The following is a 57,671-nucleotide window of genomic DNA, read 5'->3' on the forward strand; positions in this document are numbered from 1 at the left end:
CAACAGATCACAGACTGGCTGAAAGAAATGCTTATTAGTGCCATTATGGGAAATCTGTCGGGGATGTTTGAGTCCGTCAACAATCAGGTTGGCGAGATAGCAACCTCCGTGGGCAGAACTCCGGAGAGTTTCTCTCCGGAGATTTTTGCTATGGTTCGCAACATCTCCGAATCAGTAATTATTCCCATAGCAGGCTTGATTTTAACATTCATAGCCTGTTATGAGCTGATTCAGCTGATAATTGACCACAACAACCTTGCTAATTTTGAAACCTGGATTTTCTTCAAATGGGTTTTCAAGACCTTTGTTGCGGTCATGCTCATCACCAACACATTCAATATTACAATGGCGGTTTTCGATGTAGCACAGCACGTTGTAAATGCCAGTGGCGGCATTATAGCCGGTAACACAGCCATAGACGCTTCTGGACTGGAAGCGCTGGAAGAAACGCTTCAGGGAATGGACTTAGGTCCTCTGATTGGCTTGTTGCTGCAATCTTTCGTTGTGCAGATTACAATGTCTGCCCTTGCCATTATCATTTTTGTCATTGTTTATGGCAGAATGATTGAAATCTATTTAATGGTGAGCCTTGCACCCATTCCATTCTCAACTTTTGCAAATCGTGAACAAAATCAGATCGGGCAGAACTATCTGCGCTCTTTATTTGCTCTCGGTTTTCAGGGCTTTTTAATCATCATCTGTGTTGGTATTTATGCGGTACTGGTACAGTCCCTTGCATTTACAGATGATATTATTGCGGATATCTGGGGAATCATGGGCTACACCGTATTGCTCTGCTTTACCCTGTTTAAGACAGGAACACTTGCAAAGAGCGTATTCAATGCACACTAACAGAGAGGAGGTGTTTGTTTGGCAGCATATATCCCTGTCCCTCGTGACCTGACGAGGGTAAAATCTAAGGTGTTCTTTAACCTGACAAAACGACAGCTTATTTGCTTTGGGGCAGCGGCGCTCATCGGAGTGCCGTTTTTCTTTTTTCTCAAATCTTTTGGCAATGTCAGTTTGGCAGCATTGGGCATGATTATCGTCATGCTTCCACTATTCTTTCTCGCAATGTACGAAAAGGATGGACAGCCGCTTGAAGTTATTGCACACCATTTCATTCAGGCGAAGTTTGTACGCCCCAAAATCAGACCGTATCAGACCGATAATTACTATGATGTACTGTTTCGTCAGTACCAGCTTGAAAAGGAGGTAGAACGCATTGTTTTTCCAGAAGAAAAAACAGACAAGAGAAATAAAAATGCCTGCCCATCTCAATCGAAAGCAGCAGAGAGAAATTAAAGCTGTTGTCGAACGTGCAAAAAAAGATAACGGGATTCCGCAGACTGCTCAACAGTCTATCCCGTTTCAAAGGATGTTCCCCGATGGAATTTGTCGTGTGACGGATAACTATTACACCAAAACTATCCAGTATCAGGACATCAATTATCAGCTTGCCCAGCAGGAAGATAAAACTGCTATTTTCGATGAATGGTGCAGCTTTCTGAATTTCTTTGATAGTTCTATTCATTTTGAACTATCTTTTATGAATATGGGAACCGATGCAGAGAGCTTTGAAAAGAGTGTCCGTATCCCATTTCAGAAAGATGAGTTCAATCCCGTTCGTGCGGAGTACAGTCAGATGTTGAAAAAACAGCTTTCTCAAGGAAACAACGGTTTGACTAAAACAAAATATCTGACTTTCGGTATCGAGGCAGAATCCATGCGTCAGGCAAAACCGAGACTGGCTCATATCGAAAACGACCTTCTCAACAATTTCCGCCGTTTGGGTGTTGTGGCAACTCCGATGGACGGCAAAGAGCGTCTGCGTCTGATGCACGCTATGTTCCACATGGGGGACGATGATAAGTTCTTTTTTGACTGGAAGTGGCTGGTAGAGTCCGGGCTTTCCGTAAAGGATTTCATTGCCCCTACCGCCTTTGCATTCAAAAACAACCGAACTTTTCAGATGGGCAGTTTGTACGGTTCTATGTCTTTTCTATCCATTTCGGCATCTGATCTCAGTGACCGGATGCTGGCAGATTTTCTGGATATGGAATCCAGTCAGATTGTTACTATACACATTCAGTCGGTAGATCAGACCGCTGCTATCAAAACCATTAAGCGCACCATCACCGAACTTGATCGTAGTAAAATTGAAGAGCAGAAGAAGGCGGTTCGTTCCGGATATGACATGGACATTATCCCAAGCGATCTCGCCACCTATGGCAGGGATGCCAAAGCTCTGCTGAAAGAGCTGCAAAGCCAGAATGAGCGTATGTTCATGGTCACGTTTCTTGTTATGAATACCGGACGCACAGAGCAGGAGCTGGAGAACAATGTGTTTCAAGCACAGAGCATTGCTCAGAAGCACAACTGTAATCTGCGTCGATTGGACTTCCAGCAGGAACAGGGGCTGATGAGCAGCCTGCCCCTGGCGCAGAACCTGATTGAAATTCGCCGTGGATTGACTACAAGTTCTACGGCTATTTTTGTACCGTTCACTACACAGGAACTGTTCCAGAACGGCGGAGAAACGCTTTATTATGGTCTGAACGCACTGTCCAACAACCTGATTATGGTGGACAGGAAGAAACTCAAAAACCCGAACGGACTGATTCTTGGTACTCCCGGTTCTGGTAAGTCCTTCAGTGCAAAACGTGAAATCACCAATGCTTTCCTGGTAACTGACGATGATGTTATCATCTGTGATCCCGAAGCAGAATATACTGCCCTGGTTCACAAGTTCCACGGACAGGTCGTGAAAATCAGTTCTTCCAGCACCAACTATATTAATCCGATGGATATTAATATCAACTATTCAGAGGACGACAATCCGGTGGCATTGAAAGCAGATTTTATCCTGTCCCTTTGTGAGTTGATTGTAGGTAGCAAGGACGGATTGCAGCCGGTCGAAAAGACGGTCATTGACCGTTGTGTGCATCAGATTTATCAGCGATATTTTGATGATCCCAAACCGGAGAATATGCCTATTCTGGAGGACTTGTATAATGCCCTTTTGAAGCAGGAAGAAAAGGAAGCGCATCATGTTGCAACTGCCCTTGAAATCTATGTTAAAGGTTCTCTGAAGGTGTTTAATCACCGAACCAATGTAGATATTCAGAATCGTCTGGTGTGTTACGACATTAAGGAACTGGGCAATCAGCTGAAAAAAATCGGGATGCTGGTTGTACAGGATCAGGTCTGGGGACGTGTCACCCAAAACCGTAATGCAGGAAAATCTACTCGATACTATATCGACGAGTTCCATTTGCTGCTCAAAGAGGAACAGACCGCAACTTATTCCATTGAAATTTGGAAGCGATTTCGTAAATGGGGCGGCATTCCGACCGGTATCACCCAGAATGTAAAAGACCTGCTTCGTAGTCCGGAGATTGCCAACATCCTAGAAAATTCGGACTTCATCTATATGCTCAATCAGGCAAGCGAGGACAGAACCATTCTGGCTCAGCGCCTGAATATCTCTCCCCATCAGCTCTCCTATGTCACAAACTCCGGTGAGGGCGAAGGACTTTTGTTTTATGGCAATGTGATTCTTCCGTTTGTTGACCGGTTCCCGAAGGACATTGAGCTGTACCGTATTATGACCACCAAATTGTCTGAGGTATCCAAAGAAAAGGAGGGGTAATAGATGGCGAAAAGACCTACCCGACTCCGTTTTACTGAGGATGATTTGTCCAGCGATGCGGTAAAAAAGGCTGCTGGAAAAGCGGAAAAAGCCGCAGCGAAGGCAGAAAAGGCAGTGGATAAAATCACTCCAAAGAAACACCGCAAGTTGCGGCAGGAAGCTGATGTTTCCGCTAGCAGAACTGCAAAACTTCGTTTTGGCAAGGCAAAGGCAGATGATATTCCCCCAAAGCCTTCCGGTATCAAACGAACGGTAACTCATGCACCGGTAGATACCCTGTCTGCGAATGTCCATAAATCTATCTCTCGATATGAAGATGATAATGTGGGCGTTCAGACAGCCCATCAGACAGAGCTTGGTGCGGAAACTGCTTACCATATTGCCGATCATGCGGTTTACAGTCATAAGCTGAAAGCCTATGACAAGGCAGAAAAGCTGGTGAGCAAATCAGATAAAGCAAATGTGAATGCACTGTTTGAAAAGTTTAAAAAGGACAATCCCAATGCTTCTTCCAATCCTCTTTCACGATGGCGGCAAAAGCATAACATCAAGAAAGAATATGCCGCAGCACGAGCCGGAAAAGGCGGAAAGGCTACGGCAAAGGGTGCAGGAAAGACTGCAAAAGGAGTAAAAAGTCTGACACAGAAGATTGCCGATTTTTGTGTATCACACAAGACCGCATTGCTCTGGGTTTTGGCAATAGGGCTGTTATTCATGGTCATATCTGGAATGTTCTCCGCCTGCTCTACCATGTTCCAGGGCGGTACTCAGGTAGTGTTGGGGACTTCTTTTACTGCGGAAGATGAGGATATTTTGGGGACAGATGAAGATTATACGGCTTTAGAAAATGATTTGCGAAGCCAGGTGGACAATATTGAGTCCACCCATCCGGGATATGACGAATACCGTTATGCTCTCGATGAAATCGGACACAACCCCTATGAGCTGGCAGCTTATCTGACGGTTGTTTTTGAGGACTATACACGTGAAGAAGTACAGGCAGAACTTGTTAGACTATTTGAAGAACAGTATGATCTTGAACTTGATGAGGAAGTTGAGATACGCTCTTATACTACTACCGATGAAGATGGCAACACATCAACTGTTTATTATGAATATCGTATTCTGAATGTTACCCTGACCAACTACGGACTTGGCAATGTAATTGCATCTTCTAGACTGACCGCAGAGCAATGGGAACGATATAAGGTGCTGTTGGAAACGCTAGGTAATCGTTCTTATTTGTTTGGTGAAGATGTTTCCTCTGCCCCTGGAGGTGGTGGTGAATACACTGACTACGATATTCCAGGTGAAGCACTGACGGACACTGCTTTTGCCAACATGGTTAGAGAAGCTGAAAAATATTTGGGGTATCCCTATGTTTGGGGTGGTTCTTCCCCTTCTACCAGTTTTGATTGTTCTGGATTCGTCAGCTGGGTCATCAATAACTGCGGCAATGGATGGAGTGTCGGCAGACAAACTGCGAACGGGCTTAAAAACCTCTGTGATATTATTCCGCCTTCTGAAGCAAAACCAGGAGATCTGATTTTCTTCCAGGGAACCTACAACACATCAGGAGCTTCTCATGTAGGTATTTATGTGGGCAACGGGATGATGATTCACTGTGGTGATCCGATTTCTTATGCTTCCATCGAAACAAATTATTGGCAGCAGCACTTTTACTGCATTGGCAGAATCCCTTAAGCTGCCGGAAAGGAGAACTATGGGCGCAAAATTAGAAAGGCTTGGTGCTGAACTTGCAAAGGCACGAAAAAAGAAAGCGGAATGGGATTCCAGGGTAAAGGATTTGGAGCGCAGATACCGTGAGGAGGAAAACTCCGAGATTCACGAGATGGTACACGCCGCCAACCTGACCCCTGACCAGCTTTCCGAACTTCTTAAAATGTTTGCGGAAGATTCCGCACCAAAACCGGAAACGATTCAATCTGTAACAGAGGAGGAAACTACACATGAAAATTAAGTATTTGGGCGCTACCTGTATGGCGCTGCTTTTGAGCATCGGGATATTTTCCACAACGGCATTTGCCTATGCTTCTGAGGCTCCTGCTGAAACTACGCAGGAGCAGACAGAAGAAACCGTACCGGAAACCAGTGAGCCGATGAAGCCGCTTACACCGGATGGCAATATGACACTGGTGGATGATGAAGGAGAACACCCTTCTGAGGGAAAACAGTTTATCACCGTTGTAACAAAAACTGGGAATTATTTTTATCTCATTATTGATCGTGATGATGAGGGTAAAGAAACAGTTCACTTTTTGAATCAGGTCGATGAAGTTGATCTGATGAAGCTGATGGATGAGGAAGAACTGGAGCAGCTGAAACCTGTTGAGGAAACCAAGCCAACTCCTGAGCCGGAAACCAAGCCGGAGACTGATACTGAAGTTCAAGAACCAGAGCCGGAGCCGGAAAAGAAACCCAATGTTCTTCCTGCTATTTTGACAATTCTCCTGCTTGCTGGTGGCGGCGGATTCTATGCTTTCAAAAAACTCAAGGGTAAGAAAGAAGAAAAAGCCCAGGAAAAGCCCGATCCGGATGCTGATTATGTGGACGATGACGAGGATTATGGCTATGACGAGGAAGATGATGGCGACATCATTTCCGACAGTGAGGACAAAGAACTGGTGTAATTGAAGTCTGGCATTGAGCCTGGGGCAATCTTCGGATTGCCCTTTACATACACACTTTCAGAAAACAAATATTTTCACGTTTTTGAAAGCGGCATCTTGCATATACTATTTGAGGATTGTATAATGAGAGTAACAGTTTAATTTCAAAACTCAAAAAATTATCAACTTTTGAAAGCGGGTGGATATATGAAAACGATTGTGCGAAAAAAATACCTCGATAGAATCATCGAGTTAAATGGTACGCCGGACATCAAGATCATCACAGGTATTCGCCGTTCCGGTAAGTCCAAGCTGATGCAGGCATACATGGAACACCTGAAAACAAATTGCGAGAATATCAATATCATCTTCATTGACTTCATGGATTTGGAATTTGAAGAAATCAAGGAATATCACGCTCTCCACTCCTATGTGGAGCAGCATTATGCAGAAGGCAAAACCAATTACCTCTTTATTGACGAAGTTCAGATGTGTCCGAAGTTTGAGTTGGCTATTAACAGCCTTTATTCCAAAGGCAAATATGACATTTACATGACCGGTTCCAATGCCTTCCTGCTGAGTGCTGACCTGGCAACCCTTTTTACCGGACGATATATTGAAATCCATGTGTTCCCATTCAGTTTTCAGGAATACTGCAAATACTACGATAATGTCACCGACAAGGATAAGCTCTTTGATGAATACTCTTTCAAAGGTGGTTTGGCTGGCTCTTATGCCTATCCAAACGACAGAGATCGAATCACCTATATCAAGGAAGTATATGAAACCATTGTTACAAGAGATCTGGTGCAGAAATACGCTTTATCTGATACAACCGTTTTGCAAAGACTGAGCGAGTTCCTGATGGACAATATCAGCAATTTGACTTCTCCGAACAAGGTCAGTCAGCTTTTGAATGCGAATGATATAGCGACAAGTCACGTAACGGTGGGCAAATATATCAAATATCTGTGCAACGCTTTTGTTTTCTATGATATTAAGCGATATGATATTCGTGGCAAGAAGTATCTGGAAAGCTCCGAGAAATTCTATCTGTGTGATACGGGGATTCGTTATGCAATCCTGGGCAGCAGAAATATGGATTACGGCAGAGTTTATGAAAATATGGTCTGCATCGAACTTCTGCGCCGTGGTTACGATGTTTATGTTGGAAAGCTGTATCAGAAAGAAATTGATTTTGTAGCCCAGAAAGGCAGTGAGAAAATCTATATTCAGGTCAGCGACAATATCTCCGGGCAGGAAACCTTTGAAAGAGAATATTCTCCATTGTTGCAAATTCGAGATGCGTATCCGAAAATGATTATCGCACGAACCAGACATCCAAAGTACAGCTATGAAGGGATTGAGATTCACGATATTGCAGAGTGGCTGTTACAGGAATAAATAATTCCGTTATCTCCGTCATTTGAAAAAAGAATGACGGAGATATTTCATCAATGAGGGAGATAACCCCCTGTTACATAGCAGTCTTACATTTCGGTGTATGGCTGCTTTTTTATTTTCCAGAAAGGAGCAGATGCAAATGAAATTAGTATTGGCTGAAAAGCCATCAGTGGCACAAAGTATTGCAAAGGTATTGGGTGCGACAAAGCGTGAGGATGGATACCTGGAGGGAAACGGTTATGTAGTCAGTTGGTGTGTGGGGCATCTGGTAGAGCTGTCACAGCCTGAAGCCTATGACGAGAAATATAATAAATGGGCGTATGCAGACCTTCCTATTTTTCCGGATCAGTGGAAATATCAGGTGTCTGCTAGTACCAAAAAGCAGTTTGGAATTCTCAAAAAACTGATGGCAAGAAAAGATGTAGAGAGCCTTGTGTGTGCGACAGATGCCGGTCGAGAGGGAGAACTGATTTTCCGTCTGGTTTATCAGCAGGCTGGATGTCGAAAGCCCTTTGAAAGACTCTGGATTTCCTCTATGGAGGATTCCGCTATCAGAGAGGGATTTGAGCAGCTGAAACCGTCAACAGAATATGATGCTTTGTACGAAGCGGCATTATGCCGGGAGCGAGCCGACTGGTTGGTTGGAATTAACGCTACCCGGCTTTTTTCTACCCTTTATGGACAGACGTTGAATGTGGGTCGGGTTATGACGCCCACTCTGGCAATGGTCGTGATGCGTGAAGCTGCAATCTCAGCTTTTAGACCTGAGCCTTTTTATACAGTAGAACTGGCTTTTCAGGACTTCACTGCATCTGGCGAGCGGATGAAGCAAAAAGTTCTTGCGGATGATGTTGCCCGGAAGTGTGTTGGTTCGGTTCTGAATGTCACAAAGGCAGAAAACAAGGAAAAATCTGAAAAGCCGCCTGCCCTGTATGATTTAACTTCTTTGCAGAGGGATGCAAACCGGGTGTTGGGATTCACAGCACAGCAGACACTGGACTATACCCAGAGTCTATACGAGAAAAAACTGGTCACTTATCCCCGTACTGACAGCCGTTATCTGACAAGTGACATGAAGGATATGCTTCCGGAATTGATAAAGTCGCTTTTCAACATTTTCCCTGTGGAGGATGTGAAAAACGTTCCGGTTCATGCGGCGCAGGTTATCAATGACAAGAAAGTTTCTGACCACCACGCCATTATCCCCACCAAAGAAGCCATAAAATGCAGCCTGGATGATCTGCCAAAGGGTGAACAGGCAATTCTCAGGTTGATTGCCACCCGCCTGTTTTGTGCGGTCGGTGAGCCTTTCCGGTACAACGAAAGCGTGATTGAACTTTCGGATGGAAATTATATCTTTTCTGCAAAGGGCAAAACAACAGTACAGTCTGGATGGAAAATTTTCTCCGGAAAACCTGCTGATAAGGATAAAGAGGGTGAAAAGCAGCTCCCTTCTCTCACAGTTGGTGAGGGCTTGAGTGTTTATTCCACTGAGGTAAAAGAAGGAAAAACATCACCGCCCAAGCATTTTACAGAAGACACCCTTCTGCAAAGTATGGAAACTGCCGGTGCAGATGAAATGCCGGAAGATGCGGAGCGCAAGGGATTGGGGACACCGGCGACTCGTGCTGCTACGATTGAAAAGCTGGTACGAATCGGTTTTTTGGAACGTAAAGGTGATAAGAAAACCAAGCACCTGATTTCCACCCATAAAGGAACCGCTCTGGTAACCGTGATGCCGGAACAGATTCAATCTCCATCCATGACCGCTGACTGGGAAGAAAAGCTGCTCATGATTGAGCGTGGAGAATATGACAGCAATGCTTTTCTGAAAGAAATTCAGGATATGATTTCTGCACTGGTGCAGACCTATGAAAAGGTAAAAGGGTCTGATGTGCTTATGGCAAAGGAAGTGCAGACAGTGGGTGTTTGCCCTGTCTGTGGCAGTTCCGTCACAGAACGGCAGAAAGGATTTTTCTGTTCCAAAAGAGAATGCCATTTCGCTCTATGGAAAAACAGCCGTTACTTCGAGAGCATCGGAAAAAGCCTGACATCAGCGGTGGCACAAAAGCTCTTGTCCAATGGAGAGGTTAAGCTCAAAGGATGTAAATCTGCTAAGACCGGCAGAATGTACGATGCAACCGTTGTAATGACAGTAACGGAGGAAGGGAAACCGCAGTTTAATATGAATTTTGAGAACGGAGGAAAAAGTAAATGATGAATGAGTTTAATCCGGATGGCAAGGACATTCGGTTCATTGACAGCCATTATAGAGATTTGTTTCGCATCCCGGATGGCGGAACGATTCAGGTACACTACTCCGATGATTCAGTAGTCATTAAGCCCTGCAAGTTTATTGATGAGTACCATACACAGATTGGAAACAATGTGTTCCACATCTGCCAGTTTGCAGAACTCCTGGAGCGTAACGGAAGCTATTGTCAGGCGGAACCGGAAATCATGGGTGATGAAGCTGCATGGCAGGTTGGGCGAGATCAGTATCTTGCAATCCAGACCTGTGAAGATGGTTATGACTATACGCTCTTTGATAAAGAATTTCATGAGATTGATGGCGGTCAGTTGGACAATCCAGAGCTGTCTATGCTGGAAGCACGAGCTGAAATTCTGGCTGGATTTGGACTTCAGATGAGAGAACTGCGAGTACAAGTATATGAAGAAGTCATGGAAAAAGCAGAGGCTGTTGAAGCTGTAAATGCTTCTTTGCTTGACCTGGCAAAACAAATTGACCAGTTCTCTGATGAGTACGATCACTATGAATATGCTGACAGAGTTGATGATAAAAAGAGCAACATTGTTGAGATTTATCATGATCTCACAAATGGAAACGCTGCTCCGTACCGAGATTTTTTAGAACAGGTTATTGAAGATTCGGATGAAATTTCTGTGGTACAGGCAGCAACACAGTTAAAGAATGAGTTGGATAAGGCGGTTTCTCGACCTAAAGAATCCGTAATTGATCAGTTAAAACAGATTTCGGGACAGACAGTACCATCTAAAATGTCGCACAGTTTTAAGGAACCCGAAAGATAAGGAGGATAATCTATGTCACAGGAAAAGATTGAACGTTGGAATGAAGTCGATGGCAATCTCGATAATGGTGAAAAGCTGCAAGCATTTTTGGACAGTACCACGGATGCGTATGCGATTTTGCAGCTGCGCCGTACAGATGAAACCGTTTATGAACGCTTTGAATCCTATGAAGCCCTGAAACGTCAAGGAAAAGAGCCGAACATTGACCATTATGATGTGGTTTATGTGGCTCCGCTCTCCTCTTATACTGACCAGACTGCCATGCTGGAAGGGCTGTACACAAAGTTTAATGTGGAGCGTCCAGAGGATTTCCGGGGGCACAGCCTGTCCGTCAGCGACATCGTGGCACTGAAAACCGATGCTGTGGTATCTTTTCACTATGTGGATTCTATCGGCTTTCAGGAGCTTCAGGGCTTTATGAAGCCGGAGAACTACCTGAAAAATGCAGAGATGGCGATGGAGGACGATTATGGGATGCTGGATGGCGTTATCAATAATGGCAAAGCACCTGCAACGGAAGAACGTTCTTCTGTATTGGCACAGCTGAAAGAACAGCCTGTTCTGGATAGTCCCCATAAACCGCCCAAAGCCCGAACAGAGAGGGAGATGGAATGATGGATTTAACCATTGATGAAAAAATGCTGATACTTCTGTACAGCCCAGGAACCAGAATGGGGCTGTATGGAGCATTACAGCAGATGAAAGAGCAGCTTGAGGAGGATGAAACAGAATTGTTGGATTTGACCAACTCTGTTTTGCAGAAGTTATCAGATATGGATGATGAAGTCTTTGAAAAGCTGAGTCTTTCTCTGGATTTATAAAGATTGGAGGGAAATAATGAATCCGAAAGAGAGGTATTATTCCGGTGTGGCAAGAGAAACGATCCATAGAATTACTGCCAACCGAGAAAACTGGACTTCTTTTCTGGCAACGATGGCTCGAAATTATGATTTCACCTATCCAGAACAGGTGATGATTTATGCGCAGCGTCCCAATGCTACACTGTGCAAACCTTATGAGGAATGGAACACAGACCAGTATCGGCGCTATGTGAAAAGGGGTTCCACTGGTATTGCCCTTTTTGTGATGAACCAGGATAAACCGTATCTGCGTTATGTCTTTGATGTGGCGGACACAGGTGTGCGTCGTTCTTCTCCGTCAATTACGCCGTGGAGAGTGACCGATGAAAACCGCCGTTTTATAATGGATGAGATGGAACGTGTCTTTCAGGTTCCGTCAGAGGGAATTCTGGAATATCAGCTGGAAAATATTGCAATCAACCTTGCCAGAGAGTATTGGGACGATTTCAAAAAGCCGATCCTCGACATCGTTGCAGATAGCTTCCTTGAGGAGTATGATGAATATAACATCGAGGTAGCATTTAAGACCGCAGTGGCAAATAGTGTCTCCTATGCGATGTACAGCCGTATTACCGAGAATCCGGATAACTATTTTGAGCATGAAGATTTTCAAAATGTATTCGACTTTAATACCCGTCAGACGGTAAATGCTCTGGGTACGGCGGTCAATGCAGTCAGCTCTCGAATGTTTGGAGAAATCGAAAAAGCCATAGAAGCCTTTGAACAGACAAAAACCGTGGAAAGGAGCCATGATTATGAACGAAATGACTTACACACAGGTCGGGGATTACCGGATTCCGGACATCGAACTGAAGAACACCGAAACGAAACCGTTGGGCAAGTACGGCAGAATGCGGAGGGCGTTTCTGCAAGAGAACAATCCGATGTTGCTGAACGATCTGATTCTCAGCGAGCAGCTGTTCCCGCATCTCCAGGAGATCGACGAGACAGCGCACCGCAGAGTGGAGCAGCTGATGACAGAACTGCTGGAGAAGAATCCGGCACCGGACAAAGCAACACAGCAGATGGCATGGGTGAAGCACATGAACAGCCTGAAAGCACAGGCAGAGGAAATCGTGACAGCGGAGCTTATCAACAGCTGAGTTTGAACCTTTTCCTTTCAGAATCAGAACAAATCAGCTTTATTGACGAAGCAGAGAGCAAAACGCTCTCTGCTTTTTCTTTATCTGAAAATCAGATCGACCAGGTGCTTACTGTTGGCGGAAATGAAGCTAATCTCCGAATGATGGTGGCACTGGAATATATGAAAGGAAAATCCACAGAGGAGATTGCAAAGCGTCTGCCTGCACTCTATCGTGGCAGCAATGGCTTTAAATTGGATAGTCATGAGGTCAGCGCATGGTTTGATGAGCAGTGTATTCATCTTGCCAGAGGAAAGACTGCCCGTTTTGCACCGTCCAGACAGATCGTATCCTGGCAGGAAGCCGCCGAGCGTATCGGTAAGTTACTGGAGAATGGCGAGTATGCCACCAATGTAGAGTTGGTGGAGGCTCCGGGTTATGAGAGAACAAAGGTCGCAGAATCTCTTTGGTATTTGTATCATGATCTTTCTGATAATGCCAGAGAACAAGGCTTCTTCCCTTCTTTACAGGAAGTCCGCAGTGTGGGATTTCCGGCAGAAACAGCAGAGCTGGCTGAAAAGCTGAATGATAGTCAATTCAGAGCCGGACTGAAAGCTGAATATCAGAACTTTTTACAGGCACACAATGAGGATTCTTCTTTGCTGCGATTCCATTATCACAAATTGGAACGCTTGGCACAGCGACTGGATGAGCTTGATCTGCCACTCAGAGAATATCAGAGCAGTATGACCATGCCACCTCTTGTCCGTCAGTTTATTACGGATGATGAAATCAATGAATCCCTGTCCGGGGGCAGTGGTTTCTCTGGTGGAAAAGCCCGTATTTATGAGTATTGGCAGAAAGGACATTCTGCAAAAGAAAAAGCGGACTTTTTGAAAAATGAGTATGGGACAGGCGGTCGTTCTCATGCGCTTTCCGGTGCTTCTGGCAGTGGTGAAGATCACGATGCCAAAGGAATCCGATACACCAAAAGCGGCTGTGATAAGGTGCAGCTGTCCTGGACACAGGTTGCCAATCGCATTGATTCGTTGATTAAGCAGGAGCGTTATATTTCTCCTGAAGTTTTGAAAGATGTTCAACAAGAACGAGCATCGGATATAGAAAACGAGCCGAATCCTGTGGGACGCATTGAATATCTTGGAACAAATGGCAGACCGGGTGAAGTGATTGAATATACTGATCCGGAACAGTTTATCAAGAATATTGAAGATGAAACATTCTATGGTGTTCCATTCACTGTTGTTCTGTATCGGGACGAACAGGGAAACACCATCCCACAAGATTTTCTCAGCGAACTTGACCCACCGCCGAAAGGCTTCCGTGTGGAAGATGCTCCGGTAATCGACTTGGAGGAAGAAGCACCCTCTGTGGATGAAGCAGAAGAAAGCCCGTTTGTTGCACAGGTCATGCGTGATGTAGAAGCTATTGCTGCCGAAGAAGAATCCTATGAGCGATTCAGTGTGATTGAAACAGAAAACGGTTATGCTGTCTGGGATGATATTCGGGATGAAATCTATGTAGATGATGAGGGTGTCAGTGAGGAATTCACCAGTGAGTGGCAGGCAAACGATTATTTGCAGGAAGTCAAAAAAGCGGTTTCTGCCAAAGAATCTGCGGAGTGGCTGTACAATGAACGCTCTAAATTTGAAGCAACACAGGAACCGGTTTATCAGGTGGGTGACACTGTTTTTCTGGAGGGAGAAGCATACAATATCACTGCCATTGGAACTACTGATGTACAGTTGCTGCCTCCAGGAATGGTGTACCCAATTTATCGGGCGGAAAGCAAAGAGAATTTTGAACGCCTTTTAAGACAGGATGAACGCAATGCCCGATTTATTTCAGGTGAAGAACCGGAAAAAACTGTTGCCACAGCTGAGCCGGAACATTTTATCGACCATTACTATGTGGTAGAAGATTTGCAGGTTCGAGGGGCGCTTCAGCTCAAGGAGTACAGCACATTCGAGGACGCAATGAGAGCATACAAGTCCCTTCCATCTGAAAGAATGAAAGCTCTGGGAGTGCAAAACACACGGACTCCATTCCCCGGTAGCCTGGATCTGATTCAGTGTAAAGATGGCGAAGATAAACTTGTCCAGGACTACACAAAAGTTGCTGGTTGGGAAAACCCTGAGATTCTGGACTTGGTTCAAAAAATTGAAACTGCAATTCAAACAAAGGAAAGTCCCGATATTCCAGCAATCAATTTTCACATCACAAATGACCATCTTGGCGAGGGCGGAGCGAAAGCAAAATTCAGAGCCAATATGGATGCAATCCGTGTCCTAAAAGAATTGGAGTTTGATGAGCGAAATGCTACTCCGGAAGAACAGGAAATCCTTTCCCAATATGTCGGTTGGGGTGGGCTTGCAGCTGCTTTTGATGAAAACAAGGCAAGCTGGGCTGAGGAGTTCAGAGAACTTTATACAGCCCTGTCTCCGGAAGAATATGCCGCAGCACGAGCTAGTACCCTGAATGCCCACTATACCAGTCCTACCGTCATTCGTGCCATCTATGATGCGGTCGGACAGATGGGATTTGAAACAGGAAATATTCTGGAACCTGCAATGGGTATCGGTAACTTTTTCGGTATGCTCCCTGACGCCATGCGAAACAGCAATCTCTATGGAGTGGAGTTGGACTCCATCAGTGGGCGTATCGCTCAGAAACTCTATCCTAACGCTGAAATCAAGGTGGCGGGCTTTGAAACTACGGATCGCCGGGATTTTTATGATTTGGCAGTCGGCAACGTTCCGTTCGGCAACTATAAGGTTTCGGATAAGCCCTATGATAAGTTGGGGTTCTCTATTCATAACTATTTTTTCGCAAAAACGCTCGATCAGGTTCGTCCGGGCGGTGTGGTTGCATTTGTGACCAGCCGTTTTACGATGGACTCAAAAAATTCTGATGCCAGAAAATATATGGCACAGAGAGCGGAACTCCTGGGAGCCATTAGACTGCCCAATACGGCATTTAAGGCAAACGCCGGTACAGAGGTTGTATCTGACATCATTTTCCTGCAAAAGCGTGACCACCCCATCGACATCATGCCGGACTGGGTGCAGCTGAATACTACACCGGATGGTTACACCATGAACAGCTACTTTGTAGAGCATCCGGAAATGGTTTTGGGAGAACTTTCTATGGAAAGTACCCAATATGGTAAGGATGATCTCACAGTCCGTCCCCGTGAAGATATGGAACTGGCTGACCTTCTTCGTGAAGCTGTTACCCGTATCGGTGGCACTTATGCTCCTGCGGAGCTAACTGAAGAAGCAAACAGCCAGGAAAAAGAACAGATTACCATTCCTGCCCGCCCAGATGTGAAAAACTTCTCCTACACGGTTGTAGACGATGAGGTATATTTCCGGGAAAACTCTGTCATGCGTCTGGTAGAGCTGAACGACAAAGCCAAAGAACGTGTCAGCGGCATGGTGGAACTTCGCCGCATTGTAAATGAACTGATTGAATATCAGCTGGAGGACTATCCGGATGATATGATTCAGGCAAAACAGGTAGAGCTGAATGCTGCCTATGATGCGTTTACCGCAAAAAACGGGTTAATCAACAACAGAGCCAACAGTCAGGCTTTTGCTGATGATTCCAGCTATTATCTTCTGTGTTCACTGGAAAACTTGGATGAGGATGGTCATCTCAAGAGCAAAGCGGATATGTTCACTAAGCGTACCATTAAACCGGAACGTAAAGTGAACAGCGTGGATACACCGTCTGAAGCACTTGCGATTTCTATTGGTGAGCATGGCAAGGTGGATTTGCCTTATATGGCAGAACTGCTGGGGACTCCCGGCGAATATGATTCCATTAAAACCGAGCTGCAAGGTGTGATTTTTAAAGACCCAATGGCTCCGGATGACCCTGTTTCGGGCTGGCAGACAGCCGATGAGTATCTTTCCGGCGATGTGAGAAGTAAGCTGAGGATTGCACAGATGGCTGCACAGAAAGACAGTTCTTTTGAAATCAATGTGCAGGCACTGGAAAAGGCGCAGCCGAAGGATTTGGATGCTTCTGAAATTGATGTCCGTCTGGGCGCAACATGGATTGATTCTGCCTATATCCAGCAGTTCATGCAGGAAACTTTTGAAACTCCGTATTATCTCCGCCGCACGATTGAGGTCAAATTTTCGGAACTGACAGCAGAATGGAGAATCAACGGAAAGAGTTCTCCGAGCCAGAATGATGTGGCAGCATACACGACCTATGGTACGGAACGTGCCAACGCCTACCGTATTTTAGAGGAAACTCTGAATCTGAAAGATATTCGTATCTACGACACCATTGAGGATGCGGATGGCAAGCAGAAGCGTGTGCTGAACAAAAAGGAAACTACTCTGGCACAGCAGAAACAACAGGCAATCAAGGATGCGTTCCGAGACTGGATTTGGAAAGACTCGCACCGCCGTGAAGCACTTGTGACCAAGTATAATGAACTGTTTAACTCCACCAGACCTCGTGAATACGATGGTAGCCATATCCGATTTGGTGGCATGAATCCCGATATAACCCTTCGGGAACACCAGCGAAATGCCATTGCCCATGTGCTGTATGGTGGGAATACCCTGTTGGCACATGAGGTTGGTGCGGGCAAAACCTTTGAAATGGCGGCTTCCGCTATGGAAAGTAAACGCCTGGGACTGAGCCAGAAGGCATTGTTTGTTGTTCCCAACCATCTGACCTTGCAGTGGGCAAATGAATTTCTTCATCTGTATCCCAGTGCCAAACTTCTGGTGGCAACCAAAAAGGATTTTGAAACGGCAAACCGCAAGAAATTCTGTGCGAGAATTGCCACCGGTGACTATGATGCAGTCATTATCGGTCACAGTCAGTTTGAAAAAATCCCTCTTTCTCCGGAACGTCAGGAGCGCCAGCTGCGTGAACAGATTGATGAGATTGAGGGAGCGATTGCAGAACTCAAATATCAGAACGGCGAGAATTTCACCATCAAACAGATGGAGAAAACGAGAAAATCCCTGCAAACCAGACTGGATAAACTTCTCTCTACTGACAGAAAGGATGATGTTGTTACCTTTGAACAGCTGGGCGTTGATCGGCTGTTTGTAGACGAGAGCCACGCTTTCAAAAACCTCTTTTTGTACACAAAAATGAGGAATGTCGCTGGTCTTTCCACTTCGGAAGCACAGAAATCTTCGGATATGTTTATGAAGTGCCGCTATATGGATGAATTGACCGGCGGGCGAGGCGTTATCTTTGCAACAGGTACTCCCGTATCGAACTCCATGACGGAGCTTTATACTGTTATGCGATACCTTCAGTACGGCACACTTCAAAAGAAAAATCTGACCCATTTTGACTGCTGGGCATCTACCTTTGGTGAAACAACCACCGCTATTGAGTTGGCTCCGGAAGGAACCGGCTATCGTGCCAGAACCAGATTTGCAAAGTTTTTTAATCTTCCGGAACTCATGAATATGTTTAAGGAAGTTGCGGATATTAAAACCTCCGACCAGCTTCACCTCCCAGTGCCGGATGCGAAATTTGAAACGGTTGTTGTGCAGCCTTCTGATTATCAGCAAGACATGGTAGCAGACCTTTCGGAACGTGCAGCGGCGGTTCATTCCGGTATGGTTGACCCATCCGAGGACAATATGCTCAAGATTACCGGCGATGGAAGAAAGTTGGGGTTAGATCAGCGTTTAATCAATCCTCTGTTGCCAGATGACCCGGAAAGCAAGCTCAATGCCTGTGTGCAAAATGTGCTGCGGATTTGGGAAGAAGGAAAAGCTGACAGGCTGACCCAGCTTCTGTTCTGTGACCTCTCCACCCCGAAAAACGATGGCACGTTTAATGTTTATGATGACATCAAGGCGAAGCTGATAGCAGCCGGTGTGCCAGAGAAAGAAATTGCATTTATTCACGATGCAGATTCTGAAGCAAAGAAAAAAGAATTGTTTGCAAAGGTGCGTACTGGTCAGGTTCGTGTGCTGATGGGCAGTACACAGAAAATGGGAGCCGGAACAAACTGCCAGGATCGCTTGGTGGCGCTTCATCACTTGGATGTGGGCTGGCGTCCATCTGATATGACCCAGCGAAATGGTCGAATTATCCGTCAGGGCAATCAAAACAAGGAGGTTCAGATCTATCAGTATGTAACCGAGGGAACTTTTGATGCGTATCTTTATCAGACACTGGAAAACAAGCAAAAATTCATTTCTCAGATTATGACCTCGAAATCGCCTGTCCGTTCCTGTGATGATGTAGACGAGCAAGCTCTGTCCTATGCCGAAATTAAGGCTCTGTGTGCCGGGAATCCGTTGATTAAAGAAAAAATGGACTTGGACATTGATGTGGCAAGGCTTAAGGTTCTAAAAGCTGACCATCAGAGCCAGCAGTATCGCATGGAAGATAAACTCCTGAAATACTTCCCTGCGGAGATTGAAAGGCAGACAGGCTATATTCGTGGATTTGAAGCAGACATCCAAACGGTTACAACTCATCCGCAGATTGTGGAAGGATTCTGCGGTATGGAAATTTTGGGCAAGCACTATATGGAAAAAGAGGATGCCGGTGAAATGATTCTTGCCGCCTGCAAGGAGATGAAAGCGACCGAGCCAATCCCTCTTGGCAGTTATCGTGGTTTTCAGATGGAACTTTCCTTTGATAGTTTCCGGCATGACTTTGATATTACCCTGAAAGGCGCTGTAAGCCATCGTGTATCGCTTGGAACTGATGCCAGGGGAAATATCATCCGACTGGATAATGCCCTCTCCAGCATCCCTGAGAAGCTGGAGAAAGCCCATGAACAGCTCACCAATCTTCAAAATCAGCAGGAAGCGACCAGAGCGGAACTAGGAAAACCCTTCCCACAGGAAGCGGAGCTTGCTGAAAAAAGTGCTCGTCTGGCAGAACTGGATGCGGCTCTTAATATGGAGGACTCCATGCCGGAGCGTGAGGAAGCAGAACAGGCAGATAAACCTTCTGTGCTGGCAGATCTGAAAGCCAAGTCAGAGCATATTCCTCCATATCGAGCATCTGGTGGGCGTGAGGAGGTGCTGTAATGGGCAGACGGGACCAGGATGTTCACTTCCTGGCATCGAAAGAGGAAGTACAGCGAATCCATGAAAAAATGGATGAGCTAGGTATCCGGAGCATGGGGGCATATCTTAGGAAGATGGCTCTGGATGGATACTGCATCAACCTGGATTTACAGGATGTGAAAGAGCTGGTTTCCCTTCTGAGAAGATGCAGCAACAACCTGAATCAGTATGCTAAAAGAGCCAATGAAACCGGCAATATTTATGAGTCGGACATCAGGGATTTGCAGGAACGATTGGAGGAAATCTGGACAGACATGAAGGAGGTGCTGGTGTGCCTGTCCAGTATTCAGTAATCATAAAAATGGGCTGTGGCAAGAAAATTGCCGCAGCCGTACATATTGACATCATTGTGTTTTATTTTTCAAAACAGTATAATGAAGATAAGAAAGGGGTGTGTTTCTATGAGGTTTCTGAAATTTGTAGGGAAAATGGTCTTAAAGCTGGTTGCGTTGCCTGTGCTGTTCGTATTAGGTCTGATTTGCCTTCTGGCAAAACTTGTCGTGAATGTTTCTTCCTTTGCCATAGGAGCACTGATCTTATATATTCTTGGTTGCTGCATTTACTGCGTTTTTCAATCTCTGTGGTTGCAGCTTGGTCTATTGGTTGGAATTGGGCTGGCGGTTTATGCGGTGTTGTTCCTGTTTGTCCTGTTCCAAGAAATCGGAGAACATATCAAAGAAAACCTACGTGATTTTATCTTTTCATAAAATTACCAATAAGGCTGCCTGCGGGCAGTCTTATTTTTTGAGAGGATGGTGAGAAAATGGCAGCAACAAGACTGATTGCCCTTCATATTAACAAGGGAAAAACGGTAGCACAGTGTCTGGCAGATCGTACAGATTATTCCCAAAATGCTGCGAAAACAGAAGATGGAAAATATATCAGCTCTTATGAATGTGACCCCAAAACAGCCGATGAAGAATTTCTCCTGACCAAAAGACAATATCAGCATATCACAGGCAGACAGCAGAAAAATGACATCATTGCCTATCAGATACGCCAGTCATTTAAGCCGGGAGAGATTACTCCAGAAGAAGCCAACCAAGTCGGATATGAAACAGCAATGCGTTGGACAAAAGGAAAACACGCCTTTATCGTGGCGACACATATTGATCGTTCTCATATCCATAACCATATCATTTATAACTCCACTTCTCTGGACTGTACCCGTAAATTCAAGAACTTTTTTCTTTCCGGGCTTGCGGTTCAGCGATTAAGCGATATGGTTTGTATTGAGCATGGCTTATCAATTATAGAGCCAAAGCCATACCGGGAACGAGTCAAGAGAACGATCTATCCGAAAAAGCGTACCAAGCGTGATGAGCTGTGTGCGGCAATCGACCAGATATTAAAAAAGAAACCAAAAGATTTTTCGGATTTTGTTTTTCAGCTTTCAGAGCTGGGGTATGAATTTAAGGATGGAAAGCAACCGGCTTTCCGGCATAGTGGGGAGAAGCGATTTATTCGTCTGCGCTCTCTTGGAGAGGGATACAGTCAGGAGGATATAATTGCAATTCTGTCCGGTAAGTCTGTTCAGAAAGCATCCAGAGCAAGCAGGCAGGTTCATACTCAAAGAGAGTTTAATCTGCTGATAGATATTCAGGAAAAGATGGCAGAAGGTAAATCAGCGGGCTATGAGCGGTGGGCAAAGAAATATAACCGCAAAGAAGCTGCCCGAACGGTTTGCCTTTTGAAAGAAAAAGGCATCAGCAATTATGAAGAATTGACTGCCTTGACAGAACAGCTCAGTAGCCGCTTTGCAGAGCTATCTGATACTATTAAAGCCAATGAAAAAAGAATGGTTGAGATTGGAGCATTACAGACTCACATCAACAACTATTCAAGAACCAGATCGGTGTATGAAGCCTATCGCAAATCTGGATACAGCATAAAATTCTTTGAAGAACATCGAGAAGAAATCCAAATTCATAAAGCGGCAAAGAAGGCGTTCGATCAGCTTCCTGGTAAAAAGGTTCCTACTAGACAATCTTTGAATGAAGAGTATCATCGCCTTTTATCAGGAAAAAAGGAAGCTTATGCCGAGTACCGACAAGTGAAAAAGGATATGCAGGAATACTTGATTGCAAAACAAACTGTAGAACATATTCTTGGTATTGATCGGAAAAATAGGATTATAACGCAACAGCAAAATTTGGATTAGTATATTTTAAATTGTAGGACAAAAATGGGAAATCGTAAAAACCATAGCGTTTTAACGATTTCCCATTTTTATTCATAATAATGTTATTTAACGATAAAAGCATTTTCTTATTTTATCACCAAAATAGAAGGGACTTCTTGTGCATAAAAAGCAATTTACGAGAATTAACCCCACCGTAATGATATAAATAAGTACTAAGTGCTTTTCATAAAAAGTAGGATTAGCTATAAATGGAAACGGATTTATAATTGATTCTGTTTGGCAATTGATATTCCAATATAGCCAGAAAATACCAGAAAATCCATAACCAATATAAACGTTGCTAAAGATCGTACTAATTGTCATGGATATAGCTGATACAAACAAGCAACCACCTATCACGATTGCGATGGCATTTATTATAGAAATAGGTTCAGCAGACACTTCGCCTTGAAATTGCTGTATTATCCGAAAGATGATATTTTCTACAATAACAAAAATAATGAGAAGTGCCACTGTAATCAAATATCGTTCTACAAAAAATTTGATCGGTTTTTTATTTGTCAAATACATTATTTCTTCGGTATGACTTTCTTTATATAATAAGTTAATATCAGAAAAAAGAACAATACCTACGAATGGCATATAAATTGACGATACGTTTACAAAATCAAAATATGTTGGAACATACATGACCAACGGTATCAATATTACCAATATCAAACAGCTAATCCACTTTATAGGAGAATATAAAATTTTAAATTCATATTTCATATACTTATAACCTTCTTTAAATTAGTTCGTAGCTGCCGATAAACATTACATGACAGCAATAAAAATACAACGCCTAAAACTATATAAAAAGAGCGATTGACAATAAGAGAGCTTATGGTTATGGCATCGCCATCCAAGCGTATGATCGGATTCGCTAGTCTGATCCAACTACTAGTATCATTAAATACACCTGGTGTCATGTTGAATATAATATACAAAATATATATTGGAAATACAGCAACCACTTTTCTTATGAGTAACATAAGAAGCATTATCAAAGAACTAAAAAAGAAAGTAGTCGGCAATAGATATATAACGAAGTAACTGATAAATGGTGTATATAAAACATTATAGCCAGAACCAATAAAGCGAAATACACTAATAAGATTTAATATTAATCCAAACAGATATAGGTATAACATAAAAGGAATAAAAATCCCCAGATAACGATTAAGGATATATTTAGTCGGAGATAAGGGCTGCGCATAAACTACTTCATACATATTGCTTCGATAATCTCTAATAAGCAATAAAAGGAATAGTGGAAAAATCAAAAAGGCAGATATTCCTTGCACATAAGTAATATATTTCTCCATTAAAATAGGACTATATCCTTTTGTACCTAGTTCTGCTTGAATATTACTGTTTACTTCATCCACAGTACCCAACCGATTTCCAAATTGGCTTTTGCTTGCCATCAGCCAAGGAAATATATAGCTATTATCTTTCATAGCTAAATAAATGTCATCAAAGGTATAGTTATCATCTTTGAGCATTGTCAGTACCGGTTCAAATTCTTTTGCATTTTCATCAGATATAGTTCCAGCAGAGATCATTTGCTCCAAATACTGACTTGTCTTCTCTTTTAGCTCTTCGTCCGTGTTGGACACATCAATAAAATCTCGTTCACCAGCACGATCTAGTGCCTGTATATCGCTTTCGCTGTTCACTGGTATGTGGAAGACTTCACTCATTTGCGTAAAAGAGAATACTGTGAGCAACACTAAAGTGATGATAAATGGAAAGCTTGTAATTTGTTTTTTTGATTCAAACCATATTAGCTTAATAGCGTCCATCATTTTCCCCCCTTAATAGTTGTCAAATAAACATAGACTTCTTCTAATGTAGGCTTATATGGTATGCTGCTTGGCTCTGCATCATTTTCACATATTACACTAGCCCGTACTTGCGTATCATCTCGCTTAAAGGAAATCACCGTATGACTTTCTTCAAACTTGTGTAATTCATCTTTTGTATTGAATCTAGCCTCATAAATTTTCCCTTGCACTGACTTTAACAAATCTTCTATGCTGCCAGAGTATAGTAGTTTCCCGTTGTCCAGGATCGCCAACTTATCACATATATACTCTATATCTTCTATAATGTGAGTTGAGAATAAAACAGTATTCTTTTCAGCATATTCGTTTAACAATTTTCGTATTTTTATTCTCTCTTCAGGATCAACTCCTACAGTGGGCTCATCTACTATTAAAACTGGCGGATTACCAAGTATAGCTTGAGCAAGCCCTACCCGCCGTTTCATACCTCCAGATAATTCTTTATATTTTTTCTTTCGCTCATTATATAAATTTACCTTTTCCAGTGTTTCTCCGATGGTTTTCTTATCAAAATCACGCATAATACATATATACTCCATGATTTCAGAAACGGTAAATTCTTTATAAAATCCAAATTCTTGAGGTAAATAACCAATACTGCGCTTGATTTGAGTTTTATTTGCCGGAGTAATGTCCATACCTAATATAGATGCAGTTCCCCCTGTTGGTTCAATAAGTGTCGTTAATATTCTCATAAGGGTAGTCTTTCCAGAGCCGTTTCGTCCTAATAGTCCAAAGATTCCAGTATCAATAGAGAGCGAAACATTATTTAATGCAGTAACTTTATTACTATACTTTTTAGTTAAATTAGAGGTTTCAATAATCATATTTAACTCCTTTCAGTACTCCTGTTAGATGTTATAAAGATGATAATATATTCCTTTTTGTTCTAAAAGCTGATCATGATTACCATGCTCCATTATTGTGCCATTATTTAGCACATATATGGTGTTTGCATTTTTAACTGTAGAAAGGCGATGAGCAATCAGAATTATGGTTGTATCTTTAAATGAATCTAAAAGGATTGATATTATCTTTTCTTCCGTTTCGTTGTCAAGCATAGATGTGGCTTCGTCAAAAATAAGAATGGGATTTTTTTTCAAGAGAGCTCTAGCTATAGAAATACGTTGTTTCTCACCTCCAGATAGTTTTATTCCATTTTCACCTACCACAGTTTCTAGCTTATTGGGCAGGGTATTGATAAATTCGTGTAGACCGGCTTGAACAAGTATATGCTGTAATTCTTCATCGGTTATTTCTTTGCCTAAAACGATATTATTGTAAATAGTATCGTTTAAAAGAAATATATTTTGACTGACAATACTGATTTGTCCTCGCAAGCAATCAATATCAAAATCTTTTATATCAATTCCATCTACAGTTATAGAACCACTTATACAATCCCATAATCTAAATAGCAGATGCATTAACGTTGTTTTTCCTGCACCACTTTGTCCAACAATCGCATAAATCTCTCCCTTTTTGAATTCCATAAAAACATCATGCAGAACAGGCTTTTTTTCCTCATAGTAAAAAGTCACATCTTCAAATTTGATATTACCTTGTATTGTTTTAGTCTGAGTACCATTTTTAACATCTATTTTAGTATTCAGCAAATTATTTAATCTATTCCATGCTATATTGCAAGTTGTTAGATCGTTATTAAACTGTACAAGCTGTAAAATCGGTGCTATAAATCTTTGAGAATATAAATTAAAGGTAACTAAGCCGCCATACGATAGACTACCGATAATAACCTTATATCCACCATACCCCAGCAGTACAGCAATAGTTACTGCATTTATGAAATTCAGAACAGAATGATTAAGTGCAATAGTATATCCACCTTTAATATTCGCTTTTGCATAATCCGTTTCTAATTTATTGTGTTTTTTTTGAAAAAACTCTTTTAAACCTCCTTCAGAGAAGGAAAATAAATTGCCAATCATTTCTTGAGCAGAGCTGTTCAATTTTCCGATTGCATTGCGGATTGAAATTGTTACTTGTTCTATTTTCTTGTTGTAAAATCTTTGGGCAAGATACAATATAATTTGAAATGCAATTAAAATTAAAAGCAAATCAAATTGCAATGTAATTAGAAAAAACGCTAATCCAATTACAGTAATCAGGTTTGACACAAAATTGAAAAGCGATGTGGTCAATATACTTGGAATTTCTTCTATGTCCCTATACATTGTGGTAAACAAATCTCCACTATTGTAGTTCGACATAAAGTTCCCTGATAATTTATTTATATGTTCAAAGCAGCGTGATCGTAACTTAATAACTAAGGTACGATTAAATTTACTTATGTTTCGCTGGTATAATATTTCGCAAATTGAGCCTATTGCAGTCGTTATAACAATAAGCATGGTATAAAAGATTAAACTGTCAAACCTTAGCTTTGTAATAGCAACATCAAAGACTTGCAATACAAAGAAAGGTGTGGATATTTTCATTATTCCGCTAATAATAACGAGAAAAAAATTTAAAAAGTATGTGGTTCTATATCCCTTTGTAAGAGGAAATAGCTCACGAATCAATTTTAGTCTTTTCATCTACTATCCCTCCAATCAATTTTCCAATACTATTTATCGAGCATAGCGAAGTATATTTAATATTGGAATGGTTTATAGTAATTCCGAACTGCTTTTCTAAGTCAATTATTAATTGCTTGATTTTATTAGTATGTATGAGTCCATTCTTAAATAAATTTGTATTCAAATCAACAACTATATTATCTCCCCATCCCATAATATCACTCAGAATTTGATGTACTGCTACTAAAACCGATTGATCACAAACTTGTTGGTGCCCTATTACATATGTATCTGTAAAAGCAACAATATCATTTTCCGTCCAGTCATTTCTTGTTGCGTTTTTTTCGAGTATTAGACCAGCACTTTCTAAATTGAGTATCATATTATAATCCGTTTCTAACTTGAGTAATAAACCAGAGATCACTGCACACGCTCTACTATTTCCACTAAACATAAAATAGTTATCGAGGGTCCAGGATGTAAAGGTCGGTGAAATGTCTGCTATACATTGGATGTCTTCTTTTGAATTATACCAATACTCTTCAGAGGAACTAAAGAAACTTCCACGTACACCAATTACTGACGGATATGCTGCTGGAAAACTTTGGCGATGTCCATTAGAAACCGATGCAACAATAATTTTTCCCTTTTTTTGTAGCGCATCGCAAATGAGTTTAAGATTTACGCTTCCTACTTCCTCAAGTAATGATAAGCTAAGATTTATAATATGATATTTTAAATCCATGCAGTGCTCTAGTGCTGCTTCAAGCACAGGATAAACCGTTTCTAAATTCTGATCTAATATTTTGATGATATAGAATTGAGTTTCTGGAAATATAGACTTAATAGTATATGCACATGCTGAACCGTGACCATTATCATCATCAAAACTATCATCACAGCATACATAGTTTTCCTCTACATAGAAATGTTTCCCACCAACTAAACAATCGCAAAAATCTAATTTATTTATCCCACTATCTATAAGTACAACAACTTTTTTATCCATATACTTGCATTCCCATCATTTTTTAAAAAAGAAGGCGGCAGTCTTACACCGCCGCCTTCCGTTTCTATATTAGCCGCCTCATTCGCATTTATTAATTATAGTATGACGACAAGTACAAGAAATTACCACTCAGAGATTACCACCAAGTCGTAGTTTTGGGAGTGTAGGCGGTATCATAGTAGACACAACCTTGTGTATTACCGTCGAGTTTTCCAACCCACACTTTTTTCTCCGTGCAATCATCAGCACAACCTTGACCACGAACTTTCAAGTTCAAGTTTGTGTTCTGAATTTTATTGATTTTCATCATAAAACACCACTCCTTTCAAAAATTGACTAAAAGGCAAGGTTTACCACCATGCTCCACGAGCAGTATACCCAATTGTATACCAGCAGCCAGCTTCCCAACCATCAGCTTCTTTTTTGCCAGCCCAGATCTTTTCCTCGCAGTTGTTTGTACAAGCTTGTCCCTGAACCTTCAATGGAAGAGTAGTTTCAATCTTTTTAACCTTCATGTAATTCACCATCCTTTGTTTTTTTGTTTCATGGAATAACGAGGCGACTACTATAAACGACTATAAATTTGCAATATTCCTTTGCAAATAATACTCAGAAAGTTTAACTTTCAAGTTTTCAATACTACAAACAATCGCTGATGGAGTATGAAGACTACCACACATTACTTTATTGATCATTCTACAACGAGTGGTATTACAGTAATTGTATCTCGAGCATCCTATACATTCAGTAATTTCAATTTTATCCCAACCAAGTATCTCCGTTACTTTTTCTTTATTTACCCCCTCCTTAATTGTGCCAACTACAAATTCCGGTATACCAACAGTAACAACACAGGGATATATTACACCATCGGTATCTATGCTAAATGTCGATGTACCTCCGTTACATGGAGAATTAGCCATTTTCGATAAAGCATCGTTAATAAGCCCTACATTGGTTATCTTGTCATAATCTTTGATATAATCAATAATTAACTTTCCCTGATCTAAAAGGATCTCCATGTCTTTTTCTGTCCAGTCATTACAGAAAGTATCAATAACAGGTACAATAGTTGTAAAACCTAAATCTAAAAGGTGCTTTACACTTTCATAGAGTGTCGATGCTGTTTGGGGGTTAATAGTCATTCGTGCCTTTACATCACTACGTTTCTCCAATAATTTTTTTGCTTTTTCTACGACTACAGCATAGGAACCTTTTTTATTAGCAAAAACCCTATTAGCATCATGGGCAGATTGAATACCATCAATACTGACTGATATTTCTGAATAGTGTTGGCTTAAAAAATCAATCATTAAATCAGTCAATAGAGTAGCATTTGTGGTAATTATGTATTGGACATTTTTGACTTTTTCATTCAGCCTTTTGATAAAGTATTGAATTTTATCAAACTCAATCAAAGGTTCTCCACCATGAGTCACAATAGATACTGTTTTATCTGAACAACTTCTTTGCTTCTCTACGATAAAATTCACAATACCGTCTAACACATCGTATGACGTTGAACGTACCATTTTATTACATTCATAGCAGTATGTACAATCCATATTACATTGATTGGTAAAAAATATGGTGTAATTCAATCAATCACCTTCTTATTTCCAAATATTTTTCAAAATCTCTTTCTTATAAGCACATCTTTCCTTGAATTCTTTTTCATCTATTTTATACATGGGATAAACACAAGACCAGCAAAAATAATTTATATTACAATTCTTGCAGGGTTCAAATTCACTTGGCTCAAACTTTTGCACGCAAGGACAAACGAAAAAGCCATCATTCGTATAGAAAAGTTTTCTCAAGTCATCAATTTCAGACATAGTACCAAGTCTAAATTCAGGTTCAACAAACAAATTACACGGGAAAATATCTCCATTGGCTTCTATAGTAATCTGATTATACCCGGCAGTGCAGCAGCAAGTGCGACACTCTGAATTTGTCTTTTTATCTTCCTGTCGTAAGAACTCCGTAGTAACTACATTATCCAAAATATCTTTATTCTCTTTTGCTCGACCTTCGTAAGATAATGCTCTCAGCATAGGAGTTGTATTTAACGATTCATTCAGCTCCATAAACTGTTTAGTATATCTCACATTGTTTGCACTTAAAACCATAGAAATACTAATCTTACTAAAGCCATGAGATTGAAGCAACTTTATGCTTGAAACAACCTTTTCAAATACCCCTTTGCCTCTTATAACAGCACATGACTCTTCATCTGCTCCATCAAGACTAATATCTATGCTATCAATTTGGCTAACGATTTCTTTAACGTTCTTAGGAGTGATCAAAGTGCCATTGGTCATGAGGGTGATTTTTCCATTATATATGCTCCGTAAATATCCCAATATTGTCAAAAAGTCTGATCTCAGCAAAGGCTCTCCGCCTGTTAGCGTAATGTTTTTGGGATTAGCAGCTACAATTTTATCGAGAAACGCACAAATTGTTTTTGTGTCAAAATGTTCTTTATCACTTTGACCAAATGCAGCATTGACCATACAATGAATACACTTCAAATTACATCTATGTGTAATTGCAAAACTAATATTTTCAATAATTTTTTCATCATCATTATATAGACAGTTCATTGAGTCTAATAATTTAATGAGCTGCTTCATATATTCTCGATCCTCGTCATCAGCAAGACTTTCAGACAAGGCACTCCACGACAATCCTTCCTTATTACACAATTCCAAAATATCGTAACACTGTTTTGGAACTTTAATCCACTGACCATTGAGCCGATTGAATATAATAGCTTGATCCTCATTAAACATAAACTTAGCCATGTTCGAAAATCGAATTCTCTTTGTATCCTCCACTTTAATTGCCCCCATATTAAAATTAATCTTTCGAATTGTACGAATTGCACATTCCATGTTGTTACATTTACACAACTAATAGGCGCAAGCAGACATTGGGATTTGTTGTTGTGTACTATATTTCTTATATAGTATACCACTTTATTGTTAGGATTGCAACAATGTATTTGATTTCCACATTTAGAATTTGACACAGGAAAGTTATGCAATACCAACAAAACTGTACCTATCAAGTAACTTTACAGCCATCATCAAAGATGATGTTCGAAGGGGATTGGGGATGTTGCCCCAACAAGCAATTTTTGAAAATTGAGCCAAAGGCGAAATTGAAAAAATGGGTGAACCTGTACAGGTTTACACTGCTTGCCAAAGAGTGTACACCTTGATAGGAATGTTGCACAAAAGTTATATTCGATTTTGTGTGTAAAAATACAAAATGACTATTTTGGTGGTGACAAACAAGAGAATTTGTGCTATACTGATCATAATATATTGATCATAAACAGAGAGTGTTTATTTTGAGAGTGTGGTGATATAGTTGCGAAGTATGAGTATGAAACGTAAGGTAACTATCGGGATGATAGCGTTACTTACTAATATGATATTGTACACCGGCTGTAGTAATTCTAACGTATCGTTATCAAATTCTTCACCGACTTTACCTGAAGTAAATGAAACATCCATTGCAGCGGCTATTGAACAAAGCGCCATGGAGGATGGTGGATATAGATTTGCAAATGCTGAATTTGAATCACAATTTAGTGTTTATGCCACATATTATATAAGGATGGCAAAAGAATATGCTGGTTGGTCGCAGTCCCCAATATCTCCAGAAACCAAAAGTGAAATTGAAGAAAAGTTTTTAAATGCTTCTGACATGGATTTAACGGATATTTTTTGCGCTATTTCTTTACTGGGAAGTAATGAAAACTTGCCTGCAAAAACAAAAGAAAATATTTCATCTTACTTAGATTCACTCTATGATAAAGATTTAAAGTGTTATACACTGTTTTATAATGGCGAAGGTAATGAGTATATATTTAATATATATGCGAACTACCTAGTGGACTTTATTTCCAGCTCATTGAATATAGAAATGAAGCCTATTGATGATTGGCTTGAAAAAGCAATTGAAGAGGTTTTTGTATCAGATGAGATAATTGCAGATAACTCCAGTGCGTACTCTATGTTTTTTGAATTGGCAAAGAATCACAACATAGAAGTTCCGGAAACATCGATAACTGCTATCATCCAAATGTTTGAAAATACTTTAGACAATATGGATGAACTGGACAATCAAAATATATATGTGCCTGTATTCTTAATGGATTATTTGGACTTTTCGAGATTTGCGGGCTATGATAGTTCAAAAAATCACGACAAAGTTATACGTGTTTTATGTGACGAAAATGGCGTAAAGAAAGATGCATTTGTTGAATATGATGCGTATGGTTTGTACGCAACTATACGTGCTTTAAAACTTGCAAACTACAATTTTGAAAGTTGTGTTCATTTTAGAGAGGTGTTTAATGAGTTCGATTCTTTTCTGTTAAGTGAAGATTCGTATATGTCTCCTGGATATGTGGAATCAAATTTTGTGGACACTTATTATGTGGATGCTTTAATTCATGATTTGGGTATAGATTCAAGTAATACTATTAGTCAATATTGTATAGAAAATAAACCCGCAATTCTTGAGAGCGATGTATTAAATATATACTATTTTCTTGAATTGTTGCAAAGGAATGATTTGTTAGAGCTTGTGGACGCTGAGCGTGATGAGATTATACAGAAGCTATCTTCAAGCATTCAAGTCCTAGCTAGTGACCCATCATCCATAAATGCGAACTTACCTAAAATTAATGGTTGTATCAAAGGATTAAAAATTTTAAACGAGAATCCACAATTCTCTGAAGAATACTATGATGCTATAGTAAAAAATTTTTCTGTGAGTTCTGATCAACAACAAAAGGCATATGATTTAGCCGGATTGATTGAGTTCATTTGTTTAGTATCTCCAGATAACATAGACGATTCCAAAGAATATTGCCATCAATTAGAAACAACATTAATTCAATTGTCATCTGAAGATGTAAGTAATAAAATAATGTTGCAAAAAATGGCATTAAATGTTTTTGAATTAAGCAACTATGTTGTCACATCAGAATTTAATCAAATAGTAGTAAACACTTTGAGTCAATCGCAAGATGAAAGCGGTCTATTTAAAGGAGGAGATTCCAATGATGATCTTGTAAGTTTTCGTAGTACCTATGATGCAGTTGTTTTGTGTGAAAGTATTAACTAAAATGTAAGGAGGTAACGTGTATGAAGAAAATGTTAAAAAGTGCATTGGCGTTAGCTATGGGAGCAGTTATGCTCATGCCGGTTACTGCTTTTGCAGCAGAAGATGAACCTACCCTCATTTCTACTCAGGAAGTGGCTTTGAGTCCTTCTGGTGCAAATACCAGAAGTGCTGAAACCAAGGAATTCACCTTGAGCACTTATGAAGATAACGGTAGGACGGTGTATTCTTTTGATGTGGAAGACGAAGAATATCGTCAGGCCGCTATGGAATATATCAACGAACTTACTGGTGATCCGGGGCCTACTCCTCAGACAAGAGGTATTTTGCAGCCTGGAGAGTCTGAGTATCATAACGATACACAGTATGATGGCGATGCGATGTCTTACGCATGGAAAAGAAATACTGCCGGTCAAACAGATAATAATTTTGAGGGCGGACAGTCATCGCTTTGGTCTGGAAGCGGAAATTGTGACTACATCGTATTGAATCAGGGCATTTCTGTAAGTGGAATTGCAGTTTCTATTTCTTGGCCGCCGTCTGTTTCTGGTAGTGGTAGCAGTGCTTCTTGGCAATCTCAGCCGGTATATGACAATGTTGCTGGAGCAAGTTTTAATGGACTCGTAGTTGGTGGCACAGCTTTTTCTTGTACGTTTAGCGAAAATGGCGATGTGTATGTAGGAAGCCGAATCTATCGTCCGACAACCACCATTAAGTTCAGTTATTTCTCCTAATCAGTGGAGGCACAAAATGAAATACAGTAACTTAGGGATAGGATTACTACTCTTTGCAATACTATTAGAAATGTGTTCTAGTGGTCTATCGGCATTATCCTTATGCTTAGGAGTAGTGGGTTTGGTCATACTGGTTGTATCGTCACTAAAACCAAAAGATAAGTACTAATTATTTGTACGATCAAAAGGGGTTATCGGCATTCGCTTGATAACCCCTTTCATTTGCTTTAAGAAACCTTATTTCAATATAGAATACAGCAAGTTCCAACTCTTTTGCTATTCGTATTCAAAATGGTTTGCATCATCATAATCTCCAAGATCATCTTTCAGGAACTTCGTCTTTCGAATGTACATAGGACTGACTAGTTCTCCTTTTTCGTGCAGAAGGCTGAATTTATAGTCCAGTAATGCTGCGGGAACATAAAGCTGTTTAGCGGTTTCAAAGAAAGAATATTTGGATAAGCATTCCAACACTTCTTTGTCTTCTAAAAGAAGTTCAGCTGCAAAGAAATTTGCTTCATCCTCATCTTGTGAGCGACCATCTAATACTTCCATTTCCTGAAAGCCTTTCATCATTGCAATTTTTGTATGAAGCACTGCGTGTCCCAATTCGTGAGCAATCAATATACGTTCTAACACGTCATTTACATTACTGTCAATGACGATATTTTTTTGTCTGGATTGATAGAAGAAGAACCCTTTCAGCTTTTTCTCCAAATTATAAAAATGAATTTTAATTTCCAGGCATTTACAAAGCTCATAGGGATCTCTAGTATCATATTTTTTTACGAGCTTTCCTACGGTTTCGATAATATGTGCTGCCGTTCTCATTTGCTTCACCTCCAAACTGAACACAGAAAAATACAGATAAGAAATCGTCAGATTTCACTTTGCGCAAGCTTCTTATGTTTTCTGTACTTTTTTGGGGTGAACTTTTCTTTGGCATTCTTTTTAGAGTCCATATAAACTGCCATTAATGCCTGAAAGAATACATCCTTAGCGTCCTCATCTAAATCACCACCAGCAAAGAGCGAACTCACACGTCCCAAAACTTCCTGTGCTTCTTTTGCACCTTTAGCACCAAACTGCTCTCGTGCTTCAGCCAAAAACATATCTTCATCTATATGACTTTGTGTATTGGTTTCCTGATCGTCTAATAAATAAGCTACAGAAACATGGAGAGCTTCAGCTAATTTTCTGATATTACCTTTGCGAGGTATGGTTCCCAACTGTTCGTAAGTGTAGAGGGAGCGTTCAGAGATACCGGTAAGCTGGGCAAGCTCGGTTTGAGATAGGTTCATAGCCAAACGAGCTTCTTTAATTTTTTCTCCAAATGTCATGGTAGTATCCTTCCTTTCAAAAAATATTTATTCATAACTTCCGATTATTTGTTGACAAACTTCTGAAAAATGCTATAATGAGAATCAGAGCAGAAGTTTTAGTTCCACTTAATTATATATCGGAACTTTTGCAAAGTCAAGAACTTCCGATTCTCACTTCTGTTTTTAATCATACATCGGAAGTTATAGTCATTCTTGTCCCATGGTATTTGTTTCCCTTTAGCCAAGTGACAGGAGTTAGAAAGGAATTCTTATTTTATGGATTAGGCTGAAAGGAGATTCTGAATGAGCAGATATAATACACAGGTATTAAGCAGTATTCGAATGCTTTGCCGGATGCGGAACATTAACGAGAAGGTTCTGTATGAAAGAGCAAAGCTGATTTTATCCATATATCGAGAGGTGTGCTGGTCTACCATTGATCGTGCGAATGATGTATGTGATACCCTTATTTGTACTTACGGTGACAGCTTAGATGGTGCATTGATTTATCTGGAGAACTTTGCTCCGGATGAAGCGAGAGAACGATTTGAAGAACGCATCCGTAGCTTATTTGAGACAAAGTGGATCATTGAACTGGTAGATATGGCTATGTTGAAAATCAGAGAATATCCAGATAAAGGCGCTCTGTACTGTGAGATTATCTCAAAGGCATATCTCAACCGCTTCAAGTACAGGGAATCAGAAATGCTGGAGGTTTTGAATATGGAACGCAGCACCTACTATGACCGAAAGAAAGAAGCGATACTGTTATTTGGTCTGTCACTTTGGGGAACAGCCATTCCTAAATTGAAAGATTTCCTGGAAAGTGCCAGGGAGGAAGAAGCCTTGTGTTATTGTGAGTGCTAAGACAGGATTTTAGTCCGACTAAAATCCGATGAAAATACGACGGTTTCCCTACTGAAAGTCCGACTTGTCCAGTGTTAAAATGGCTATGCTGGGAGATAACGGCATAAAATTGAATAGAGAGAGTTACGCCTCGTGCCTGTAATGGGTACGGGGCTTTTTTTATACCTGCCTATCTTCCTTCATTTTAACACAAAGGCATGAACGAGAGCTTGGAGCAATTTACTCCGGCTCTTTTTTTATGCCTGCAAGGAGGACAGGCAGATGGCAAAGGGCATTGAGAATCGGGCACGATCTCCTCCTGCTGTTTTTGATTTTGCAACTTCACAAATTCAGAAACACGGAGGAACGAAAATGTATTACGACTTGATCGAAAGCGGAAAAAGAATTAAAGCTTTGAGAAAGGAACATGGGCTTACACAGGAACAGCTTGCGGAGCAGTTAGGTGTTGCTGCAAACACCATTGCACGAATTGAAACTGGAAACAGAGGTATCTCTATTGATTTGGCAATCGAACTGGTTGTGCGCTTTGAGACAACCCTTGATTACATATTTTTAGGTCGTGAATAACCTCAAAACTATACCTACGAGGCAATAAAAACTTGCATGAGGAACAGGTACAATTTAGATACAGCCAAAGAAAATCGGCTGCTTGATCCTTGAAAACTGAATACACAGTCATCGAATACGTTCCTGTTGCCGGTGCGAGAGCATCAGCCACATCAGCGGTACGCCGAGACGTATCGGACAGAGAAGCAGAACGACTTTCTTCTATAAATTAAGTGCTTGTCTCTCTCCCGATGCCAGCGATCAATACTGGCTTGTAAATATTGGGTTGCTCCCAATACGGCCATGAAAGCAACAGGATTAAAGATACTTCTCTACGGAGCTGGCGGAGAACCCGGCAGAGGTTAGATTCCTATGGAACTGATTCGCAATCAGTCGTTCGGTGATTCCCTGAGGGCGTAAGCCCTCTTTCCCAGGGGTGCGTGGCAAATATGGGACACATAGACTTTTGGACTGACTGCCTGATTCCTTTCGGGCAGTCAGTTATTACATACCCAACGAAAGGAGGTCATGGCACATGATGAAAGAAAATTGGGTATATTGCCGTGGTGATATTTATTGCGCCAATCTGGACCCGGTAGTTGGGTCGGAACAAGGCGGCATCCGTCCGGTTATCGTCATTCAGAACGATACCGGTAATAAACACGCTCCCACATTGATTGTGGCAACGGTCACCACCAGAATCCATAAGAAAGCGAATATGCCGACGCACTTTGTTATTTACGACAATCCTGCATTCAAAGAAGCGTCCGTTGTTCAGCTGGAACAGATTCGTACCATTGATAAAAGCAGGATTGATAATTACTTAGGTAAGGTAACGCCCCGTGAAATGGTAGCGATTGAGAAAGCCTTATCCGTCAGCCTGGCAATGGAACAGCTGAAAAAGCGTCCCACAAAACATAAAGCAAAGAGAACGAAGGAGTGAACATAAATGTTTGAAGAAAGAATCGCTGCCATGAATCAGCGCACCGAAGAAGCGATGGCTGCTAACGCAGTTCAGTTTGATAAGAGAACCTATACGGTTGATGAGATTCAGGATATTCTGGGCATCAGCAGAACCAGTGCATACAACCTTGTGAAAAAGAAAGTTTTTCACAGTGTCCGCATTGGCGGCAGCATCAGAATCTCCAAAAAGAGTTTTGATGAGTGGTTGGATCATCAAATGTAAGATTTGTCAAGGGTGTCGTACAACCCGGCGACAAACTTCAAAACATATTGAAAGTTCGATAAAATGTAGCCATGACAAGAAACACATGGCTACATTTTTTACATAGGAGGTTGTACGATGGCGGAAATGAGAAAACGCACGAGTATGTCTGTTCCGGAAATGGGCAGGATGCTCGGTCTTGGTAAAACGGAGTCATACTGGCTCATTAAGAAGAATTACTTCAAAACCATTCTTGTCGGCAACACCATGAGGGTGATGATCGACAGCTTTGAAGAATGGTATGCCAATCAGTTCAAATATCAGAAGGTCGATGGAACCCCTCCCGGAGAGGAACTGAAGAAAACTACATATTCAATGGAGGAGCTTGGACAGCGCCTTGGGCTGAAAGAAGCGACTGCTTACGAGCTGGTTGCCAAAGGGCATTTTGATGTGGTTGATGTCCTGGGCAAGCGCAGAGTGACCAAGGAGAGCTTTGAAAGATGGTATGCTTCTCAAACCGATTACCGCACGGTAGAGGATCAGGAACTGGATGCAGATATTATGGCATCCACCTACGGTCTGCCGGAAATGGCAAGAATGCTTGGGGTACATCGTCAGACCATTTACTATATCGTTGCCAATGAAGATTTTGAGCTTATCAAGGTTGGCAGATATAAGCGAGCTACCAAAGAGAGCTTTGAAAAATGGTATCAGAATCAGACCCGCTACCAGTTAGCGGAAGATAGACAGGAAAGGAGCTGATTACATGGCATCTATTGTTAAGAGAAAAAAGAAGTATTCTGTGGTTTATACATACACCGATGAGAACGGCAACAAGCGTCAGAAGTGGGAAACCTTTGAAACGAATTCCGAAGCAAAGAAAAGGAAGTTGCAGGTTGAATATGAGCAGGAGTCCGGAACCTTTATTCCCCCTTCTGCTAAAACCGTCAACGATCTTTTGGATGAGTATATGTCAATCTATGGTGTGAACACATGGGCGATGTCTACCTATGAAAGCAGAAAGAGCCTGATTGCAAACTATATTCGTCCCCTCATCGGTGATATGAAGCTGGAGGATGTCACACCGAGAATCATGGACAAGTATTACCGAGATTTGCTTTCTGTCAAAGCGGTTTCTTCTAAGTATGTAAAAGCCCGTACAGAATATCTGACTCCGCATACTGTCCGAGAGGTTCACAAGACATTGCGAAATGCTTTCAATCAGGCGGTCAAGTGGGAATTGATGACCAGAAACCCTGTGGAGCACGCTACGCTGCCGAAAGAAGAACACAAGACCAGGGACATCTGGACAGCAGAAGTGCTCCAGAAGGCTCTGGAAGCCTGTGACGATGATATTCTTCGCCTGGCTATTAACCTTGCCTTCTCCTGTTCCCTGCGAATGGGCGAGCTTCTGGGGCTTACCTGGGACTGTATTGACATTTCCCCTACCAGTATTGAACTTGGTCAGGCAAGCATCTTCGTTGAAAAGGAGTTGCAGAGAGTAAATCGTGAAGCGATGGCAGATCTGGACGGTAAGGACATCATGTTCAAGTTCCCACCGACCTTCGCCAGTACGCATACCGCATTGGTTCTCAAAACTCCTAAGACCAAAACAAGTGTCCGCAAGGTGTTCTTACCGAAAACCGTAGCGGAAATGTTGGTACAGCGAAAGGCTGACATCGAAGAACTGAAAGACCTTTTCGGTGACGAGTTCGTAGACTTCAATCTGGTTTTCTGTTCTTCCAATGGCAAGCCGATTGAGGGGCAGGTTATCAACCGTGCTTTCAATAAGCTGATTGAGGAGAAGGGACTGCCGAAAGTGGTTTTCCATAGTCTCCGACATTCCAGTATCACTTACAAGCTGAAGCTGAACGGCGGCGATATGAAATCCGTTCAAGGCGATTCCGGTCATGCACAGGTCAAGATGGTAGCGGATGTTTACTCCCATATCATCGACGATGACCGCAGACTGAACGCTGAAAGAATGGAAGCTGCGTTCTATTCAGGCAGACAGGCAACGCCTGAGCCGGTTCAACCAGCCGCAACGGAAAGCTCCGCTGATGATAAAGAACTTCTTCTGAAGCTTCTGCAAAATCCGGAAATGGCAGCACTCCTGAAGTCGCTGGCAAAAACATTATAGTAACTGCAAGGGCAGATCCTTTTACATAGCTACAATAGCTGTAAAAGGGTCTGCCCTTATTTTTTTGTTATGGAGGTCAACGAGTATGGATAGAATCTTTATGGACGAGTATTACGAGCATCTGAGAGCTGACAATATCGAGGCATTTTCCAAGGAAAGGAACGACGAATATGTTGGCAGAGCTGAGGAATACAAAGCAGCAAAGTCGGCATTGCTTGAAGGATTGGGACTTGAGCATTTGTTTGACCATAGCCATGAACTGACTCCGAAAGAGAAAGAAATATGGATGCTGTTCGATAGGGTTGATGTAGCAGAGCTTCTGGCAAGGGATGCTTTTGCCAAGGGTGCTTATATGCTCGGCGCTGAGGATAGAGAGATTATGCTGAAATAAAAAAAGACCTGCTTCGGCGGGTCTAAATTACATAGAATCATTGAGTCTGAAAAAACCTTTGAAATTCTTAATAATGCTGGTTGAAAAATCTATTTTGAAATGATATATTAAACAGACTAAGATGGTGTCTAAAGACATCAGCGCCTCCGCACGAGAATGAATAGGATTTCCTATCATTTCGTATCACGAGAAGTTACATAGAGAGATTTGCTTGCACTTGCAACGTCCACCGAAAATCGAAAGCCTTGCTAATTTCGAGCCAATTGGACGGTGTAAAATCCCTATGAAAATGCTTATGAAGCGTAATACCAGATAGGATTTGAAACAGTGAAAAACCTTGTATTTTCAAGGATTTTCTTGCACTGTGTTGCACTTGGTTTCATCGTATCGGGTCTACTCCTAAGCGAGGGGTCGGAGGTTCAAATCCTCTTGGCGACGGGCTTCAAAGCGTTCGAAAATGTTAGCTGGATTAGCTGACAACGAACGCTTTTGTTATTTTCTAATCACGTTCGTGACACAAAATTCCATTCAAAATGATCAATTTCCAGCTAACGCAATCCGATTTTTGTTAGCTGACAGCTAATCAAAATTACCGGTTTGCAAACATGGGTTTTAGGAAGTCCAGCTAACATTTGGGTTCCGCTCCGTTGTCACCCCTTATTTGGGGATGTAAATCAGAGAAAAGGCGGGAAAAGAAACAATCTTTCCCAAACCTGCAAACATGAATTAGCTGAAACAGTATTCAATTCTATTAGCTACAGCTAATGGTCAAACAGCAATGTCTGTTTGGAACTTTACTATCTATAAAAGTTCCAGGCAGGCATTTTTTATTTCCTGAATCCTGGAGGAAAGGAGTCAAGATGACTGAACCAAATAGACAATCAGGAGAAAACGAAGAAAGAATCATAGAAATTGAAATTGAGCGTCTTCGTCCGTTCAAAGAGCACCTGTTTCAGGTAAAAGATGATAAGGAAATGTTTCTTCTGCAGGAAAGCATTGAGAAGTATGGAATTTTAAATCCGTTAATCGTCAGACCAGTACCGGATGGATACTATGAGATCATATCCGGTCACAGAAGAAAACATGCTGCGGAGAAACTGGGATACCGTAAAGTACCGGTAATCATCCGGGTATTAAGTGAAGATGATTCCATCTTGAGCATGGTAGATTCCAATCTTCACAGAGAACGGATCAGCTACAGTGAAAAAGCTTTTGCTTACAAACTGAAGAATGACGTATTGAAAAGAAAAAGTGGTCGAAAAAAAAGCCAAGTTGACCACAAAACACCAAGAAAGCGGGCAATAGAGATCATCAGCGAGGATTGTGGTGATAGTCCAAAACAAGTTCAGCGTTATATCTCACTGACAAAACTGATACCGGAAATGCTGCAGAAACTGGATGATGAGATTATTTCTTTTTGTCCAGCTGTAGAGATAGCAGCATTAAGTGAAAAAGAGCAAAAGGAATTGCTTGTAGCAATGGAGTATGCACAGGCGATCCCATCACTCTCACAGGCACAGAGGATCCGGCAACTGAGTAAAGAAAAACAGTTGTCACTGGAAAAGATGGAAGAAATCATGTGTGAAGTGAAAAAGGGTGAGATTACAAGAGTGGCATTCACAAACGAGCAGTTACACAAGTATTTTCCAAATTCTTATACACCGGCAATGATGAAGCGAGAAATACTGGCACTGCTAAAATTATGGAAAAAAGAATCATGGGAAAGTTAAAGGAGGAAGAAAGCATGTGTAAAGTTATATCCGTAGTAAACCAGAAAGGTGGCGTCGGAAAGACCACCACAACCGTAAATGTAGGCATTGGACTGGCAAGAGAAGGTAAGAAAGTGTTGCTGATCGACGCAGATCCACAGGGAAGTTTAACCGCAAGTCTTGGATATGAGGAACCGGATGATCTTCGCATCACACTGGCAACGATCATGATGGATGTCATTAACGAAGAAGAAATCTCTCTGGAAGATGGTATCTTACATCACCAGGAAAATGTAGATCTACTTCCGGCAAATATTGAGCTTTCTGCACTGGAAGTAACTATGGGAAATGTTATGAGCAGAGAAATGATCATGAAAGAATATATCGATGCGATAAGATGCCGATACGATTATATCCTGATCGACTGTATGCCGAGCCTTGGTATGATGACAATCAATGCACTGGTCTCTTCCGATTCCGTGCTGATACCTGTACAGGCCGCATATCTGCCTGTTAAAGGACTTCAGCAGCTGATCAAGACCATTCTTACAGTAAAGAAAAGACTGAACCGGAAACTGGCGATTGAGGGCATTCTCCTGACTATGGTAGATTTCAGAACCAATTACGCAAGGGATATTGCATCGAGAGTACATACAACCTACGGAAGTCAGATCGAGGTATTTGAAAATGTGATCCCGATGTCTGTAAAAGCTGCTGAGACCAGTGCAGAGGGAAAAAGTATCTATATGCACTGCCCGAAAGGAAAAGTTGCAGAGGCATATAAGAACTTAACACAGGAGGTTTTGAAAAATGAAAAATAGAAGTGGCGAAAAGATTAAACTGGCAAGCATTGATGAACTGCTGGGTGTGGTAAATGAAGAATCTGCAATGGAGATAGAGATCAGTAAGATCCATCCGTTTAAAAATCATCCGTTCAAGGTGCTGGATGATGAAAAGATGCAGGATCTGGTTGAAAGTGTAAGGATCAATGGAGTACTGACACCGGTACTGCTTCGAATGGATGATAATGAAGAATATGAAATGGTATCCGGTCACAGAAGAATGCATGCAGCACAGCTTGCAGGACTGACGACAATTCCGGCAATCGTAAGAGAATTATCGGATGATGATGCGGTGATTGCGATGGTGGACGCTAACATTCAGCGAGAGGAACTGTTACCGAGTGAGAAAGCATTTGCATATAAGATGAAAATGGATGCTATGAGAAGAACAGCAGGTCGTCCGACAAAAGAAAATCCCCGACAAAATGTCGGGAATTATGAGACGGCAGATCTCATTGGAAAGGATAATGGAGAAAGTGGACGACAGGTTCAAAGATATATTCGCCTCACGGAATTAATACCAGAACTTTTAGATCTGGTAGATAAGAAAAAGCTCCAATTTACAGTTGCTATTGATATCTCCTACATCGATAAGGAAGTACAGGAATGGATCTACGAATATATCCGCGACACCGGATTTATCAAGCCAAAGCAGATTGCAGCACTCAGAAATCAGCTGAATGATGGACCAATCAATCAGATCCAGATGTTATCGATTTTCAATAACTGTGTGATGGCAAAGAAAGTATCCCGGTCTCTTACCTTCTCAGAAAAGAAACTGACAAAGTACTTTCCGGATGATTATACAGCCAAAGATATGGAACAGATGATTGAATCATTATTAGAAAAATGGATGCAGGAACAGTCCTGTTAAGGATAGAAAAAGCTAAGAAAACAAAGTCAAAGAAGTTTAAAAAGAGGACTTCTTAGCAGAAAATGAAAGGAGGAAATTATGGAGAAAAAAATGACATTTAATTATTTTTACGGTACCGAAGCTGATCAGTTCAGCTTCTACCGCATACCAAAAGCATTATTTACAGACAGTTATTTTAAAGATTTATCGAGCGATGCTAAAATTTTATATGGACTGATGTTGGATCGAATGTCTCTTTCCATCAAGAATCAGTGGTTTGATGACAAAAACAGAGCATATATCTACTTTTCCATCGAAGATATCATGGAATTACTGAACTGTGGCAGAAATAAAGCCATCAAATCCATGAGAGAACTGGATGACGAAACAGGGATTGGCCTGATTGAGAAACGCAGACAGGGATTTGGAAAGGTGAACGTTATCTACGTGAAAACCTTTATGCCTGAGAAAACAGATGAGAAAAAATTTGAAGAGGAATTAAAGAAGTTTAAAAAACAAACTTCTGTGGAAAATGAGGAATCTACAGAAGTTTACATTTCAAACTTCATGAAGTCCCAAAATCAAACTTCTAGAAGTCCCGAAAACAAACTTCAAGAAGTTTACATTTCAAACCCTAATAATACTAATCTTAGTGATACTGAAATGAATGATAATAAATCTAATCAAATCGTATCTGCAGATGAGAATCAATCCGATGGCGATAACCGCTCTGAGGATTATCAGGCTTATGAAAACCTTGTCAAAGAGACCATTGATTATGAATCACTGGAAGTAACCCATCATGACGATATGCGGCAGGTAGATGAAATCGTGAACCTGATCGTAGAGACTGTGATGTGTAAAAATGACAAGATCTTGATTGCCAGCAACTGGTATCCGGCATCACTGGTGAAGAAAAAATTTCTGATGCTGACCTATTCACATATCGAGTATGTCTTACACTGTATGAGTGGTAACACCACAAAGGTGAAGAACATCAAGAAATATTTATTAGCAGCCCTGTTTAATGCACCGTCAACGATGAACGGGTATTATCAGGCAGAGGTGAACCATGATATGCCAGGACTGGTAAGATAGGAGGTGCACATGTTTATTTTAAAACTTGCTGGAAAGATATTATTACTGCCGGTATGGCTGATCCTTTTTGTGATCGGCCTGGCAGTAAAAATGACAGTACAGACTTATGCGGTTGTCAGAGGGATCCTTGGATTTATATTCACTTTATTGATTATAGCGACTGCATACTGTTATCATGACTGGGTACAGGTTGCATTTCTATTTTCGCTGAGTGTAATTCTGTATCTGATCCTGTTTGCAGGAGTGTTTGTAGATACTGTACTGGACATGACAAGAGAACGTATTATTGATTTTATTATATCGTGAGGAGAATATGAAAATGAGCGAAAACAATGATTATATTCAGTTACCACCACTAAAAAAAGACACACCGTCCGATGTGGTAGCATTTATCTGGGAGTACATGAAAGTACCGGAGAACTCAAGAGAAAAAGTTAAGAATCTGCTTAAAGATGCAAATGAAAATGGCGTAAAATTAAGTCATCAGGCACCAACACTGTATGATGTTGTTCCAAAAGAAGAAATTGCTGAATTTGAAGAGCTTATGCGCAAAACCATAGCTGACATTGTATCAGAAGCCAGTAGCGTTGCCTGTTGGGTGTATGTGCAGAAATATGTGAAGCACAAAACCCTAAACGAAATGCTGCAAGAATTGCCAGACGTAGGTCAATTCATCCTAGCTATGGATACCTGGTTTGAAAAACTGATGGAGAAATAATCTAGGAAAATAGTTTAAAGTTTACATGTTATGATCATGTATGAAGTTGGAACAAAATAAAAGAATTGTGCTATAATATTGTTCAAGAAAAAGCTCATTGACATATTTCAATCTATTTAGGAGGATAAACGATCATGTGTACAGCAGCAACTTATAAAACAAAAGATTTTTACTTTGGACGAACCCTCGATTATGAATTCTCTTATGGTGATCAGATAGTAATTACACCACGTAATTATGCGTTTAATTTTCGCCATGTTGGCGATATGAAAAATCATTATGCAATTATTGGAATGGCTCATGTTGCTGAGGATTATCCTTTGTATTATGATGCTATGAATGAAAAAGGAGTGGCAATGGCAGGACTGAATTTTGTCGGAAATGCTGTTTATGCCGCGATTAAGCCAGATGTGGAAAATATTGCACAGTTTGAATTTATTCCGTGGATTTTAAGTCAGTGTTCTTCTTTAGTTGAAGTTCGCGAGCTTCTTGAACGAATTAATATTGTTAATACTCCTTTCAGCGAGCAATTACCATTAGCACAATTACACTGGATCATTTCTGATGAGAATGAGTCAATTACGGTAGAATCTATGTCAGATGGTTTGCATATTTATGACAATCCAGTAGGAGTGCTTACGAATAATCCTCCATTTCCACAGCAGATGTTTCAACTAAATAATTATATGTATTTATCTCCTAAACAGCCCAGAAATACTTTCTGCGAAAATTTGACTCTTGATGCATATAGTAGAGGTATGGGAGGATTAGGTCTTCCGGGAGATCTCTCATCTTCCTCACGCTTTGTACGTGTAGCTTTTACAAAGGTAAATGCAATTTCAGGTGAATCAGAGGAAGAAAGCGTTAGCCAATTCTTCCACATTCTCGGATCTGTGGATCAGCAACGAGGATGTTGCGAAGTAGCGGATGGAAAATATGAAATCACATTGTATACGTCGTGTTGTAATGTTACAAAAGGTATTTATTATTACAATACTTATGAAAACCATCAGATCAGTGCAGTAGATATGCATGTAGAAAATCTGGATAGTGATAAAATGATTTGTTATCCAGTAATTCAAGGAGAACGAATCAACTATCAAAATAAATAATGTTTTGAAATCAGGGATGAGGTAGAAAGGAAAGTTCCATGACAAAAGATGAAGTAAAAAAACTCAGGATGAACAGTCCGGAATCACTACAGTTTTTAAATAATGCTACAAAATTTTATAATTTAATGATGATGTATCGTTGTGCTATTCGGGAGATACAAACTAAACTTGAGGTTTTGGATGATGAATTTTCAGTTGAGAACAATCGAAATCCTATTTCTTTTATAAAAACAAGAATTAAGCAGCCCAATAGTATTTACGATAAACTGCAGAAGATGGGATATGAATTTACAACAGAAAATATACAGACATATCTCAATGATGTAGCAGGCGTTCGAATAGTTTGTGCGTTTATTGACGATATTTATATGATATCAGATTTGATTACCCAACAGGATGATATTAAAGTTATTGAAATAAAAGATTATATAAAAAATCCAAAATCGAATGGTTATCGAAGCTATCATATGATTGTTGAAATACCAGTATTTTTTGCTAAGGGTAAAACACCTATGCGTGTAGAATTACAGATTCGAACCAATGGTATGGATTTCTGGGCAACATTGGAACATCAACTTCGCTATAAAAAAGGAATTGAAGAAATGCCTGGCTATGATGAGATAAGTGAAGAATTACTTCATTCTGCAAGAGCTATCATTGAAGCAGATAATGAAATGCAGAGAATAAAAGACAAAATTGGTATGTTCCACGAAATTTAGGAAGAAAACTGAGCAAGTAGGAAGGTGGAATATATATGAAACAAGATACTTTAGAGGGCAAAGCAAAAACAAAAAATGGGGTAAAACGGCTGTGTTTTTCCATAATCTGCATTCTTCTGGAAGTGATTTTTATTATTACTATCGTAACACGCTTGAATGAATATGCAGAAATCATAAATTTATTTACAAGGATTTTGAGTGGGATCTTGGTTTTGGGATTGTACGCATCAAATAAGACATCCTCTATGAAAATGCCTTGGGTCATCTTAATTCTAATTTTCCCAATTATGGGTGTAGGCCTGTATTTGTTGATTGGTTTGAATGGTGGCACACATAAAATGCGTGAGCGATATGCAGAAATTGATAGCAAATTGTTACCAATGCTTCCGGACAGTCAGGAGTGTTTGAGCAAAATAAAAGAAACAATTCCGAAAGCAGGAAATATAGCAAGTTACATACAAAGAAATTCGCAGTATCCAATCTATCAGAATACGGATATTGTGTATTTTGATGAAGCAGTGAAAGGATTAGAGGCACAGCTTAAGGATTTGGAGAAAGCACAGAAGTTTATCTTTATGGAATATCATGCGATAGAAGACGCTGAAGCATGGCATAAGATTCAAGATGTTCTGGAAGAGCGAGTAAAAGCAGGTGTGGAAGTTAGAGTATTCTACGATGATATGGGTTCTATAGGCTTTATTAACACAGATTTTGTGAAAAAGATGGAAGCAATAGGAATTCATTGCCGTGTATTCAATCCGTTTATGCCAGGTTTAAATCTGTTTTTGAACAATCGTGATCATAGAAAAATAACAGTTATTGATGGAAAAGTCGGATTTACAGGTGGATATAATCTAGCAAACGAATATTTTAATTACACACACCCGTATGGACAGTGGAAAGATACAGGTATTCGTTTAGAAGGAGATGCTGTTCAGTCGCTTACGGTGACATTTTTGGAAATGTGGAATGCAGTAAGTGATAAGGATGCTAATGATTCTGATTTTAGTAAATACCTTTTCCACTATGATTATGCGGCACAGCAAACTGGGTTTGTTCAACCTTATGCAGACAGCCCTATGGATAATGAGCAAGTAGGAGAAGAAGTTTATATCAGTATGATAAATAAAGCTGAAAAATATTGTTGGTTTATGACTCCATATCTAATCATAACAGATGAAATGACGCATGCGTTATGTCTGGCTGCTAAGCGAGGGGTAGACGTAAGAATTATCACACCTGGTATCCCTGATAAAAAATTCATTTATAATATAACTCGTTCTTTTTATCATGGATTAGTTAAATATGGTGTTCGTGTTTATGAGTGGACTCCTGGTTTCTGTCATGCAAAAATGAGTGTGGCAGATGACTGTATGGCAACTTGTGGAACAATTAATCTGGATTATCGAAGTTTATATCACCATTTTGAAAACGGCTGTTTTATGGCAGATTGTCAGGCAGTTGTGGAAATAAAAAATGATCTGATAAGAACGATGGGAGAATGTCGTGATGTGACAGACCAATATCAAACCGGACGAAGTGCATATTTGCGACTGGGACAATTATTTATGAGATTATTTGCTGGATTGCTATAAGAATCTGATGAAATGACCTTTCAAAAAACAGTTGATTTAGAAGTTAACTGTTTTTGAAAGGCCGTTTTTGCTATATCTAACAGTCTGTTGTACAAAGAAGATTTTGCATGGATAGTGATTAATACAACGGAGTAAGAAAAGCTCCTTCATATATTAGAATAAAAATATGACTGTTTCTTTAAAAAGAAGCCGGTCATATTTTTTTATGAAAAATAAATTTTGTTGAGGTTAAATTGAGATTGACTTTGTATTGTATAAGTATGAAATAAAAAGGAAGCAGGTGATGTACAATGAAAAAGCATAAAATATGTAAAATCCTTCTTGTTATACTGGCAATTTTTTTATGTGTGGCTTTTTATGAATTGCTCGGAATCTGCGTTGCATATAAAAAGCAGCCGGAAGTGTCCAATACAACCAAAAAAGAAACAAAAAATGGGTCATGGAACGAATGCAGTGAAAATACAGAACGGGCAGTAATCATAGAAAAGAATCCAGAAGCGCTTTTACAAAGAGTGCGTTTGATCAAGAATGCAAAAAAGGAAATTATTCTTTCTACTTTTGCATTTCAATCCGATGAAAGTGGAAAATTGATTTTAGGAGCACTGCATGATGCGGCAGACAGAGGTGTACATATTCGTCTGTTAGTAGATGGAATGGAGAGCTGGATTGATATGGAAGGAAATCCGTATTTCTATGGATTATCTTCCCATGAGAATGTTGAAATTAAACTGTATAATAAGGCCAATCCGTTGAAACCATGGAAGATGATGGGTAGAATGCATGATAAATATTTGATTGCAGATGGAAAGAGATATATTCTTGGGGGAAGAAATACATACAATTATTTCCTGGGTGATTTTCCGGGACATAAGAACTATGACAGAGACGTGTTAGTGGTTTGCGATGAACCTGAGAAAGAAAATTCAGTTAACCAGTTGTTAGAGTATTTTGAAACGATATGGGAACAAGAAGACAGTGGTTATTTTCATGACAATAAAAAACTGGCAAATAGAAAATCTGTAAAGAACGCAGTTTTAGAGCTGCAGAACGGCTATCAGAAATATTTTGAAGAGAATAAGGAAAGAATCTGCGATACCGATTACACGGACGAAACTTTTGAGACAGAAAAGATTGCATTAGTGTCAAATCCTATTCACACAGGTTCCAAAGAACCAGTAGTGTGGTATCAGTTGGGAGAATTGATGAAAAATGCAAAAAATCGTGTGAAGATCCACACGCCATATATTATCTGTAATGATATGATGTATAATACATGGGAGGAGATTGCAGAGAACGTTTCAGATTTTTCTATCATGACAAATTCAGTTGCGAATAATGGGAATCCATTTGGGGCTGCCGATTATGCGAAAAACAGAAATAGAATCTTAAGTACAGGAATTAATATCTGGGAATATGAAGGCGGTTATTCATACCACGGAAAAAGTATTCTGATTGACGATGATCTGTCTGTAATCGGTTCCTTTAATATGGACATGAGAAGTGCATATCTGGATACGGAACTGATGCTTGTAATTCGCAGTAAAGATATTAATAAACAGTTGGAAGAGGGCATGATGGAATATGAAAGAGTGTCCCGCCAGGTATTGGAAGATGGAACCTATCGTGATCCATATCATGTAGAGCCAATCGAATTAACAAAGAAACGTCAGAGAAAAATATTTTTGGTACAGCATCTGCTTGGATGGGCGAGGTATCTGTTTTAATAAGGAGGAAGGAAAACGTGTTTCAAATATTGATTGTAGAAGATGATAAAGAATTAAGCCAGCTATTCCAAAAAGTGCTTGAGAAGAATGGATATCAAGTAAAAAGTGCATCGGATGGAGCACAGGCATTAGAAGTATTGGATAAGGAATATATTGATCTGATCATTTCTGATATTATGATGCCGGTTATGGATGGCTATGAACTGGTGTCAGAACTTCGTTCAGCAGGATATCAGATACCAGTGCTTATGATCACTGCGAAAGGTTCCTTTGATGATATGCGTCAGGGATTTTTTTCGGGAAGTGATGATTATATGGTAAAACCGGTAAATGTGAATGAAATGGTTTTAAGAGTCGGAGCACTGCTTCGCCGTGCACAGATATTGAATGAACACAAAATTGTGATCGGTTCAACAGAGTTTGATTATGATGCAATGACGGTTACAACTGATAAGGAAAGTCTTGTTTTACCTAAAAAACAATTCCTGCTTTTATATAAGCTTGCAGCTTCGCCAGGCAGAACATTTACAAAACAACAGTTGATGGATGAAGTATGGGGATACGAGACGGAGGCAGACCCACATACAATAGAGGTACATATAGGAAGACTCAGAGAGCGTTTTAAAGATAACCCTGATTTTGAAATTGTAACAATGCGTGGAATTGGATACAAGGTGGTGAAAAAATAATGGAACAAAAGAAAGAAAAAGGATTGCGGATCCGATCCTGTCTGACTGGTGCAATCTGGCTGGCACTCGTATTTTCAACAGTCATATCTGCGTTATTATTTGCTTTTTTGAATCATTTTTTTAATCTGCCTGGTAGCATACCTATGCTTGGCTGGCTTTTGATTTTCAATACATTGATTGCAGGGCTGATCACTTCCTTTATCAATGCAAAGTTACTGGAACCAATTACCAGACTTAGTAAAGCAATGAAGGAAGTTTCTCAGGGAGATTTTGAACAGCATTTGGAAACGAACAGCCGTATAGCAGAAGTGGGAGAATCTTATCAAAGTTTTAACGTTATGACAAAAGAACTTCGTGCAACAGAGGTGCTGCAGATGGATTTTGTATCTAATGTTTCTCATGAGTTTAAGACCCCGATTAATGCCATTGAAGGGTATACAATGCTGCTTCAGGGAGAAGAACTGTCTCCGGATCAAGAGGAATATGTAGAAAAAATCTTATTTAACACCCAAAGACTTTCCGGATTGGTTGGTAATATTTTGCTGTTATCCAAGTTAGAGAATCAGAATATACCAATGAAAAAAACAGAATATCGTCTGGATGAACAGATCCGCCAGGCATTTCTTTCATTGGAAACAAAATGGACAGAAAAAGAAATTGGTTTTCAGGTAGAATTGGAGGAAGTTAAATATACTGGGAATGAAGGACTTTTTATGCATATCTGGATAAATCTTTTGGATAATGCGATTAAGTTCAGCCCTTCAAAGGGGACAATTACGATGTTTCTGAAACAAGAACAGGATTCTGTTAAGTTCATTCTGGAAGATGAAGGACCAGGAATAGAGGATGATGTAAAATCCAGAATATTTGACAAGTTCTATCAGGTAGATGGATCTCATAAAGCAGAAGGAAATGGCCTAGGTCTTGCACTTGTAAAACGGATTGTAGATAGTGCCGGAGGAACAATCAAAGCAGAAAACCGTGAATATGGTGGATGCAGATTTGTTGTAGAGCTTCCAATACAGAAAGATGAGGCCATATAAGTTTAAGAAAAACAGATAGAGGAGGAATTACATGACATTTTATCAGGAATTGCAGTTAAATCAGGCAGGTTCTAAAAATCTGTTGAAAAAGAGTGAAACACTAAAAGAAAAATTATATCATATGTGGGTATATCTGGTGAAGATAGCTGTTACAATGGCATTTTGTTTTTTATTTGTTAGTATTTTCAGCATCCTATTTGGAAATGAGAACAGTATTGTGGGTGTAGTAGTTTTATTATGCCTTATGGTATTTCGGAATGCGGATCTGGGGATCCACACCGGACAATCTACGATGCTTTTGGCTTTGTTCTTTGTAATTATGACTGTATGTCCGCATTTAGCAAATCAGTTTTCACCGGTATTGGGAATGCTGTTAAATATTGCGGCACTGGCTGTGTTGATTCTGTTCGGATGCCATAATCCATTCATGTTTAATCAATCTACATTGGTTCTTGGGTATCTATTGCTATATGGTTATGATGTTACGGGAAAAAGCTATCAGATGCGATTAGTCGGAATGGCTTTAGGTGCAGCACTTACCTGCTTCGTATTTTATCGAAATCATAAAAACAGAACTTATAAAAGAAATCTGAAAGATCTGATACAAGAATTTGATATCACTTCTTCCAGAACAAAATGGCAGATATGTCAGATTTTATGCGTACCGATTGTCCTTTGCATTGCAGAACTTTGTAATATGCCACGTGCAATGTGGGCTGGTATTGCGGCCATGTCCGCGATTTTGCCGTTTATGGAAGATATGCACTACAGAGTCCGTAAAAGGATTGTCGGAAATATTGCAGGTGTTATATGTTTTACAGTATTATATTTTCTGCTTCCTTCGTCAATCTATGCATATATAGGAATTCTTGGTGGAATCGGTGTAGGATTTTCAGCACAATATGGCTGGCAGGCAGTATTTAACACATTTGGTGCTTTAGCCATTGCTGCAGAGACTTATGGACTACAAGGAGCGGTTAGTCTTAGAGTGATTCAAAATGTTTTTGGTGTTGTGTTTGCTTTAGTATTTTGTGTTATATTTTATTGGTTTATGTCTAAAAAAAAGGAAAGTGATGTGACTGTACATGCAGAGTGAAGTGAATCAGGAAGAAAATTTGAATAGAATTATTACGGTTCCTAATCTTCTTTCTTTTTTTCGGCTTTGTCTGATTCCGGTAATTATATGGAGTTATTGTGTAAAGAAAAATCCTCTGTTAGCTGGTGAAATCTTATTGCTGTCTGGTCTTACGGATCTTGCTGATGGATATATCGCAAGAAGATTCCATAGGATTAGTAATTTAGGAAAAATACTTGATCCGGTGGCTGATAAGCTGACACAGGCAGCGATGTTAATCTGTCTGTTTACTCGTTTTCCGCATGTGCTTCTTTTAATCGTAATAATGGCAGGTAAGGAGCTGTATATGGTAGTCAGTGGATGTCTTGTGATACGAAAGACAGGAAAAGTACATGGTGCAGACTGGCATGGAAAGATAGTAACCTTTTTATTATATGGAACTGCAGCGGTGCATATTATATGGTTCCACATTACACCTATGGTATCAGATCTGTTGATTGGTTTGTGCGCTATAATGATGGTCATATCGGTCGCTCTGTATATTATCCAGAATACCAGGACTCTTAAGGGAGAGACTGTATAAGCAATTTTATATTGCAATGACTAGAAAAATATTTAGGAGAAGATAGATATAAACAGTAAGTCAAACACACAAACTATGGGACATGCTTTTCAATAAATCATATTATGCAACAGACAGAGATGAACTTGAAAAAAATAAGAATTCCATGAATGAACTTGAGGGGATCGGAAAAAATTTATAAAGCACACTCCAAATTCAAGTTTGCCGAAATATATTTCTAACTTTCCCTATTTTACAGGCTTTCCAGCCTGTGCATTAGCGAAACGATATGTATTTTCCCTTATTTTTGCCCTTATGAGATAATCGTAAGGGAAATAAGGGAAAGTTTTATTTAGTCATTGCCTGCCACTTTATCAAGTAACCTTGCAGATTCCCGCTTGGCTTTTCTTGTAGAGTGTGCATAGACATTCATGGTGGTACTGACATCTGAGTGCCCTAACAGTTCCTGCACATCCTTTGGTGCTGCTCCATTTGCCAGAAGGTTGCTTGTGTAGGTGTGTCGCAACTGGTGAAAATGAAATCCTTCAAATCCATCCAGTTTCTGAGCAATCTTCCTGCAAACAATTCCTAACGTGCTTGGCAGTTCCAAACTTCCATCCGGTCTTAAGCAGACAAAGGATATTTCCTTATAATCTTCTGGAACATTCTCTGTTCCGTCCAGATGATAGAACTCATAGTAAACTCTGTTTTTGTCTTTTACTTCTCTGTAGTAGTTTTTATGGTAAAGTTCTCCGTACTGCATTCGGTTTTTAAGTTGTTCCTTTCGGGCATTGCGAAGAATCTCTGCCAGTGTATCTCCAAAATCAACAATCCTTACCTTTTTTCGTTTGGTTGGTCCGATGATATTCTTGTGCCTTGAACCATCATATCGGATACTGCGTCTGATTGTAAGGCACTGTTCTTCAAGATTCACATCCTGCCATGCCAGACCACAGGCTTCACCGATACGAAGTCCTGCATAATAAGCTATCTGGATTGGAAGTATTGCCGGTGGATTGTAATTCTGTAGAAATTCAATCAGTCTTTCATAATCCTCTCGTGGAATTGGCTGTATATCGCCATCCATGTCATCATCGGAAAACAGGTCAACCTCATCCGTCTGGTATTTCAGCTTAATATACTGCATCGGATTGAAAGTGATATATTGCTTTGGTGATACTGCAAATCGGAATGACTGCTGTAATACTGCCGAGAAAGAACGAATGTAATCTTTGCTATAACCTTTTCTTTCTGAACCATCTGGATAAGTGCCACCAAAGGAAAGCAGATCGAAGAAGGCTTGTAAATGCTCAGATGTTACATTTTTCAACTTTCTCTCTGAAATTGGATGCTTCTTGATGTTGGTAATGGCACCGAGGTAATTCTGGACTGTCCCATTACTGAGCGTACCGGTCTTTAATTCTTCCTCTGCCCATATATCAAGTAATTCTCCAATTGTAATATTTTCCGACTTTGCAATGAATTTCTTGCTTTCGTAATCGTCCATTGCCTGACGGAGCAGTTTTTCCGTTTCACTTTTACTTTCTGTTCCAGCGTATTCTTTCTGAACCAGATTGCCGCTTGCATCTTCTACATAGAAGCGGTAGTACCATTTCTTTCCTTTTTTTCTTACAGATCCTTTTGCCATAATCGTGTGTCTCCTTTCGATATCAGACAATCGGAACTGATGAAATGCTTCTTGCGTGTAAGTATATCATAACTCCGGTTGTCGTTCTATACCGAATCGGAATCCTCATACAAAACTTCTGATAAAAGATTTTCAAGCCTTTGTTCTGCCATTTCCGGTTTCTTGGAATAAAGCCTTACGATATCTGCCATGTCGTTAAAGGCATTAACAGTGTGGGTGATCTCCCGGAGAAACATAATCTCGTTATATTCATCATTCGATTCAAACCCCATTACTTTTGCAATATCAGCTTCATTCGTGTTGCCCTTGTAATTCTTGCAGGCAAACTGGAATGATTCCAGAAACAGGTTATATTGCTTTAACATCAACAGCAGTAAATCTTTGGAAAAAGCATCTTCCTTTTTACTAAGGTCGAGAGGTAACTGTTTGAGAATATCGCCCATTGCATCACGAATCTGTAATTCTTTCTTATCCGTAATATCGGTTTCGTATTCATCGGTTTCCCCTCTGAGCCATTCAATAGATACATGAAGTGCTTCCGAAAGACCTTCCAGCACCATCTTTTTGGTATTGTCAATCGAACCATTCTCATAACGCAGGATTGTGGAAGCTGTAACTCCCATCTTCTCTGCAATATAAGGCTGTGTCAGATTTAATTCCAGACGACGCTGTTTTGCCCTGCTGCCTATCAGCTTGCGTAGTTCTTTATCTTTCATGCTGATTGCCTCCTTTTTCGGTATGTATGAATTATAGCATGTACCTCACATAATTGCAATATGCAATATAATAATTATTTTTAAAATTTCATAACGCTTGACAACACAATATAAAACCGCTATACTAACAGCACAACAAAAATTGCATAATGCAATTTATAAGGAGGTGACAAGATGACGGAAAGAAAGATTGCATTATCCATCGAGGAAGCAGCCGACTATACAGGAATTGGCAGAAACACTTTGAGAAAGCTGGTTGAATGGAAGAAGCTTCCGGTATTAAAGGTCGGAAGAAAAGTCCTTATTAAAACTGACATTCTGGAAAAGTTCATGGAAGCCAACGAGGGGCGTGATCTGAGGGATAAAGGAAATGTAAAAGCTGTTACAAGAAATGTGGCAACTTAAAAAGGCGGCTTCCTAAGAAACCGCCAAAGGTTCTATCAGACCGAAGCCATGATATACCTACACGCAAGAGGATTATACCATGTGCTTCTCCTGATATGCAACCGGGAACTGTTGTTTATCGGAAAAAGAAAGGATGAAGACGATATGGCGAAATCAACAAAGACTTATGAAGAAAGAATACGTGCATTAGAGAAAAAGGAACAGGAAAGCATTGAAGCTACAAAAAAGCTCATTGCACAGCGGAAGGAACTGGAAAAGCGAAAGAAAGCAGAGGAAAGTAAAAAACGAACCCACAGGCTCTGTCAGATTGGTGGCGCAGTGGAATCGGTTCTTGGCTGTCCGATTGAGGAGGAAGATTTACCAAAGTTGATAGGCTTCTTAAAAAGGCAGGAAACAAACGGAAAGTTTTTCTCAAAGGCGATGCAGAAAGAGCCACTTACAGATATGGAGGAAGTGTAATGGCGGAGGGAGTGGTTTTTCCATTCCCTTCATTGCCTTTGAATGAAGGGCGCACTTATGGACAACCAGAGGTCGTCCTTATAAGTTTGCCACAAGTGGCAACCGGTCTGCGCTTACGCTTGCCGGGCTCGTTCCGTCGGCGGGGCTTTCAGCCAGACCTGCTCATGCCGCAGGGGGCACTCTTGCGCAGAGGGCGTTCCGACAGCTTCACTTCTGCCAAACCAGAAGAAGATGCTGTCGGAAATCAATGCCGGATACGGCAGAAAGGGGGAATCGTATCATGGCGATATTTCACTTTACAGTAAAGATTGTCGGGCGCAGTAAAGGAAAATCTGTCATATCCGCATCGGCATATCTTAATGGAGATGTGATGAAGAATGAGGAAACAGGCAGAATCAGTTACTATACTTCCAAAAAGGAAGTCGTCTACACCAGTCTGATGATGTGCGAAAATGCACCTCCTGAATGGCTGCATGTACCGGAAGAAAATATAAAAAGGTTTCAACAGTCTATCCGTTATAAAAGAGCGGATGATAAAGATGCCGCACTGGAAAAGTTTAAAATCACATTTCAGAAACAGCGTCTATGGAATGAGGTATTGAAGATAGAAAAAAATGCAGATGCACAGCTTGGACGCTCATTTGAATTTTCCCTGCCGAAAGAATGGAGCAGACAGGAACAGATTGATTATACAACCGAATATATTCAAAAGACTTTCGTGGATAAGGGAATGTGTGTCGACTGGAGCATACACGATAAGGGCGATGGAAACCCACATGTGCATTTACTTGTAACCATGCGACCATTCAATCTGGATCATTCATGGGGCAGCAAAGAAGTCAAGGACTGGGATTTTGTCAGAGATACTGACGGAAATATCGTGGTTGATGAATCCCACCCGGACTGGTGGCAGGATAAGAAAAATCCTGACCGGCATGGAATCCGCATTCCGGTACTTGATGAAAACGGAGTACAGAAAGTCGGGGCAAGAAACCGAAAACAATGGAAACGGGTTCTGACCGATGCTACCGGCTGGAATAATC

At 40.5% G+C, this 57,671-nt stretch carries 55 protein-coding genes and 1 pseudogene (1 of these 56 only partly in view); 43 read left to right on the forward strand and 13 right to left on the reverse strand.

What is annotated here, in order from left to right:
* Window positions 1–6: 6 nt before the first annotated feature.
* The 15 genes from OCV61_RS08435 to OCV61_RS08510 all read left to right on the forward strand — a co-directional run bounded on the left by OCV61_RS08435 (window position 7) and on the right by OCV61_RS08510 (window position 21,934).
* Window positions 7–852 carry a VirB6/TrbL-like conjugal transfer protein, CD1112 family gene (locus tag OCV61_RS08435; RefSeq protein ID WP_470257581.1) on the forward strand — a complete coding sequence of 282 codons (846 nt, stop codon included), beginning with the start codon at window positions 7–9 and terminating at the stop codon, window positions 850–852.
* An 18-nt stretch (window positions 853–870) separates the two neighbouring features.
* Window positions 871–1,305, forward strand: coding sequence for a PrgI family protein (locus OCV61_RS08440; RefSeq protein WP_055230816.1), 435 nt, complete (start codon window positions 871–873; stop codon window positions 1,303–1,305).
* Window positions 1,265–3,652 carry a VirB4-like conjugal transfer ATPase, CD1110 family gene (locus tag OCV61_RS08445; RefSeq protein ID WP_055230817.1) on the forward strand — a complete coding sequence of 796 codons (2,388 nt, stop codon included), beginning with the start codon at window positions 1,265–1,267 and terminating at the stop codon, window positions 3,650–3,652. Before OCV61_RS08440 ends, OCV61_RS08445 begins: the two co-directional genes overlap by 41 nt.
* Window positions 3,653–3,655: 3 nt before the next feature.
* On the forward strand, window positions 3,656–5,356 hold the full coding sequence (locus tag OCV61_RS08450) for a C40 family peptidase (protein WP_158421460.1): 1,701 nt from the start codon (window positions 3,656–3,658) through the stop codon (window positions 5,354–5,356).
* A 19-nt stretch (window positions 5,357–5,375) separates the two neighbouring features.
* On the forward strand, window positions 5,376–5,633 hold the full coding sequence (locus OCV61_RS08455) for a DUF4315 family protein (protein WP_055230819.1): 258 nt from the start codon (window positions 5,376–5,378) through the stop codon (window positions 5,631–5,633).
* The gene (locus OCV61_RS08460; RefSeq protein WP_055230820.1) at window positions 5,623–6,303 is read left to right on the forward strand and encodes a DUF4366 domain-containing protein; all 681 of its coding nucleotides are present in this window, start codon (window positions 5,623–5,625) and stop codon (window positions 6,301–6,303) included. The genes OCV61_RS08455 and OCV61_RS08460 overlap by 11 nt, the downstream gene beginning before the upstream one ends.
* Before the next feature lie 186 nt (window positions 6,304–6,489).
* Window positions 6,490–7,686 carry an ATP-binding protein gene (locus OCV61_RS08465; protein WP_055230821.1) on the forward strand — a complete coding sequence of 399 codons (1,197 nt, stop codon included), beginning with the start codon at window positions 6,490–6,492 and terminating at the stop codon, window positions 7,684–7,686.
* A gap of 139 nt (window positions 7,687–7,825) precedes the next feature.
* Window positions 7,826–9,904: a DNA topoisomerase 3 gene (locus OCV61_RS08470; protein ID WP_055230822.1), complete on the forward strand. Its 2,079-nt coding sequence runs from the start codon at window positions 7,826–7,828 to the stop codon at window positions 9,902–9,904.
* Window positions 9,901–10,737 carry an LPD16 domain-containing protein gene (locus OCV61_RS08475; protein WP_055230823.1) on the forward strand — a complete coding sequence of 279 codons (837 nt, stop codon included), beginning with the start codon at window positions 9,901–9,903 and terminating at the stop codon, window positions 10,735–10,737. The genes OCV61_RS08470 and OCV61_RS08475 overlap by 4 nt, the downstream gene beginning before the upstream one ends.
* A 12-nt stretch (window positions 10,738–10,749) precedes the next feature.
* Window positions 10,750–11,352: a YodL domain-containing protein gene (locus OCV61_RS08480; protein ID WP_055230824.1), complete on the forward strand. Its 603-nt coding sequence runs from the start codon at window positions 10,750–10,752 to the stop codon at window positions 11,350–11,352.
* Entirely contained in the window at window positions 11,349–11,558 is a 210-nt protein-coding gene (locus tag OCV61_RS08485; protein ID WP_055230825.1) for a transposon-transfer assisting family protein, read from the forward strand. Before OCV61_RS08480 ends, OCV61_RS08485 begins: the two co-directional genes overlap by 4 nt.
* A gap of 16 nt (window positions 11,559–11,574) precedes the next feature.
* Complete coding sequence (locus tag OCV61_RS18765) at window positions 11,575–19,734, forward strand: SNF2-related protein (protein ID WP_055230826.1); 8,160 nt, start codon at window positions 11,575–11,577, stop codon at window positions 19,732–19,734.
* Window positions 19,734–20,066 carry a plasmid mobilization protein gene (locus OCV61_RS08500; protein WP_055230827.1) on the forward strand — a complete coding sequence of 111 codons (333 nt, stop codon included), beginning with the start codon at window positions 19,734–19,736 and terminating at the stop codon, window positions 20,064–20,066. Before OCV61_RS18765 ends, OCV61_RS08500 begins: the two co-directional genes overlap by 1 nt.
* Window positions 20,045–20,464, forward strand: a complete 420-nt coding sequence (locus tag OCV61_RS08505; RefSeq protein ID WP_195255137.1) for a hypothetical protein — start codon at window positions 20,045–20,047, stop codon at window positions 20,462–20,464. Before OCV61_RS08500 ends, OCV61_RS08505 begins: the two co-directional genes overlap by 22 nt.
* 72 nt (window positions 20,465–20,536) lie before the next feature.
* The gene (locus tag OCV61_RS08510) at window positions 20,537–21,934 is read left to right on the forward strand and encodes a relaxase/mobilization nuclease domain-containing protein (protein ID WP_055230829.1); all 1,398 of its coding nucleotides are present in this window, start codon (window positions 20,537–20,539) and stop codon (window positions 21,932–21,934) included.
* Between the two features lie 87 nt (window positions 21,935–22,021).
* Here the strand turns inward: OCV61_RS08510 and OCV61_RS08515 are convergent, their stop codons facing one another.
* From OCV61_RS08515 to OCV61_RS08555, 9 genes are all read right to left on the reverse strand, one after another.
* On the reverse strand, window positions 22,022–22,687 hold the full coding sequence (locus tag OCV61_RS08515; RefSeq protein WP_055230830.1) for a hypothetical protein: 666 nt from the start codon (window positions 22,685–22,687) through the stop codon (window positions 22,022–22,024).
* Window positions 22,684–23,766, reverse strand: coding sequence for an ABC transporter permease (locus OCV61_RS08520; RefSeq protein WP_158421461.1), 1,083 nt, complete (start codon window positions 23,764–23,766; stop codon window positions 22,684–22,686). The genes OCV61_RS08515 and OCV61_RS08520 overlap by 4 nt, the downstream gene beginning before the upstream one ends.
* The gene (locus tag OCV61_RS08525) at window positions 23,763–24,632 is read right to left on the reverse strand and encodes an ABC transporter ATP-binding protein (RefSeq protein ID WP_158421462.1); all 870 of its coding nucleotides are present in this window, start codon (window positions 24,630–24,632) and stop codon (window positions 23,763–23,765) included. The genes OCV61_RS08520 and OCV61_RS08525 overlap by 4 nt, the downstream gene beginning before the upstream one ends.
* A gap of 24 nt (window positions 24,633–24,656) precedes the next feature.
* A complete protein-coding gene (locus tag OCV61_RS08530) occupies window positions 24,657–26,363 on the reverse strand; it encodes an ABC transporter ATP-binding protein (protein WP_055230833.1) in 1,707 nt (568 codons plus the stop codon).
* On the reverse strand, window positions 26,338–27,354 hold the full coding sequence (locus tag OCV61_RS08535) for a S8 family serine peptidase (RefSeq protein ID WP_055230834.1): 1,017 nt from the start codon (window positions 27,352–27,354) through the stop codon (window positions 26,338–26,340). Before OCV61_RS08535 ends, OCV61_RS08530 begins: the two co-directional genes overlap by 26 nt.
* 136 nt (window positions 27,355–27,490) lie before the next feature.
* Window positions 27,491–27,664 carry a hypothetical protein gene (locus tag OCV61_RS08540; protein ID WP_262582753.1) on the reverse strand — a complete coding sequence of 58 codons (174 nt, stop codon included), beginning with the start codon at window positions 27,662–27,664 and terminating at the stop codon, window positions 27,491–27,493.
* Window positions 27,665–27,704: 40 nt separating this feature from the next.
* Window positions 27,705–27,869: a hypothetical protein gene (locus OCV61_RS08545; protein ID WP_207685128.1), complete on the reverse strand. Its 165-nt coding sequence runs from the start codon at window positions 27,867–27,869 to the stop codon at window positions 27,705–27,707.
* A gap of 60 nt (window positions 27,870–27,929) precedes the next feature.
* Window positions 27,930–28,955, reverse strand: coding sequence for a radical SAM/SPASM domain-containing protein (locus OCV61_RS08550; RefSeq protein WP_055230835.1), 1,026 nt, complete (start codon window positions 28,953–28,955; stop codon window positions 27,930–27,932).
* Window positions 28,956–28,967: 12 nt separating this feature from the next.
* On the reverse strand, window positions 28,968–30,194 hold the full coding sequence (locus OCV61_RS08555) for a radical SAM/SPASM domain-containing protein (RefSeq protein ID WP_070104146.1): 1,227 nt from the start codon (window positions 30,192–30,194) through the stop codon (window positions 28,968–28,970).
* Window positions 30,195–30,747: 553 nt separating this feature from the next.
* Here OCV61_RS08555 and OCV61_RS08560 point away from each other — a divergent pair.
* Together OCV61_RS08560 and OCV61_RS08565 are read left to right on the forward strand one after the other, a co-directional pair.
* The gene (locus OCV61_RS08560; protein ID WP_055230837.1) at window positions 30,748–32,499 is read left to right on the forward strand and encodes a hypothetical protein; all 1,752 of its coding nucleotides are present in this window, start codon (window positions 30,748–30,750) and stop codon (window positions 32,497–32,499) included.
* Between the two features lie 20 nt (window positions 32,500–32,519).
* Entirely contained in the window at window positions 32,520–33,230 is a 711-nt protein-coding gene (locus tag OCV61_RS08565; RefSeq protein ID WP_055230838.1) for a hypothetical protein, read from the forward strand.
* A 276-nt stretch (window positions 33,231–33,506) separates the two neighbouring features.
* On the opposite strand, the gene OCV61_RS08570 is transcribed toward OCV61_RS08565, so the two are convergent.
* Window positions 33,507–34,061: an ImmA/IrrE family metallo-endopeptidase gene (locus tag OCV61_RS08570; RefSeq protein ID WP_055230839.1), complete on the reverse strand. Its 555-nt coding sequence runs from the start codon at window positions 34,059–34,061 to the stop codon at window positions 33,507–33,509.
* Window positions 34,062–34,108: 47 nt separating this feature from the next.
* Window positions 34,109–34,570 carry a helix-turn-helix domain-containing protein gene (locus tag OCV61_RS08575; RefSeq protein WP_055230840.1) on the reverse strand — a complete coding sequence of 154 codons (462 nt, stop codon included), beginning with the start codon at window positions 34,568–34,570 and terminating at the stop codon, window positions 34,109–34,111.
* 285 nt (window positions 34,571–34,855) lie between these two features.
* Between OCV61_RS08575 and OCV61_RS08580 the strand changes: the two genes are divergently transcribed.
* From OCV61_RS08580 to OCV61_RS18770, 22 genes and pseudogenes are all read left to right on the forward strand, one after another.
* A complete protein-coding gene (locus tag OCV61_RS08580) occupies window positions 34,856–35,419 on the forward strand; it encodes a hypothetical protein (RefSeq protein WP_055230841.1) in 564 nt (187 codons plus the stop codon).
* A gap of 261 nt (window positions 35,420–35,680) precedes the next feature.
* Window positions 35,681–35,986: a helix-turn-helix transcriptional regulator gene (locus tag OCV61_RS08585; protein ID WP_207685126.1), complete on the forward strand. Its 306-nt coding sequence runs from the start codon at window positions 35,681–35,683 to the stop codon at window positions 35,984–35,986.
* Window positions 35,987–36,500: 514 nt separating this feature from the next.
* The gene (locus tag OCV61_RS08590) at window positions 36,501–36,908 is read left to right on the forward strand and encodes a type II toxin-antitoxin system PemK/MazF family toxin (protein ID WP_008791988.1); all 408 of its coding nucleotides are present in this window, start codon (window positions 36,501–36,503) and stop codon (window positions 36,906–36,908) included.
* Window positions 36,909–36,914: 6 nt separating this feature from the next.
* On the forward strand, window positions 36,915–37,151 hold the full coding sequence (locus tag OCV61_RS08595; protein ID WP_002304418.1) for a helix-turn-helix domain-containing protein: 237 nt from the start codon (window positions 36,915–36,917) through the stop codon (window positions 37,149–37,151).
* 117 nt (window positions 37,152–37,268) lie between these two features.
* Complete coding sequence (locus OCV61_RS08600; protein WP_008982548.1) at window positions 37,269–37,892, forward strand: helix-turn-helix domain-containing protein; 624 nt, start codon at window positions 37,269–37,271, stop codon at window positions 37,890–37,892.
* A 4-nt stretch (window positions 37,893–37,896) separates the two neighbouring features.
* Window positions 37,897–39,270, forward strand: coding sequence for a tyrosine-type recombinase/integrase (locus OCV61_RS08605; RefSeq protein WP_008982547.1), 1,374 nt, complete (start codon window positions 37,897–37,899; stop codon window positions 39,268–39,270).
* A gap of 85 nt (window positions 39,271–39,355) precedes the next feature.
* Window positions 39,356–39,661 carry a hypothetical protein gene (locus OCV61_RS08610; RefSeq protein WP_002304425.1) on the forward strand — a complete coding sequence of 102 codons (306 nt, stop codon included), beginning with the start codon at window positions 39,356–39,358 and terminating at the stop codon, window positions 39,659–39,661.
* 764 nt (window positions 39,662–40,425) lie between these two features.
* On the forward strand, window positions 40,426–41,391 hold the full coding sequence (locus OCV61_RS08615; protein WP_158421464.1) for a ParB/RepB/Spo0J family partition protein: 966 nt from the start codon (window positions 40,426–40,428) through the stop codon (window positions 41,389–41,391).
* Between the two features lie 14 nt (window positions 41,392–41,405).
* Complete coding sequence (locus tag OCV61_RS08620; RefSeq protein ID WP_055148854.1) at window positions 41,406–42,191, forward strand: ParA family protein; 786 nt, start codon at window positions 41,406–41,408, stop codon at window positions 42,189–42,191.
* Entirely contained in the window at window positions 42,181–43,086 is a 906-nt protein-coding gene (locus OCV61_RS08625; RefSeq protein ID WP_158421465.1) for a ParB/RepB/Spo0J family partition protein, read from the forward strand. Before OCV61_RS08620 ends, OCV61_RS08625 begins: the two co-directional genes overlap by 11 nt.
* A gap of 78 nt (window positions 43,087–43,164) precedes the next feature.
* Entirely contained in the window at window positions 43,165–44,163 is a 999-nt protein-coding gene (locus OCV61_RS08630; RefSeq protein ID WP_158421466.1) for a DUF6017 domain-containing protein, read from the forward strand.
* Between the two features lie 9 nt (window positions 44,164–44,172).
* Entirely contained in the window at window positions 44,173–44,469 is a 297-nt protein-coding gene (locus OCV61_RS08635) for a hypothetical protein (protein WP_005334864.1), read from the forward strand.
* A gap of 7 nt (window positions 44,470–44,476) precedes the next feature.
* The gene (locus tag OCV61_RS08640; protein WP_006427147.1) at window positions 44,477–44,881 is read left to right on the forward strand and encodes a hypothetical protein; all 405 of its coding nucleotides are present in this window, start codon (window positions 44,477–44,479) and stop codon (window positions 44,879–44,881) included.
* 134 nt (window positions 44,882–45,015) lie between these two features.
* Window positions 45,016–45,993 carry a choloylglycine hydrolase gene (bsh, locus tag OCV61_RS08645; RefSeq protein WP_158421467.1) on the forward strand — a complete coding sequence of 326 codons (978 nt, stop codon included), beginning with the start codon at window positions 45,016–45,018 and terminating at the stop codon, window positions 45,991–45,993.
* 38 nt (window positions 45,994–46,031) lie between these two features.
* Entirely contained in the window at window positions 46,032–46,712 is a 681-nt protein-coding gene (locus tag OCV61_RS08650) for a GTP pyrophosphokinase (RefSeq protein ID WP_005360232.1), read from the forward strand.
* Between the two features lie 35 nt (window positions 46,713–46,747).
* Window positions 46,748–48,307, forward strand: a complete 1,560-nt coding sequence (cls, locus tag OCV61_RS08655) for a cardiolipin synthase (protein WP_158421468.1) — start codon at window positions 46,748–46,750, stop codon at window positions 48,305–48,307.
* 290 nt (window positions 48,308–48,597) lie between these two features.
* On the forward strand, window positions 48,598–50,031 hold the full coding sequence (locus OCV61_RS08660; protein WP_118568545.1) for a phospholipase D family protein: 1,434 nt from the start codon (window positions 48,598–48,600) through the stop codon (window positions 50,029–50,031).
* Complete coding sequence (locus OCV61_RS08665) at window positions 50,010–50,720, forward strand: response regulator transcription factor (RefSeq protein WP_158421469.1); 711 nt, start codon at window positions 50,010–50,012, stop codon at window positions 50,718–50,720. Before OCV61_RS08660 ends, OCV61_RS08665 begins: the two co-directional genes overlap by 22 nt.
* A complete protein-coding gene (locus tag OCV61_RS08670) occupies window positions 50,720–51,763 on the forward strand; it encodes a HAMP domain-containing sensor histidine kinase (protein WP_158421470.1) in 1,044 nt (347 codons plus the stop codon). Before OCV61_RS08665 ends, OCV61_RS08670 begins: the two co-directional genes overlap by 1 nt.
* Before the next feature lie 31 nt (window positions 51,764–51,794).
* Window positions 51,795–52,859, forward strand: coding sequence for an FUSC family protein (locus OCV61_RS08675; protein WP_158421471.1), 1,065 nt, complete (start codon window positions 51,795–51,797; stop codon window positions 52,857–52,859).
* Entirely contained in the window at window positions 52,849–53,421 is a 573-nt protein-coding gene (locus OCV61_RS08680) for a CDP-alcohol phosphatidyltransferase family protein (RefSeq protein ID WP_005335451.1), read from the forward strand. The genes OCV61_RS08675 and OCV61_RS08680 overlap by 11 nt, the downstream gene beginning before the upstream one ends.
* 76 nt (window positions 53,422–53,497) lie before the next feature.
* Window positions 53,498–53,602: pseudogene (locus OCV61_RS18770) on the forward strand (flavodoxin family protein); the annotation flags it as partial.
* A 150-nt stretch (window positions 53,603–53,752) separates the two neighbouring features.
* On the opposite strand, the gene OCV61_RS08690 reads toward OCV61_RS18770, so the two are convergent.
* Together OCV61_RS08690 and OCV61_RS08695 are read right to left on the reverse strand one after the other, a co-directional pair.
* Entirely contained in the window at window positions 53,753–55,048 is a 1,296-nt protein-coding gene (locus OCV61_RS08690; protein ID WP_003505396.1) for a tyrosine-type recombinase/integrase, read from the reverse strand.
* A gap of 86 nt (window positions 55,049–55,134) precedes the next feature.
* Window positions 55,135–55,764 carry a helix-turn-helix domain-containing protein gene (locus OCV61_RS08695; RefSeq protein ID WP_055182524.1) on the reverse strand — a complete coding sequence of 210 codons (630 nt, stop codon included), beginning with the start codon at window positions 55,762–55,764 and terminating at the stop codon, window positions 55,135–55,137.
* 174 nt (window positions 55,765–55,938) lie between these two features.
* On the opposite strand from OCV61_RS08695, the gene OCV61_RS08700 reads away from it, so the two are divergent.
* The 4 genes from OCV61_RS08700 to OCV61_RS08715 form a co-directional block, all read left to right on the forward strand.
* Window positions 55,939–56,169, forward strand: coding sequence for a helix-turn-helix domain-containing protein (locus OCV61_RS08700; RefSeq protein ID WP_003505382.1), 231 nt, complete (start codon window positions 55,939–55,941; stop codon window positions 56,167–56,169).
* A 144-nt stretch (window positions 56,170–56,313) separates the two neighbouring features.
* Window positions 56,314–56,628 carry a hypothetical protein gene (locus OCV61_RS08705; RefSeq protein WP_014080633.1) on the forward strand — a complete coding sequence of 105 codons (315 nt, stop codon included), beginning with the start codon at window positions 56,314–56,316 and terminating at the stop codon, window positions 56,626–56,628.
* Complete coding sequence (locus tag OCV61_RS08710) at window positions 56,628–56,933, forward strand: hypothetical protein (RefSeq protein ID WP_005345966.1); 306 nt, start codon at window positions 56,628–56,630, stop codon at window positions 56,931–56,933. Before OCV61_RS08705 ends, OCV61_RS08710 begins: the two co-directional genes overlap by 1 nt.
* On the forward strand, window positions 56,909–57,671 hold the 5' end (the start) of the coding sequence (locus tag OCV61_RS08715) for a MobA/MobL family protein (RefSeq protein ID WP_005345969.1). It continues 959 nt past the right edge of the window; only the first 763 of its 1,722 coding nucleotides appear in the window; it begins with the start codon at window positions 56,909–56,911; its stop codon lies beyond the right edge, outside the window. The genes OCV61_RS08710 and OCV61_RS08715 overlap by 25 nt, the downstream gene beginning before the upstream one ends.

It is taken from the genome of Blautia ammoniilytica, assembly GCF_025566965.1.
GTDB classification, from domain to species: Bacteria; Bacillota; Clostridia; order Lachnospirales; family Lachnospiraceae; genus Blautia_A; species Blautia_A ammoniilytica.

Excerpts from the sequence above, each read along its gene's own strand:
- OCV61_RS08445 (WP_055230817.1), top strand. The coding sequence starts at position 1,265 with ATGCCTGCCCATCTCAATCGAAAGCAGCAGAGAGAAATTAAAGCTGTT.
- OCV61_RS08450 (WP_158421460.1), top strand. The coding sequence starts at position 3,656 with ATGGCGAAAAGACCTACCCGACTCCGTTTTACTGAGGATGATTTGTCC.
- OCV61_RS08455 (WP_055230819.1), top strand. The coding sequence starts at position 5,376 with ATGGGCGCAAAATTAGAAAGGCTTGGTGCTGAACTTGCAAAGGCACGA.
- OCV61_RS08460 (WP_055230820.1), top strand. The coding sequence starts at position 5,623 with ATGAAAATTAAGTATTTGGGCGCTACCTGTATGGCGCTGCTTTTGAGC.
- OCV61_RS08465 (WP_055230821.1), top strand. The coding sequence starts at position 6,490 with ATGAAAACGATTGTGCGAAAAAAATACCTCGATAGAATCATCGAGTTA.
- OCV61_RS08470 (WP_055230822.1), top strand. The coding sequence starts at position 7,826 with ATGAAATTAGTATTGGCTGAAAAGCCATCAGTGGCACAAAGTATTGCA.
- OCV61_RS08475 (WP_055230823.1), top strand. The coding sequence starts at position 9,901 with ATGATGAATGAGTTTAATCCGGATGGCAAGGACATTCGGTTCATTGAC.
- OCV61_RS08480 (WP_055230824.1), top strand. The coding sequence starts at position 10,750 with ATGTCACAGGAAAAGATTGAACGTTGGAATGAAGTCGATGGCAATCTC.
- OCV61_RS08485 (WP_055230825.1), top strand. The coding sequence starts at position 11,349 with ATGATGGATTTAACCATTGATGAAAAAATGCTGATACTTCTGTACAGC.
- OCV61_RS18765 (WP_055230826.1), top strand. The coding sequence starts at position 11,575 with ATGAATCCGAAAGAGAGGTATTATTCCGGTGTGGCAAGAGAAACGATC.
- OCV61_RS08500 (WP_055230827.1), top strand. The coding sequence starts at position 19,734 with ATGGGCAGACGGGACCAGGATGTTCACTTCCTGGCATCGAAAGAGGAA.
- OCV61_RS08510 (WP_055230829.1), top strand. The coding sequence starts at position 20,537 with ATGGCAGCAACAAGACTGATTGCCCTTCATATTAACAAGGGAAAAACG.
- OCV61_RS08515 (WP_055230830.1), bottom strand. The coding sequence starts at position 22,687 with ATGAAATATGAATTTAAAATTTTATATTCTCCTATAAAGTGGATTAGC.
- OCV61_RS08520 (WP_158421461.1), bottom strand. The coding sequence starts at position 23,766 with ATGATGGACGCTATTAAGCTAATATGGTTTGAATCAAAAAAACAAATT.
- OCV61_RS08525 (WP_158421462.1), bottom strand. The coding sequence starts at position 24,632 with ATGATTATTGAAACCTCTAATTTAACTAAAAAGTATAGTAATAAAGTT.
- OCV61_RS08530 (WP_055230833.1), bottom strand. The coding sequence starts at position 26,363 with ATGAAAAGACTAAAATTGATTCGTGAGCTATTTCCTCTTACAAAGGGA.
- OCV61_RS08535 (WP_055230834.1), bottom strand. The coding sequence starts at position 27,354 with ATGGATAAAAAAGTTGTTGTACTTATAGATAGTGGGATAAATAAATTA.
- OCV61_RS08540 (WP_262582753.1), bottom strand. The coding sequence starts at position 27,664 with ATGATGAAAATCAATAAAATTCAGAACACAAACTTGAACTTGAAAGTT.
- OCV61_RS08545 (WP_207685128.1), bottom strand. The coding sequence starts at position 27,869 with ATGAAGGTTAAAAAGATTGAAACTACTCTTCCATTGAAGGTTCAGGGA.
- OCV61_RS08560 (WP_055230837.1), top strand. The coding sequence starts at position 30,748 with ATGAAACGTAAGGTAACTATCGGGATGATAGCGTTACTTACTAATATG.
- OCV61_RS08565 (WP_055230838.1), top strand. The coding sequence starts at position 32,520 with ATGAAGAAAATGTTAAAAAGTGCATTGGCGTTAGCTATGGGAGCAGTT.
- OCV61_RS08570 (WP_055230839.1), bottom strand. The coding sequence starts at position 34,061 with ATGAGAACGGCAGCACATATTATCGAAACCGTAGGAAAGCTCGTAAAA.
- OCV61_RS08575 (WP_055230840.1), bottom strand. The coding sequence starts at position 34,570 with ATGACATTTGGAGAAAAAATTAAAGAAGCTCGTTTGGCTATGAACCTA.
- OCV61_RS08580 (WP_055230841.1), top strand. The coding sequence starts at position 34,856 with ATGAGCAGATATAATACACAGGTATTAAGCAGTATTCGAATGCTTTGC.
- OCV61_RS08585 (WP_207685126.1), top strand. The coding sequence starts at position 35,681 with ATGGCAAAGGGCATTGAGAATCGGGCACGATCTCCTCCTGCTGTTTTT.
- OCV61_RS08590 (WP_008791988.1), top strand. The coding sequence starts at position 36,501 with ATGATGAAAGAAAATTGGGTATATTGCCGTGGTGATATTTATTGCGCC.
- OCV61_RS08595 (WP_002304418.1), top strand. The coding sequence starts at position 36,915 with ATGTTTGAAGAAAGAATCGCTGCCATGAATCAGCGCACCGAAGAAGCG.
- OCV61_RS08600 (WP_008982548.1), top strand. The coding sequence starts at position 37,269 with ATGGCGGAAATGAGAAAACGCACGAGTATGTCTGTTCCGGAAATGGGC.
- OCV61_RS08605 (WP_008982547.1), top strand. The coding sequence starts at position 37,897 with ATGGCATCTATTGTTAAGAGAAAAAAGAAGTATTCTGTGGTTTATACA.
- OCV61_RS08610 (WP_002304425.1), top strand. The coding sequence starts at position 39,356 with ATGGATAGAATCTTTATGGACGAGTATTACGAGCATCTGAGAGCTGAC.
- OCV61_RS08615 (WP_158421464.1), top strand. The coding sequence starts at position 40,426 with ATGGTCAAACAGCAATGTCTGTTTGGAACTTTACTATCTATAAAAGTT.
- OCV61_RS08620 (WP_055148854.1), top strand. The coding sequence starts at position 41,406 with ATGTGTAAAGTTATATCCGTAGTAAACCAGAAAGGTGGCGTCGGAAAG.
- OCV61_RS08625 (WP_158421465.1), top strand. The coding sequence starts at position 42,181 with ATGAAAAATAGAAGTGGCGAAAAGATTAAACTGGCAAGCATTGATGAA.
- OCV61_RS08630 (WP_158421466.1), top strand. The coding sequence starts at position 43,165 with ATGGAGAAAAAAATGACATTTAATTATTTTTACGGTACCGAAGCTGAT.
- OCV61_RS08635 (WP_005334864.1), top strand. The coding sequence starts at position 44,173 with ATGTTTATTTTAAAACTTGCTGGAAAGATATTATTACTGCCGGTATGG.
- OCV61_RS08640 (WP_006427147.1), top strand. The coding sequence starts at position 44,477 with ATGAAAATGAGCGAAAACAATGATTATATTCAGTTACCACCACTAAAA.
- bsh (WP_158421467.1), top strand. The coding sequence starts at position 45,016 with ATGTGTACAGCAGCAACTTATAAAACAAAAGATTTTTACTTTGGACGA.
- OCV61_RS08650 (WP_005360232.1), top strand. The coding sequence starts at position 46,032 with ATGACAAAAGATGAAGTAAAAAAACTCAGGATGAACAGTCCGGAATCA.
- cls (WP_158421468.1), top strand. The coding sequence starts at position 46,748 with ATGAAACAAGATACTTTAGAGGGCAAAGCAAAAACAAAAAATGGGGTA.
- OCV61_RS08660 (WP_118568545.1), top strand. The coding sequence starts at position 48,598 with ATGAAAAAGCATAAAATATGTAAAATCCTTCTTGTTATACTGGCAATT.
- OCV61_RS08665 (WP_158421469.1), top strand. The coding sequence starts at position 50,010 with ATGGGCGAGGTATCTGTTTTAATAAGGAGGAAGGAAAACGTGTTTCAA.
- OCV61_RS08670 (WP_158421470.1), top strand. The coding sequence starts at position 50,720 with ATGGAACAAAAGAAAGAAAAAGGATTGCGGATCCGATCCTGTCTGACT.
- OCV61_RS08675 (WP_158421471.1), top strand. The coding sequence starts at position 51,795 with ATGACATTTTATCAGGAATTGCAGTTAAATCAGGCAGGTTCTAAAAAT.
- OCV61_RS08680 (WP_005335451.1), top strand. The coding sequence starts at position 52,849 with ATGCAGAGTGAAGTGAATCAGGAAGAAAATTTGAATAGAATTATTACG.
- OCV61_RS08690 (WP_003505396.1), bottom strand. The coding sequence starts at position 55,048 with ATGGCAAAAGGATCTGTAAGAAAAAAAGGAAAGAAATGGTACTACCGC.
- OCV61_RS08695 (WP_055182524.1), bottom strand. The coding sequence starts at position 55,764 with ATGAAAGATAAAGAACTACGCAAGCTGATAGGCAGCAGGGCAAAACAG.
- OCV61_RS08700 (WP_003505382.1), top strand. The coding sequence starts at position 55,939 with ATGACGGAAAGAAAGATTGCATTATCCATCGAGGAAGCAGCCGACTAT.
- OCV61_RS08705 (WP_014080633.1), top strand. The coding sequence starts at position 56,314 with ATGGCGAAATCAACAAAGACTTATGAAGAAAGAATACGTGCATTAGAG.
- OCV61_RS08710 (WP_005345966.1), top strand. The coding sequence starts at position 56,628 with ATGGCGGAGGGAGTGGTTTTTCCATTCCCTTCATTGCCTTTGAATGAA.